Raw genomic sequence first — 57,671 nt, forward strand, 5'->3', positions numbered from 1 at the left:
GCCGGAAGTGGTGCGCATTATAGGAGCCTGAAAATCAACGTCAACCGTTTATTTCAGTTTTATTCAGATGACGGCCAAGCGAGTCAAAAAGTACCGTCCGTACGAGCGATACCAGCCACAACTGTATATAAGGATGCACGGCAAACATCGCGGCTCTCTCGTTTCTTCAATCCTACGCCACCAGCCATTACACTAGCCCTCTTCTCCTCAGTCATGGCTTCACATGTCCCGGCAAAGTGATGCACCGCTCGATCTTCTTTTATTTCCGACCTGGCTCGTTCCGGTGGAGCCGGCTGGCGTGGTGCTGAAGGGGCACGGTCTCGGCGTTCGAGATGGACGCATTGCGCTCATCGCTCCGCGTGCCGTAGCACTCAAGTATCAGGCGATAGAAACGCGAGAGCTTGAGGGTATGCTTCTCGCTCCAGGTCTGATCAATGCGCATGGCCATGCCGCGATGACTCTTTTTCGTGGACTTGCTGATGACCTGCCCCTGCAGCGCTGGCTTAAGGATCACATCTGGCCAGCCGAGTCGCGTTGGGTCGACGAGGATTTCGTTCGCTGTGGCACCGAGTTGGCAATCGCCGAGCAACTAAAAGGTGGGATCACCTGCTTTTCTGACATGTACTTCTATCCCAGCGTCGTCAGCGAGCTGGTACACAAGCACGGTGTGCGAGCGCAGATCACCATCCCGGTTCTTGACTTCCCGGTTCCCGACGCTCGCGATGCGGATGAAGCGCTACGCAAAGGTGTAGCGCTGTTCGACGATCTCAAGCATCACCCCCGAATCACGATCGCCTTCGGGCCTCATGCTCCTTATTCGGTTGCGGACGACAAACTTGAAAGCATTCGCGTTCTGGTAGCGGAGATGGATGCAGGCATCCATATGCACGTCCATGAAACCGCTCATGAAGTCCAGGAGGCGCTGCGGAAACACGGTGAGCGGCCGCTGGCGCGACTAGCGAGATTGCAGCTGCTAGGGCCGCGTTTTCAGGCAGTGCACATGACCCAGGTCGATGATGACGATCTCGCGCTGCTCACCGAGCATAACTGCAGCGTTATTCACTGCCCAGAATCCAACCTCAAGCTCGCCAGTGGCTTCTGTCCGGTCGAGCGCCTTTGGGAAGCAGGAATCAACGTGGCAGTCGGCACGGATGGGGCTGCAAGCAATAACGACCTGGACCTGCTAGGCGAAACTCGTACGGCAGCGCTGCTGGCGAAGGCCGTCGCCGGCTCGGCCACGGCACTGGACGCCCATCGCGCTCTACGCATGGCCACACTGAATGGCGCCCGAGCGCTGGGCATCGATGAGCACACCGGTTCTCTAGAGATAGGCAAGTTCGCCGATCTGGTCGCGCTGGATCTTTCCGGTCTGGCGCAACAACCGGTATACGACCCGGTATCCCAATTGATCTACTCCACCAGTAGAGACGCGGTGCGACATGTATGGGTAGGCGGTAAGCAGCTGCTGGAAAGCGGCCGCCTTACGCGAATGGATGAGCAGCAAGTGATTGCGAACGCTCGCCAATGGGGCGAGAGAATTTCGAGCACCGATCGACATTGAAGGTGTGAAACCGACCATACACAGCTTCTGCGCGACCAATGACATACGAACCACGGTGGCTACGATGCCCCGACCTTAGCTGAAGCTGGCAACATGAGCCCTTGCAGCTCAAGCTTCTCCCTCAAGCTTTCAAACGGACCGGATCATGAGCAACGTCGACCACGCTGAAATCGCCAAATTCGAAGCCCTTGCACATCGTTGGTGGGATCGCGAAAGCGAGTTCAAGCCGCTTCACGAGATCAATCCACTGCGAGTGAACTGGATAGACGAGCATATTGCTCTGGCGGGCAAGAAGGTAATCGATATCGGTTGCGGAGGCGGCATTCTCAGCGAAGCCATGGCTCAGCGAGGCGCTCAGGTCACCGGTATAGACATGGGTGAGGCGCCGCTTTCGGTAGCGCGCTTACACCTGCTGGAATCCGGACTCGAAATCGATTATCGGCAGATCACTGCCGAAGCCATGGCCGAGGAAGCTCCCGAGCAGTTCGATGTGGTCACCTGTCTCGAAATGCTCGAGCACGTGCCGGACCCGGCGTCGGTCATCCAGGCCTGCTGTGCACTGGTCAAGCCAGGCGGGCAAGTCTTCTTCTCGACGATCAACCGCAACCCGAAAGCCTATGCATTCGCCATCATCGGCGCTGAGTACGTATTGCAACTATTGCCGCGCGGTACCCACGATTTCAAGAAGTTCATCCGCCCCTCGGAGTTGGGTGCCTGGAGCCGCGATGCGGGCCTGGCCGTCAAAGACATCATCGGCCTTACCTACAATCCGCTCACCAAGCACTACAAGCTGGCTGCGGACGTCGATGTCAACTACATGGTCCAGACCATCAAGGAGGCATGATGCGCCTGCGCGCTGTTCTGTTCGACATGGACGGTACTCTGCTTGATACCGCTCCTGACTTCATTGCCGTCGTGCAAGCCATGCGAGCCGCCCGAGGGCTGGCACCGGTTTCCGAACAACAGGTTCGTGATGTCGTGTCAGGCGGCGCGAGGGCCATGGTACTCAGCGCTTTCGAGGTCGACCCACTATCGGCTGAGTTCGAAGAGCTGCGTCTCGAGTTCCTTGCTCGGTATCAGGAGAACTGCGCGGTGCACAGTCATCTTTACGATGGTATGGCCGAACTGCTCGACGAGATCGAACGGGCGAACCTGATCTGGGGCGTAGTGACCAACAAGCCGCTGCGCTTCGCCGAACCGATCATGCATCAGCTGGGCCTGGCTTCCCGCTCCGCTGTGCTGATCTGCCCTGATCATGTCACCAAGAGCAAACCTGATCCCGAACCCATGCTTCTGGCGTGCAGCCAGCTCGACCTTGACCCATCCGCGGTTCTGTTCGTCGGCGACGACCTGCGAGACATCGAATCAGGCCGCGCGGCAGGCAGTCGTACAGCCGCAGTACGGTACGGCTACATTCACCCCGAAGACAACCCGGGAAACTGGGGCGCTGATGTGGTGGTAGACCACCCGCTGGAGCTCCGGCAAGTCCTGGATAGAGCACTGTGCAGTTGCTGAAACGGCGACAGCGCAAACCTTCCTAGCTTTATCGTCCGGCGAACATTCGTCCGGGCGCCACCTACCATCGATTCAAGAGGCATCCGATGTTCGAGTATTCCGCCCGCCCCGACTTGCTCGCTGGGCGCACCATTCTGGTTACGGGAGCCGGCCGCGGCATCGGCGAAGCTGCCGCGAAAGCCTATGCGGCACACGGAGCAACCGTACTGCTGCTTGGCAAGAATGAAGACAACCTGAACCGGGTTTACGATGACATCGAAGCCGCGGACCATCCTCGTCCTGCCCTTATTCCGTTCAATCTGGAAACCGCGCTGCCGCACCAGTACGACGAACTGGCCGCCATGATCGAGCGCGAGTTCGGTCATCTCGACGGCCTTTTGCATAACGCGGCGATCGTTGGTCCGCGGACGCCGCTCGAGCAGTTGTCCGGCGACAATTTCATGCGCGTGATGCAGGTGAATGTGAACGCAATGTTCATGTTGACGAGCACACTGCTGCCGCTGCTGAAGCTAGCCAAGGACGCTTCGGTGATCTTCACGTCGAGCAGTGTCGGCCGCAAGGGGCGTGCATATTGGGGCGCCTACGCTGTATCGAAGTTTGCCACCGAAGGGCTAATGCAGGTGCTGGCGGATGAACTGGATGACACCGCTGCGGTCCGCGCCAACAGCGTCAATCCGGGGGCCACTCGTACCGACATGCGCGCGAAGGCTTATCCCGGCGAGAACCCGCTGGTGAACCCGCTCCCAGAGGAAATCATGCCTGTCTATCTGTACCTGATGGGCCCGGACAGCATCGGGGTTAATGGTCAGGCGCTGGACGCGCAATAACCAAGGCCTCCAAAACAAAAACGCTGCGCAGCGGCTTCGCCCACTGCGCAGCGCTGGATACAACGATCAGGTGCGTTTGCTACGCCCGAAGCCTGGACGCTGACCATCTCCGGCCGGCCTTTTACCTGACCCCGACGGACGCCCTGCCCCGTCACTACGCTTACCACCTTTACGCGTCTCGCCCGGACGCTCAGCGACCGGCGTTCCGCGAGGCTTCTCACTACGCCCGTCGCTGACACGCGGCTTGCGCCCGCCTTCGCTACCCCTCGGTGCCCGCGGCTTGTCCGACACAGGCACATCGGCCTCGCTTGACGAACGCAACACCCGAGGTCGCCGCTCACCGCGGCTCAGCGGCTTCGCCACCTTACGCTGCATGCGGTCGATCTTTTCCTTGGCCTTGGCTTTCATGCTCGGCAGTGCAACCGGCTTTAGCCCGACTTCCTGGCTGAGAATGTCCACCTCGGTTTGCGACATTTCACGCCAGCGTCCCATCGGCAGATCGGAGGTCATGAAGACCGGACCGAAACGCACACGCTTCAATCGACTCACGACCAGTCCCTGCGATTCCCAGAGACGGCGAACCTCGCGGTTACGGCCTTCCATCACCACGCAGTGATACCAATGGTTGAAGCCTTCACCGCCGGGCGCCTCCTGGATGTCGGTGAAGCGTGCCGGACCGTCTTCGAGCATCACGCCGGTCTTCAGCCTTTCGATCATCTCGTCGTCGACTTCCCCACGCACCCGCACCGCGTACTCGCGGTCCATCTCATAGGATGGATGCATGAGGCGGTTGGCCAGTTCGCCGTCGGTGGTGAACAGCAGCAGGCCGGTGGTGTTGATGTCGAGGCGACCGATATTGATCCACCTCCCCTCCTTCGGGCGCGGCAGACGATCAAATACCGTTGGGCGCCCTTCCGGATCGTTGCGTGTGCAGATCTCGCCGTCCGGCTTGTTGTAGATCAGTACTCGGCGGACTACTTCGCTGACTTCTTCCCGCTTGAGCAGGCGACCGTCGACTGCGATCGCATCATGAGAGTCGACGCGCTGGCCCAGGCTCGCAACCGCGCCATTGACCTTGACACGGCCTTCGGAAATCCATTTTTCGACATCGCGGCGCGAAGCCATGCCCAGACGGGCCAGGACTTTCTGCAGCTTTTCGCCGTGAGTAACGTGAGTGCTTGTTTCTTCGTGCTCGGTCATCTGGGCACCTCCCGGTGTGGCAATCCGATTGAAAGGGCGCGAATCATACGCGCATCGCTGCAGCTACGCACCAACCACAGCGTAGCAGTGATCCCGACCTGCGCTGGCGAGATCAGCCCAGTGCGGCCAGCGCCTGAACAGTACGTTGCTGAATACCGGCCCAGTCGCCCGAACTGAGGCTCGCACCATCGATCATCCAGGTACCACCGACGCACATCACGTTCGCCAGGGACAGATATTGCGCGGCATTTGCTGCGTTTACGCCGCCGGTCGGGCAGAAACGCACGTCGGCAAAGGGGCCGCCGAGCGCCTTCAGCGCAGCGATGCCGCCACAGATCTCTGCCGGGAAGAGCTTGAAGCGGCGATAACCCAGCGCGTAGCCCTCCATAACATCCGATGCGCTACTGGTGCCTGGCAGCAGTGGCACCGAGCAGCTCACCCCCGCTTCCAGGATTTCCCGCGTGGAACCGGGTGTGACGATGAACTGCGCCCCTGCCGCCTCCACTTCATCCATCATGCGTCGGTCCAGAACGGTACCAGCGCCGATGCAAAGATCAGGACGCTCTTCACGTAGCCGTCGAATGGCTGTCAGGCCATGACTGGATCGCAGGGTGATCTCCAGTGTACGAAGGCCGCCAGCAGCCAATGCATCAGCAAGAGGCAGTATCTGCTCTTCGCTACCGATGGTGATGACCGGCAGAATCCTCGACTCTACACAGATTCGTTCAATCAGAGCGTTCTTCTGGTCCATGGTCATGCGGAAGTCCTCGGGCCTCACGGGCACCAATAGATTTCGAGCGGGGAATGCAGGAATGCGCGAATCGGCATCTGCAGCGGATCGACATTCAGGGCCGCGCGCAGGGTTTCGAGCTTGTCAGCACCCTGGATAGCCAGGCACTGCATTCGAGCACCAGCGAGCAGCGGATAGGTCATTGTCAGACGTGCCTGCGGATCGACCGGCGCCTGCATCGGCAGGCACCGCTCCAGGCAGTCATCGCGCAACGCATGCGCCAGCTTTGGGTTGCCGGGGAACAACGAGGCCGTATGACCGTCATCTCCCATTCCCAGTATCAGCACGTCGATAGGCCGCTGCAGCTGCACCAGGGCGTGGTCAGCGAGTGATGCGGCCTGCTCGAGGGATTCGGCCGGGTGGTACAGCCCGATCAGCCACGCCTCACGTGCCGCGTTCTGCAGCAAATGGCGCCGCACCAAGCCTTCGTTGCTGGCCGGATTGGTCGCAGGTACCCAGCGTTCGTCAGCCAGGCTGATCTGCACCTTCGACCAGTTCAATTCTCGTATCGACAGGGCTTCGAAGAATGCGATCGGACTGCGCCCACCGGATACGACGAGACTGACAACGCCATGTGTCTGCACCGCGTAGGCCAGCGCCTTGGCCACATTGTCAGCCATCAGTTCAGCTTGCCGCTGCGGATTGGCCGAACTATGCGCCACCACACCGGTAGGAAGATCCAGTTCAGAGATCGCCATACCACGCCCTCCCATCGCGTGTGATCAGTGCAATCGAAGCGACTGGCCCCCAGGAGCCAGCGGGATAAAGCTTGAGCTCTGCGCCGAGACGATTCCAGCCCTCGATCAGCTGGTCGCACCACTGCCATGCGTACTCGATTTCATCCCTGCGCACGAACAGGTTCTGGTTGCCCTGCATGACCTCGAGCAGGAGGCGCTCGTAGGCGTCTGGAATGCGCGTGCTCTTGTAGGTTTCGGAGAAGTTCAGCTGCAAGGGTCCGCTGCGCAGATGCATGCCCTTGTCTAACCCCTGCTCCTTGGTCATCACCTGCAGCGAGATGCCCTCGTCAGGCTGCAGTCGAATGATCAGGCGATTGCTGATCAGCGCTCGCTGTTCGGGCGCGAAGATGTAGAAGGGTGGCTCCTTGAAATGAATCACTATCTGCGAAAGCTTCTGCGCCATGCGTTTGCCGGTTCGCAGATAGAACGGCACGCCCGACCAGCGCCAGTTGCAGATATCGGCACGCAACGCGACGAAGGTTTCCGTACTGCTTTCGGCGTTCGAGTTCTCCTCATCCAGGTAGCCAGGTACCGAGACACCAGCAACGTTGCCGGCCGCGTATTGGCCCCGCACCACCCGCTGATGAAGGGATTCAGCAGTGATCGGTGCCAGCGCCTTGAGGACCTTTACCTTTTCATCACGGATGCTGTCCGCAGTCAGGTTGCTCGGCGGGTCCATGGCGATCAGGCAGAGCAGTTGCAGCAAATGGTTCTGAACCATGTCGCGCAGTTGTCCAGCCTGGTCGAAATAACCCCAGCGTCCTTCGATGCCGACCGTTTCGGCCACGGTGATTTCTACATGGGAGATATGGTGCTGGTCCCACTGCGTCTCGAACAGGCTGTTGGCGAAGCGTAGCGCGATGAGGTTCTGTACCGTTTCCTTGCCGAGATAGTGGTCGATGCGATAGATGCGGTTCTCGGGAAAGTGCTCGGCGACCGCATCGTTGATGACACGCGAAGAAGCTAAGTCATGACCGATGGGCTTTTCCAGAACGACGCGCGCCTGCTCGGCGAGCCCTGCCGTAGCCAGGAACCTGCAGATATCACCGTAGACCGCCGCGGGTGTCGCGAAATAGGCGATCAGAGGCTGCTCGGCCGGCACGCAGTCACGCAGCGCCATGTAATCCTCGGATCGACGAAAATCCATCGCCAGATAGTGAAGCCGGGCGCTGAAGCGACTGAGGGCCTGCTCATCGAACTCGGCCTTGGGAACCCGCGTACGCAATGCTTGCTCGATTCGCGCCTTGTGCGTGGCCGGCTCGCCGCTCTCACGGGATAGCGCCAGTATCTGGGTATCGGCATGCAGCAGGCCGGCGCGATCCAACTGATACAGCGCGGGAAACAGCTTGCGCAACGCTAGGTCGCCCAGGGCACCGAACAACGCGAATGTGATGGGTTCTACCGTAATGCCTGGCATGGTCCGTCCGCTTGAATGCAGGGTTCAATGACGTGCAGCGCGAGCACGACGATGATCGGTCAACGATAGCGAGGATATCGCGCTCCTCGCCTTCCGATCAGACGCCACATGCTACAGACCACTCAGCGGCTCAAATGCTCAGCAGTCGACGGGAAAATCCCAAGGTTGCCCGTGCCCACAGGAACAGCGCAAACACCTGAGCGCGACAGCGAGGTCGTTAAAGGGCACGGAGCTGAGTCAGCTTCCCGCGACGCGTGCACGGAACAGGGCCTGATGCTTACGGCACTGCTGCGCCGCAAGCAGGAAGACACCATGCCCCCCGCGCGAGAACTCCAGCCAGGTGAAATCCACTTCGGGATAAAGGGCCTGGACATGAACCTGACTATTTCCCACTTCGACGATCAGGATGCCATCGTCAGTGAGGTGATCCGCGGCCTCGGCGAGCATACGTCGCACCAGATCCAGCCCGTCTTCACCGCATGCCAGGCCAAGAGCCGGCTCGTGATGAAACTCAGCCGGCATGTCGTCGAAATCTTCGGCATCGACATATGGAGGATTGGAAACGATCAGATCGAAACGTTGATTTGGCAGCCCGTCGAAGCCATCGCTCTGCACGGTATAAACCCGCTCTTCGAGTCCGTGATGCTCGATGTTTTGGTTGGCGACCTCGATCGCATCGAACGACAGGTCAGCGAGCACCACCTCGGCCTTGAGAAACTCGTAAGCGCATGCGATGCCGATGCAGCCCGACCCCGCGCACAGATCGAGAATCCGCGTGGGCGTGCCAGGCAGCCAGGGTTCGAAGCGGTGCTCGATCAGCTCACCAATCGGCGAACGTGGGATCAGCACGCGCTCGTCGACGATGAAGGGCAAGCCGCAGAACCAGGCTTGCCCGAGGAGATAAGCGGTCGGCACGCGTTCCTCAATACGGCGACGCAGCAGTTCCTGTAAATGCTCGCACTCGTCGAGCTCGAGGCGGCAATCCAGATAGCTGTCAGCCATTTCCCATGGCAGGTGCAGCGCACCCAGCACCAACTGGCGCGCGTCATCCCAGGCATTGTCGGTGCCATGGCCGAAGAACAACTGCTCCGCCTGAAACCGGCTGACGGCCCAGCGGATATGGTCACGCAGCGTACGCAAGCGGGAGAGCGAAGCGGTCACAAGGGCATCTCCTGTAAAAAGGGCGCGAGTGTAGCAGGCATACGAAAACCCGAGCCATGTCTGCTAAGGCCACGCGAGCAAGGCTCTCGAGCCATCCACTTGGGCTGTAAATACTCAATTCGTTTCAACACCAGGCGTGCGACCGGCATTACCCTTTGGCTCGCGGTCGGGACTCGATATCTCCGACATATCGTGCGCCCATGCAGTTCGACCGAGCAGTCAGCACAACGACCAGCGAAACATGAGCCGGACGGTTCACATCGGCGCATTCTGGCGCCACAATCAGCCCCCTCACAGCACAAGGAGCCGAAAATGACCAAGCCACAGACCATGCTTCAGCTCAGTGGCCGCAGCTACAACCCGGCGACGCTGACGAATGCCACCTTGCTGGTCATCGATGTGCAGGAAGAGTACCGCAGTGGTGTTCTTGCCCTGCCTGCCCTGGATCGGGCACTTCCGGAAATCACCCGTCTACTGGCAGCTGCGCGCGAAGCTGGCGCGCCGATCGTGCATGTGCATCACCTGGGTATCAGCGGTGGTCTTTTCGATCCGCAGGGCTTCCGCGGACAGATCATGCCGGAAGCAGCACCGCTGCCCGGCGAGGCAGTGGTTGCCAAACGCCTGCCGAACGCTTTCTCCGGCACCGAACTCCACGAACTGCTGCAGAAGCTGGGTCGCCTGGATTTGATCGTTTGCGGTTTCATGACCCACTCCAGCATCAGCACAACGGTTCGCGCCGCCAAGGATTACGGCTATCGCTGCACACTGGTGGACAGCGCCTGTGCCACACGCAATCTGCCGATGGGCGAAGGCAGCATCGATGCCGAGCAGGTGCACCGCATCGAGATGACCATTCTTGCCGACAACTTTGCCGTTTGCGTGCAAGACGCTGCGGCGCTGGCGCGCTGAATACCCACTATCCGAACGCCGAACGAGCTGGCAGCCTTTCCAGACACTCTCTGCATGATGCAAGCAAAAGTACGCCTGGATGGAAGCTCGTCCGCCAGGCGCTGTGGCTGGGGTAAACTGCCATCCTGTTTGGAGGCCCCATGCAAGACGACGACTTCTCTCTCTTCCAATCGGCTGTGCGCGGCGTCAAGCCGATCAAGCACGACCGCGCCGAAACCGGCAAAGTGCGCAGCAATCGCGAACAGATCGCGACTCGCCGCAGCAACGCCACCGTCAGCAACGAAACCACGCGCGTCGACGGATTATCGGATCAGTTCGTCATCGACGTAGGTGCCGAGGACGAGCTTTATTGGGCCCGCGACGGGGTTCAGGACAGCCAGGTCCGCAAGCTCAAAGCCGGACAGATCCCATTCGAGGGAAGTCTCGACCTGCATGGCATGAGCGTCGAGAAAGCCCGGGAGCTGTTATGGGACTTCATCGCCGAAGCGACGCGGCTCGAAGTGCGCTGCGTCCGCGTGACCCATGGCAAGGCGGCAAGGCTCGACGGCAAGCGGCCACTGATCAAGAGCCACGTCAACACCTGGTTGCGGCAGCATCCGCAAGTGCTCGGCTTCACCTCCTGCCTGCCACGTCATGGCGGCACCGGCGCCATTTACGTGATGCTCAAACGCACCATGCTTGAAGGCCGGGACGAATGAGCCGAGGCCAGCGTCTCGCTCGCCATACTTGCCAGCCGAGCGGCGGCCCCCTACCCTTCGCGTTCGCGACCCCATGAAGCCTGACAGGTAGCTCAATGTCCCTGGAACAACACTACACCGCGATCCTCGGCCAACTCGGCGAGGACGTTAGCCGCGAAGGTCTGCTCGACACGCCCAAGCGCGCCGCCAAAGCCATGCAGTACCTGTGCAAGGGCTATCAGCAAACCCTCGAGGAAGTCACCAACGGCGCGCTGTTCACGTCAGATAACAGCGAGATGGTGCTGGTCAAGAATATCGAGCTGTACTCGCTGTGCGAGCATCACATGCTGCCTTTCATCGGCAAGGCACACGTTGCGTATCTTCCCAATGGCAAGGTACTCGGCCTGTCGAAGGTCGCTCGCATTGTGGATATGTATGCGCGCCGCCTGCAAATCCAGGAAAACCTGACCCGTGAAATCGCCGAGGCGATGCAGCAGGTTACCGGCGCATCAGGTGTGGCGGTAGTCATCGAAGCCCAGCACATGTGCATGATGATGCGCGGCGTGGAGAAGCAGAACTCGTCCATGGTCACATCAGTGATGCTGGGTCAGTTCCGCGATAACGCCGCGACCCGTAGCGAGTTTCTCGGCTTGGTGAAATAGCACCGAGCCCACAGTAAAACAGGGCCTTGCGGCCCTGTTTTTCGTTCAATCGTACATGCCTACATGCCGCGGATGACTGGCGACACGTTGCAGCCATCGGCGAATTGCGGGATAGCCTTCGAGGCTGAACCCTCCCTCTTCAGCCACATGCGTGTAGGCATACAGCGCAACGTCGGCAATCGAGTAATGCTCACCCACCAGGTAGGGCGTGCGTAGCAACTGCTGCTCCATAACGTTCAACGCATGGTAGCCATCGAGCTGCTTGGCTTCGTACTCCTCACGGCGATCCTCGGGCATGCCGAGATACACCTTGATATAGCGGGCGACAGCCAGGAACGGCTCATGGCTGTACTGCTCGAAGAACTGCCACTGCAGCACCTGGGTACGCAGCCGCGGGTCCGCTGGCAGAAACTCGCTGCCGTCGGCCAGATAGTTGAGGATGGCGTTGGACTCCCACAGGCAGGCGCCATCCTCCAACTCAAGAACCGGAATCTTGCCATTCGGATTCTTCTTGAGAAACTCCTCGGAGCGGGACTCACCGCGAAGGATATTGATCGGAATCCATTCGTACGACTGGCCCAGCAGGTGCAGCATCAGCTTGACCTTGTAGCAATTACCCGACCGGTAATCACCATAGACTTTCAACATGCTCCCTCCCATCGACCCACAACGCAGGTCAGCGATATCTCAGGCGGCTTCCAGCGCTTTACCTTCGCGGATGACCTGCGCCAGACGACGCACCCCTTCTTCCATTCTCTCAGCAGCCACATGGCTGAAGTTCAGCCGCAGATAACCGGGATTAGCGTCCGGGTCCACGAAAAAGGGCTCACCAGGCATGAACACCACATCATTGGCGAGCGCGCGATCAAGCAGGGTTCGCGTATCCAGCGGTTGCTTCAGCGTCAGCCAGAAGAACAGCCCTCCCTGCGGCAGCTGCCAGGTCGCGAGATCACCGAAGTGCTCGCTGAGCGCAGCCTGCATGGCATCACGACGAACGCGATAGAAATCGCGAAGCTCCGCCAGATGCGCCTGATACCGCTCGCTACCCAGCCACTGCAGCGCCTGCCACTGCCCAATGCGGTTGGTATGTAGATCAGCCGACTGCTTCAGTCGTAGCAAATAAGGGAACAGATCCGGCGAGGCGATCAGATACCCCACCCGCAAGCCAGGCAGCAGCGTCTTGGAAACCGTACCGGTGTAGATCCAGCTAGCACGTTTCAGACGCGAGACGATCGGCTTGGCACTGCCCTGATCGAATACCAGCTCACGATATGGCTCGTCCTCGAGCAGCGTCACGCCAAACTCATCCAGCAATGCTGCGACAGCATCACGCTTGGCTTCGCTGTAGCGAACGGCGGATGGATTTTGGAACGTAGGAATCAGATAGGCAAAAGCAGGCGCGTGCTGCTCCAGCGTTGCGCGCAGGGCAGCCAAATCCGGACCATCAGCCTGCTGGGGAACTGCCAGACATTCAGCTCCGAACAATTGAAAGGACTGCAGAGCAGCGAGATAGGTTGGCGCCTCGACCAGCACCTCTGTTCCTGAGTCGATAAACAGCTTCGACGCGAGATCAAGCGTCTGCTGCGAGCCACTGACGATCAACACCTGACTGGCTTCGCAAGGCACGCCAAGCGCCCGCGCCTGGGCGGCAATAAGTTCACGGAGAGCGGGCTCGCCTTCGCTCATCCCATACTGCCCCATGCTTGCGGGCAGTTCTGCCCAATCAACGATCGGCAGCATCGCCTCAGCCGGCAACCCGCCAGCGAAGGACATCACTTCCGGGCGCTGGGCTGCAGCGAGGATTTCACGAATGAGAGAGCTTTTAAGGCGAGTAATACGTTCGGAGAAGGCCATTTCCATACCAGATGCGAGGCGCTGCAAAATAAGTCAAACTTCTTGACCGAAATTACGCCTCTCACGATAAATACGTCAATATGCCTGACCTAAAAAAAAGCGCAGTGCAGCGCCAGATCATGGAGAGTTTCTTTCTCGGCTATCAGGCCTTCACGGCCAAGCCTGACGAAATGCTCGCCCGCCGCGGCCTGTCCCGTGTGCACCACCGCATTCTTTTCTTTATCGCCAGCTACCCGGACCTGAGCGTTAAGGAGTTGCTGAGCTATCTCGGTGTCTCCAAGCAGGCACTGAATACACCGCTACGCCAGTTGATCGAAATGCACCTGGTGGAGAGCCTGACTGCAGAGGATGACAAGCGAAAGCGCATGCTGCGCTTTACCGCAGAGGGGGCGAAGCTGGAGCAGGCCTTGCGCAGAGAACAGGTCCGTCTGCTTCAAAGGGCTTTCGATGATGTAGGTGAACAAGCGGTAGATGGCTGGCTCGCGGTCAACCAAGCGCTCGCTATGGAGAAAGCCAGAGGCTAGCAGCCCTCAAGAGGCGGGCCGCTTCAGCACGCCGGAATCGCGGGCACAAAAAAGGGCGACCGAAGTCGCCCTTTTTCATGAAGAACCCGAACTTAGTTCTGGTTTTCCATCTGAGCACGGATCAGATCACCAATGGTGGTCGGGCCAGTGCTTTCTACGTCCTGCTTGGTGCGCAGCTCTTTCATCGCATCCTTTTCGTCTTCGACGTCTTTGGACTTGATGGACAGGCTGATCACGCGGGACTTGCGGTCGATGCTGATGATCTTGGCTTCAACTTCGTCGCCTTCCTTCAGCACGTTGCGCGCATCTTCAACGCGGTCGCGGCTGATTTCGGAAGCTTTCAGAGTGGCTTCGATATCATTGCCCAGATCGATGATGGCGCCTTTGGCGTCAACTTCTTTCACGGTACCGCGAACGATGCTGCCTTTGTCATTGACGGCGGCGTAGTTGGAGAACGGATCGTCTTCCAGCTGCTTGATACCCAGGGAGATGCGCTCACGCTCCGGATCGACCGACAGGATGACGGTATCCAGCTCGTCACCCTTCTTGAAGCGGCGAACGGCTTCTTCACCCGGCTCGTTCCAGGAGATGTCGGACAGGTGAACCAGGCCGTCGATGCCGCCGTCCAGACCAATGAAGATACCGAAATCGGTGATCGACTTGATGGTGCCGGAGATGCGGTCGCCCTTGTTGAACTGGCCAGAGAAGTCTTCCCATGGGTTGGACTTGCACTGCTTGATACCCAGGGAGATGCGACGACGCTCTTCGTCGATGTCCAGAACCATGACTTCCACTTCGTCGCCGACCTGTACGACCTTCGACGGGTGGATGTTCTTGTTGGTCCAATCCATTTCGGAAACGTGTACCAGACCTTCGACGCCTTCTTCCAGCTCGGCAAAGCAGCCGTAGTCGGTGAGGTTGGTGACGCGAGCCTGAACACGGGTGCCTTCCGGGTAACGAGCCTTGATGGCAACCCATGGGTCTTCGCCCAGCTGCTTCAGGCCCAGCGAAACACGGTTGCGCTCGCGGTCGAACTTCAGAACCTTGACATCGATCTCGTCGCCAACATTGACGATCTCCGACGGATGCTTGATACGCTTCCAGGCCATGTCGGTGATGTGCAGCAGACCATCGACGCCGCCCAGATCAACGAACGCACCGTAGTCGGTGAGGTTCTTGACGATACCTTTGACCTGCTGACCTTCCTGCAGGGACTCGAGCAGAGCTTCGCGCTCGGCGCTGTTCTCGGCTTCCAGTACGCTGCGGCGGGAAACGACAACATTGTTGCGCTTCTGGTCCAGCTTGATGACCTTGAACTCGAGCTCTTTGCCTTCCAGGTGGGTGGTGTCGCGCACAGGGCGGACATCGACCAGCGAACCCGGCAGGAACGCACGAATGCCGTTGACGTCGACGGTGAAGCCACCTTTGACTTTGCCGTTGATGACGCCCTTGACCACTTCTTCTGCAGCGAAAGCCGCTTCCAGAACAATCCAGGATTCCGCGCGCTTGGCTTTTTCACGGGACAGCTTGGTTTCGCCAAAGCCATCTTCAACCGCGTCCAGAGCAACGTGGACCTCGTCACCCACCTTGATGGTCAGCTCGCCCTGCTCGTTGTAGAACTGCTCGACCGGGATGACGCCCTCGGACTTGAGGCCGGCATGCACGGTGACCCAGTCACCGTCGATGTCGACCACGATGCCGGTGATGATGGCACCCGGCTGCATGTCGAGGGATTTAAGGCTTTCTTCAAATAGTTCTGCGAAGCTTTCGCTCATGTTGATTCCTGCTGTTTTCAGGCGAGAATCCGCCCAATCTCCACATTCCAGACAATGTGGGTTCATTCATATAAAAAAAGGCCTGTGGGACTGGATCTGGTCTCCCACATGCCTCCTTGTTAACGGCCCCGAATGACACAGCCTGCTGGCTGCGCCTACTCAAGGTCCGTTTGGCCGCCTTTCGGCGTTCCGATCATCCAGCCAAATCGCGGTCGGCGACTTCGCTCAGAATCTTTTGCAACACCTCATCAATGGAGAGTGTAGTGGAATCCAGTTGAACGGCATCATCTGCCGGCTTCAGCGGGGCCACCGCACGTTGGGTATCGCGCTCATCGCGCTCCCGAATCTCATCAAGAAGACTCGCGAGATTAACATCATCGCCTCGTGCCTTCAACTGCAAGTAACGTCTGCGAGCACGCTCTTCCGCACTCGCGGTGAGGAATATCTTCAACGGCGCGTCGGGAAATACCACAGTACCCATATCACGCCCGTCCGCGACCAGTCCCGGCGCCTCGCGGAAGGCCTTCTGTCGCTGCAGCAAGGCGGTGCGAACCACCGGTAACGCTGCGACCTGGGATGCGCCGGCGCCAACCTGCTCGTTACGGATCGACTCGGTGACCTCCTCCCCCTCCAGAATGATGATCATGCCGTGCCCATCGCGTGCGGCACCAAACTGGACATCGAGGTGCTCGGCGAGCACCTTCAGCGCTTCTTCGTTGGTCAGATCGACCCCGTGATTGCGCGCTGCGAATGCCAGCAGGCGATACAAGGCACCGGAGTCGAGGAAATTCCAGCCAAGCCTGCCCGCGAGCAAGGCTGCAACTGTGCCTTTCCCCGAGCCACTCGGCCCATCGATGGTGATGACCGGAACGGGCCTGATCATGAATCACCCTCCGAATGTACCTGCATGCCGGCGCGCTGCGCCAAGGAGAGGAAGTTGGGGAACGACGTCGCCACGTTGGCGCAGTCATGGATTCGAATCGGGCCATTGGCTCGCAGCGCAGCCACACTGAAGGACATCGCGATGCGGTGATCGCCATGCGCCCAGACTTCACCGGAACCGATCGCACCACCTTCGATGACAATTCCGTCCGGGGTCGGTTCAGCCTTGACCCCCAGTGTCTGCAGCCCGTCCGCCATGACCTGGATGCGGTCAGACTCCTTCACCCGCAGCTCTTCGGCACCGCGCAACGTAGTACGACCTTCCGCGCAGGCCGCAGCCACGAAGAGCACCGGGAACTCGTCGATCGCCAGCGGAACCAGGTCCTCTGGAATGTCGATACCCTTGAGCTGAGCGCCACGAACACGGATGTCTGCTACCGGCTCGCCGCCCACCTCGCGCGGGTTCTCCAGAGAGATGTCGCCGCCCATCAACTTCAGAATATCGATCACGCCGGTACGGGTCGGATTCACGCCGACATGCTCGAGCACGATCTCCGAACCCTGCGCAATGCTCGCCGCCACCATGAAGAATGCCGCTGAAGAAATATCGGCAGGCACTTCAATATGAGTACCACGCAGCTTGTACCCTGGCTCGACAACCGCAGTACTGCCCTTGACGGTCACCGGATAGCCGAAACCGCGAAGCATCCGCTCGGTGTGATCACGCGTCGGAGCCGGTTCGGTTACCGAGGTCTGATCAGCTGCATACAGGCCGGCCAGTAACAGGCAGGACTTGACCTGCGCGCTGGCCATCGGCATTTCGTAATGCATGCCGGACAGACGCTGGCCGCCGCGAATGGTCAGCGGCGGACGCCCTTCCGGTGCCGTCTCGATAACGGCTCCCATCTCGCGCAGCGGCTTGGCGACGCGGTTCATCGGCCGTTTGGACAGGGACGCATCACCCGTCAACGTCGTATCGAACGGCTGCGCCGCAAGCAAACCGGACAGCAGCCGCATGGAGGTTCCTGAGTTGCCTAGGTAGATCGGCCCGGGCGGGGCCTTGAGGCCGTGCAGACCGACACCATGGACCGTCACGCGTCCCTGATGCGGACCCTCGATGACGACGCCCATGTCCCGGAACGCCTGAATGGTCGCCAGAGCATCTTCGCCCTCCAGGAAGCCTTCGACTTCCGTCACGCCCTCGGCAAGAGAGCCGAGCATGATCGAGCGGTGAGAAATGGATTTGTCGCCTGGCACACGCAGATGGCCGGTCAGGCTGCCGCCAGGGTTGGCGAGGAAAACGAGGTCATTGGAATGCATAACGTCCACATAGGCTCGGCGAGCCAGTATTTTGCTGAAATGTTCCCGGGCAGCCTTGGCGCGAGTGAAAACGCCCAACAGCTTGTGCCCGTCTCCTTCATCGACCGCGGCGCGCAGCGCGTCGAGGTCGGCACGAAAATCGTCCAGGGTATGCAGCACTGCCTCGCGGTTGGCGAGAAAGATGTCGTGCCACATCACCGGGTCGCTACCGGCGATACGGGTGAAATCGCGAAAACCACCTGCCGCGTAGCGGAAGATCTCGAGATTCTCATGGCGCTTGGCGAGCGAATCAACCAGACCGAAGGCCAGCAGATGCGGTAAATGACTAGTGGCAGCCAACACCTCATCGTGATGCGTCACCTCCATATGCTCGACATCCGCACCCAGCGCCGACCAGAGCTTGCTCACCAGGGTGAGCGCTTGAGGATCGGTATTTTCCAGCGGCGTCAAGATCACCTTGTGCCGTCGAAACAGCGTGCTGTTCGCCGCCGTCACGCCACTGAGTTCAGAGCCGGCGATGGGGTGGCCAGGCACGAACCTTGGTGGCATGTTGCCAAACACTTTACGCGCACAGCGCACGACATTGCCCTTGGCGCTGCCGACGTCAGTGATCACTGCGTCGCCCAGTTCGAGCTTCGCCAGTTCACCAAGCAGCCGCTCCAGCGCAAGGATAGGCGTCGCAAGCTGAATTACGTCAGCCCCATGACAAGCCTCTGCAAGCGTCGCGGCGCAGCGATCCACCACGCCCAGTTCGACCGCAAGCTCACGCGAGCGCGCATCCAGATCGAAGCCGACCACCTCGCGACAAAGGCCTGCCTCACGCAAGCCCTTGGCGAACGAGCCGCCAATCAGGCCAAGGCCGATCACAACCAGGCGATTCACAATCGGCGAAGGCTGTTGCGCGTGACGAGCGTGATTCACTGAGCGAGTACCTGGCGCAGCACATCGAGAAAACGTGCATTTTCCTGCTCGGTACCAATTGAGATACGCAGGAATGTTGGCATACCGTATCCGGTCACAGGACGCACAATCACCCCTTCGCGCAACAGCGCCTGATTGATCGGCGCAGCGTCACGGGCGAAGTCCACCGCGATGAAATTGCCCCGCGAAGGGATCCACTCCAGTCCCAGCTGACGGAAACCCGTTTCCAGCTGAAGCATCCCGGCATCATTCGCCTTGCGGCTGGCAAGCAGGTAATCGACGTCATCCAGCGCTGCGCAAGCCGCTGCCAGCGCCAGACTGTTCACGTTGAATGGCTGCCTGACGCGATTCAGCACATCGGCGATCACCGGCGAACAGATCGCGTAGCCAACCCGCAACGCAGCAAGCCCATAGGCCTTGGAGAAGGTGCGCAAAACCAGCAGGTTTGGATAGTCGGCCAGAAATGCCAGACCATCCGGCAAGTCCTGCCCTTCGGCGTATTCAATGTAGGCCTCGTCCAGCACCACAAGGACACTCTCCGATACGCGCGCTAGAAATCCACCAAGCGCAGCGGCATCGAACCAGGTTCCGGTGGGATTGTTGGGGTTGGCGATGAAAACCACTCGGGTGTTTTCATCAACGGCAGCCGCCATTGCGTCGAGGTCGTGGCCCCAGTTCCTGGCCGGTACGGCACGCCCCTCGGCCCCGACCGCCTGCGTCGCAATCGGATAGACAGCAAAGGCGTGCTCACTGAACACGGCGTTGAGCCCCGGCGCCAGATAGGCGCGCGCAACCAGCTCAAGAATGTCGTTGGAGCCGTTGCCCAGGGTGACCTGATTGATGCCGACGGAATAGCGTTCGGCGAGTCGCTGCTTGAGCGCGAAACCGTTGCCGTCTGGGTAGCGGGTCAGCTCCGGAAGCTCAGCCCTGATCGCATCAAGTACTTTCGGGCTTGGCCCCAGGGGGTTCTCGTTGCTGGCGAGCTTGACGATTCCAGCGGGGTCCAAATTCAGCTCGCGCGCCAGCTCGTCAACCGGCTTGCCCGGCACGTACGGTGACAGCTTCTGTACCCCTGGCTGCGCCAGGGTGAGGAAATCACAACTCATAACAAGACCTCAGGCTGCAGGCTTCGGGCGACAGGTACAAGCCGGTCGCCTGCCCCACTGCCGCGACCTGAAGCCGCAATTAAAGAACCGCTTTGGGGTAGGAACCCAACACCTTAAGGGCCACAGCTTCCTGACCGAGCCTCTCCAGTGCATCCTTGATCAACGGATCCTGATGGTGGCCCAGGAAATCGATGAAGAACACGTAGGTCCACTTGCCGCTGCGCGACGGCCGCGTTTCGATTCGAGTAAGGTCGATGCCGTTGGCATGGAACGGCACCAGCAGCTCGTGCAAGGCGCCTGGCTTGTTGCGCATCGAAACGATGATCGAAGTCTTGTCGTCGCCGGTCGGGGGCACTTCCTGACTGCCGATGATCAGGAATCGCGTGGAGTTGTCCGGGCGATCCTCAATCTTCTCGGCCAGCTTGGTCAGGCCATAGAGCTGCGCAGCCATGTCGCCGGCGATGGCCGCCGAATTCCACTCGCTCTTGACCCGCTTGGCTGCATCCGCATTGCTGGAAACCGCCACCCGTTCGACATTCGGATAATGCGCATCAAGCCACTTGCGGCACTGCGCGAGCGATTGTGCATGGGAATAAATGCGCGTAATGCGATCGGTCTTGGTCGTCTCACCCACCAGTAAATGGTGGTGGATACGCAATTCCACTTCGCCGCAGATCACGATGTCGTGCTCGAGGAAGCTATCCAGCGTGTGATTGACTGCACCTTCGGTGGAGTTCTCCACCGGCACTACGCCGAAATTCACCGCCCCCGCCACGACTTCGCGGAACACCTCATCGATGGCGGCCATTGGCGTACTGATGACCGCATGGCCGAAATGCTTGAGCGCCGCAGCCTGGGAGAAGGTACCTTCCGGGCCGAGATAGGCAACCCGGAGCGGCTGCTCCAAGGCCAGGCAGGACGACATGATCTCGCGAAACAGCCGTGCCATTTCCTCGTTGTCGAGCGGCCCGCGGTTAAGTTCCATGATGTGCTTGAGCACCCATGCCTCGCGCTCGGGGCGATAGAAGACTGCCGACTCACCCTCGGCCAGCGCCGCCGTCTTGACCCGCGCGACTTCCTGAGCGCAGCGAGCGCGCTCGCTGATCAGATCGAGAATCCGTTCATCAAGGCTGTCGATTCGAACCCGCAGGGCCTTCAGCTGATCGGCATCGCTCATCAGCCGTGCTCCTTCTCGAACTCGGCCATGTAGGCCACGAGCGCTTCGACCGCGTCCAGGCCGACGGCGTTATAGATCGAAGCGCGCATACCACCCACGGAGCGATGCCCCTTGAGGTTCAACAGACCACGCGCGTCAGCGCCGGCCAGAAACGTTTTGTCCAGGCGCTCATCGGCCAGGCGGAACGGGACATTCATCCACGAACGCGCGGTGACAGCTATCGGGTTGGTGTAGAAATCGCTGGCATCAATGGCACCATAGAGCATTTCTTTCTTGGCGCGGTTGCGCTGCTCCATCGCCTCGACGCCGCCCTGCTCCTTCAGCCACTCGAAGACCAGCCCCGACAGGTACCAGGAAAACGTGGCCGGGGTGTTGTACATCGAGCCGTTATCCGCGGCGACCTTGTAATCAAGCATGGTAGGGCAAGCAGAGCGCGCGCGACCGAGCAGATCTTCACGAACGATGACGACCACCAGCCCGGACGGCCCGATGTTCTTCTGCGCGCCGGCGTAGATCAGGCCGAACTTCGAGACGTCGATGGTCCGCGACAGAATGTCCGAGGACATGTCGACGACCAATGGCGTGTCGCCGAGATCCGGGATCCAGTCGAACTGCAGGCCGCCGATCGTCTCGTTGCTCGCGTAGTGAAGGTACGCCGCGCGCTCGCTCAACTGCCAATCGTTCTGCCCCGGAAGGGCGAAGTAATCGAGGGATTTTGCGCTGGCCGCCACGTTGACGTTACCAAAACGACGCGCCTCTTCGATCGCCTTGCGCGACCAGATGCCGGTGTCGATGTAGTCGGCAACGCCATCTTCCGGCAGCAGGTTCAGCGGAATCTCGGCAAACTGCTGGCTGGCGCCCCCCTGCAGGAAGAGCACCTTGTAGTTCGAGGGAATCGCCAGCAGGTCGCGCAGATCCTGTTCGGCCTTTTCGGCGATAGCGGTGTATTCGTCGCTGCGGTGACTCATCTCCATGACTGACAGGCCCTTGCCATGCCAGTCGAGAAGCTCTGCCTGGGCGCGCTGAAGGACGGCTTCGGGAAGCGCAGCCGGACCGGCGCAGAAGTTAAAGGCGCGTTTGCTCACTGCTGTTCTCTCGCTCTTGCTCGATATTGAATCCCGGGATGCGGCGACCGGTACCTCTACCGTCCGCCGCGCTACCACCTGATTGCGGATTGCTTTCGCCGATCAGTCTTCGTCGTCTGTCGGCACCACATCAGGAGATACGTCGCCAGCCCCGCCGAGCAGTTCATCCTCGCTCGGCTCAGTGCTGAGTACAGGCATTTCCTTCTCGAGAGCGTCGTCATCGAGCAACGCTTCGATGTCTTCCAGCACGTCTTCCTCGGATGGCTCCTGCACACGCTCCAGACCAACCAGATGCTCGCCCTTGCTCAGCTTGATGAGGGTGACGCCCTGAGTATTGCGACCCAGCGATGACACCTCGTCGACGCGGGTCCGGACCAGCGTGCCCTGATCGGAGATCAGCATGATCTCCTCGCCCTCGAGCACCTGCACGGCACCGATCAACGGGCCGTTACGCTCGTTGGTGACCATGGCGATGACGCCCTGACCACCGCGACCGCGGCGTGGAAACTCTTCCATCGCGGTGCGCTTGCCGTAGCCACGCAAAGATGCGGTAAGGATCTGTGCACCCGATTCCGGAATCAGCATGGAGATGATGCGCTGCCCTTCGGGCAGACGCATACCGCGTACACCGCGGGCATTGCGGCCCATGATGCGAACCTTGCTTTCCTTGAAACGGATGACCTTGCCGCCGTCGGAGAACATCATCACTTCCTGGGCACCATCGGTGACAGCCGCAGCGATGAGGGTGTCGCCTTCTTCCAGCTTGAGCGCGATCAGGCCGGACGTACGCGGACGGCTGAACTGCACCAGAGGTGTCTTCTTGACCGTGCCATTGGCGGTAGCCATGAAAATGTAGGAGCCGGTCGGCTCGTCTTTCTCGTCGCTGTCGGCGTCATCGCTTTCGACGTCGTCCGCATCATCGTGCTCGATGACCAGGCCTTCTGCTTCGTCCAGGTCGTCCTCACCTTCGGCGGCCTGCTTGCGCAGCGCTTCCAGATCGACCTGAAGCATGGCGGTGATGCGCTCGCCCTCATCGAGCGGTAGCAGGTTGACCAGCGGGCGGCCACGCGAAGTGCGAGATGCTTCGGGAATCTCGTAGGTCTTCAGCCAGTACACTTTGCCCTTGCTGGAGAACAGCAGCAGCGTGGTGTGACTGTTGGCAACCAGCAGATGCTCGACGTAATCCTCTTCCTTCACACCAGTCGCAGCCTTGCCGCGACCACCACGGCGCTGCGCCTGGTAGGCGGCCAGCGGTTGCGACTTGGCATAACCACCATGAGAGATGGTGACGACGCGCTCTTCTTCGGTGATCAGGTCCGCCAGCGTCAGGTCCAGACGCGACTCGAGAATCTCGGTGCGCCGTGCATCGCCGAAATCGCGCTTCACGCCTTCCAGTTCTTCGCGGATGACTTCCATCAGGCGAACCGGATTGGTCAGGATGCGGATCAGCTCGCCGATCTGGGTGAGGATTTCCTGGTATTCGCTGAGCAGCTTCTCGTGCTCGAGGCCGGTCAGGCGGTGCAGACGCAGATCAAGAATCGCCTGCGCCTGCTCCGGCGACAGAAAGTACTTGCCGTCACGCAGGCCAAACTGCGGATCGAGGCCTTCCGGGCGGCAGGCATCAGCCCCTGCGCGCTCGACCATGGCTTCAACGGCGCTCGATTCCCAGGCAGTGGAAATCAGCGCATCCTTGGCCTCGGCTGGAGTTGGCGAAGCCTTGATCACCGCAATGACCGGATCGATGTTGGACAGCGCGACCGCCTGCCCTTCAAGAATGTGCCCACGCTCGCGCGCCTTGCGCAGTTCGTAGACCGTACGGCGGGTAACGACTTCGCGACGGTGGCGAACGAAGGCTTCCAGCAGCTCTTTCAGGTTCAGCGTGCGTGGCTGGCCATCGATGAGCGCAACCACGTTGATACCGAAGACGCTCTGCAGCTGGGTCTGGGCGTATAGATTGTTGAGGATCACCTCTGGCACTTCGCCGCGGCGCAGCTCGATGACCACGCGCATGCCGTCCTTGTCGGACTCGTCACGCAGCTCGGTGATGCCTTCGATCTTCTTCTCTTTCACCAGCTCGGCGATCTTCTCGATCAGCCGTGCCTTGTTCAGCTGGTAAGGCAGCTCGGTGATGACGATCTGCTGGCGGCCGCCGACCTTGTCGATATCTTCGATATCGGCGCGAGCACGGATATAAATGCGGCCACGGCCGGTGCGGTAGGCCTCAATGATGCCAGCACGGCCATTGATGATACCGGCAGTGGGGAAATCGGGGCCCGGGATGAACTGCATGAGTTCGTCGATAGTGATATCGGCGTTGTCGATCAGCGCTAGGCAACCATCGATCACTTCGCCCAGGTTATGCGGCGGGATGTTGGTCGCCATGCCTACCGCAATACCGCTGGAGCCGTTCACCAGCAGATTGGGAACCTTGGTCGGCATGACCGCCGGGATCTGCTCGGTGCCATCGTAGTTGGGCACCCAGTCGACGGTTTCCTTTTCCAGGTCGGCCAGCAGCTCATGGGCCAGCTTGGCCATGCGCACTTCGGTGTAACGCATTGCCGCAGCGCTATCGCCGTCGACCGAACCGAAGTTGCCCTGACCGTCGACCAGCATGTAGCGCAGCGAAAACGGCTGCGCCATACGCACGATGGTGTCGTATACCGCCGAGTCACCGTGCGGGTGGTACTTACCGATCACGTCACCGACCACACGGGCGGATTTCTTGTACGGCTTGTTCCAGTCGTTGCCGAGTTCGCTCATGGCGAACAGTACGCGGCGGTGTACCGGTTTCAGGCCATCGCGCGCGTCCGGCAGCGCACGGCCAATGATCACGCTCATGGCGTAATCAAGGTAGGACTGCTTGAGCTCGTCTTCGATATTGACCGGGAGGATTTCTTTGGCCAGTTCGCCCATGGAAGCCTGGTTCCTTATAGTCAGCAGGGTCCTGTAATAAGCGCGGGATGGTAACACAGACGGCTGCTATAAGCTGAGCCTTGCACGGAGCAAAACCGGCTTGCACAGCACACCCGAGCGCGACCGATCGTTGCTCAGTGCAGCCGTTTGCGGCTCATCAACTCGGCCATCTTCGCGGCACTTGGCCGCTCGACCACGCCTTTCTCGGTGACGATGGCATCGATGAGATCGGCCGGCGTCACGTCGAACACCGGATTGAATGCCTCGACATCAGCCGCGAAGCGCCGACCGTCGACCTCAAGCAGCTCGCTGCCGGCGCGTTCCTCGATCTGGATCTCCTCGCCGCTCTCCAGCGCCATGTCGATGGTCGAACTCGCCGCCACCACCATGAAACGCACGCCGTGGTGCATCGCCAGGACCGCAAGCTGGTAGGTACCGATCTTGTTCGCCACATCGCCATTGGCGGTGATGCGATCCGCACCGACGATCACCCAGGAGATGCCCCTGGATTTCATCAGATGAGCAGCCGCCGAGTCCGCATTCACCATGGCCGGAACGCCATCACCGAGCAGTTCCCAGGCCGTCAGCCGGGAGCCCTGCAACCAAGGCCGGGTCTCATCGACGTATACCCGCTCCACCAGACCCTCGAGATGCGCCGCCCGGATGACCCCGAGCGCCGTACCGAAACCGCCGGTCGCCAGGGCGCCGGTATTGCAATGGGTGAGCAGGTTCTGCGGATTGCCCTGATGACGGCGGATGAGGTCGACGCCAAACTGCGCCATCGCCAGATTTGCCTCGCGATCGCTGTCATGGATGGAGATGGCCTGGGCTTCCAGCGCTGCATACGGGTCTTCACCCGGCTTGAGGCGATCCAGTCGTTCGCGCATCTGGTTCAGAGCCCAGAACAGATTGACTGCGGTGGGACGGGAATCGGCCAGCACCTTGAAGTCTTCCTCCAGGGCCTGCCGCCAATCACCGCCGTCGGCGATACGGGCACGCACGGCAAGGACCAGGCCATAGGCTGCGCTGATTCCGATTGCCGGCGCGCCGCGCACGACCATATCCCGAATCGCCGCAGCGACCGACGCCGCAGAATCATGGCTGCACCAAATCTCTTCGACGGGAAGCTTGCGCTGATCGAGCAGGTTCAGGCGCCCGTCCAGCCATTCGATCGACTTAACCTTTTCCGCAGCCAACAAACGCTCGCGCATGGCATTTCCCTCGTTCAGCTTCGTCGACACAGGACCATCATGCGCCCCGAACAGCAAAGAAAAAGCCCGGATCGCGGGCGAACCGGGCTTTCCAATCTCGATATGGCCGGGAAGCAGCAAACATGAGCACTGCGGCCTCTTATCCCGGGCGCGAATGCTAATCGACGGGTTTTCCGAGCACAAGCAGTGATCAGGGCTTGGCGGCGCCTAATGGCCGAGCAGCTTTCAGACTGGCCCCGCCTTCCACGGAGAGAGCATGCGCTCGAACAGATGAAGTGTCGCGCTCACTCATCGCGTCGTGCTTGACCAACTCGCGGCAGGCCAAATACTGTATCTATATACAGTTGTTTTGGATACCTCTTCATGACCGCAGTGGTCGCCCTTGATAGCCTGCTGGATACACGTCGCGTCTGGCGTGGCCAGGCCATAACGTCTCGCACGGCCGTCCAGCCGACCGGAAATGCCACACTGGATGAGTTCCTGCCCGGCGGCGGCTGGCCGGAGTCGGCCATCAGCGAGTTCCTCGTCGCGGCCACGGGCATCGGCGAGTTGAACCTGCTGTGGCCGACCCTTGCACGACTGACCACCGCCGGCGAGCGGGTGGTGTTGGTAACGCCCCCTCATCGACCTTACCCCCAGGCCTGGCTGGCCGCGGGTGTAGACCTGCAGTGGCTGACCATCATCCAGGCAAAGGGCCGCGATGCGCTGTGGGCTGCAGAACAATGCCTACGTTCCGGCGGTTGTGCCGCCGTGCTGTGCTGGCCGCAACAAGCTGATGACCGTGCCTTAAGACGCTTGCAGATTGCCGCTGAATCCGGCCAAACCCTGGGCTTCGTCTATCGGTCACTGCGTGAAGCAAATAACCCATCACCGGCGGCACTACGCCTGACCATCGAGGCCCAGCCGGCGCAGCTGCGTGTCATCAAGTGCCGCGGCGGCCTGGCTCCGGGACAGGCGCTCCCGGCCAGCGCCTGGCAACAGGCGTGACGATGCTCTGGGCCTGCATTCTGCTGCCGCAACTGGCCATGGACGGCGTTTTGCGCCACCGCGACGATGCCGCCGCGCCACTGGCCCTGCTCGCCGGCCCGCCACAGCGCCGCGTGCTGCAGGCCGTCAACGCAGCCGCCCGCAAGCTCGGCCTCAAGCCAGGACAATCGCTGATCGCAGCCCAGGCATTGACCCACGACTTCGCCACCGCCGATTACGACCCGCTGATGATCGAACGCTGGCAGCGGTTTCTGGCGGCCTGGGGTTACGGCTACAGCGCCCAGGTCAGCCTGCACTACCCGCGCTGCCTGCTGTTGGAGGTGCATTCCAGCCTCGGCCTGTTCGGCCCCTGGCCACGATTCGAGACGCGTCTACGCAAGGAGCTCACGGCTCTGGGCTTCCGCCACCGCATCACCCTGGCGCCCAACCCGGCGGCCGCGCGCATCCTCGCCAATGCCCATGACGGGCTGGCCGTGACCGATACAGCCACGCTTCATCAGGCGCTCGGGGTACTGCCGGTCGAGCGCCTCGGCCTGCCCCGCGAAGTCAGCACATCGCTGGTACGCATGGGCGTGCGCCATCTTCATCAACTGCTCGCCCTGCCGCGGGATAGCCTCGCCAGACGCTTTCCGGCCGAAGTGCTGGCCCAGCTCGACACCCTGCTCGGGCATCGGCCGCTGCCTCTGGAGTTCTACCGCCCGCCGGATGTCTTCGACACCCGCATCGAACTGAATTTCGAGGTCGAGTCCCACCAGGCTCTGCTGTTTCCATTGCGCAGACTGACCACCGACCTGGCCGCCTTTCTCGCCGGGCGGGACAGTGGCGTCCAGCGTTTCAGCCTGTACCTGGAACATCGAACCCTGCCCGACAGCGAGGTAGCGGTCGGCCTGCTCAGTACCGAACGCGAGCCCGCCATGCTGTTCGAACTGACCCGTGGCCGTCTCGAGCACCTGCAACTGCCTGCCCCCGTCCTGGCCGTGCGTCTGCTGGCTCGTGATCTGCCAGCCTTCACGCCGGCCCATCAGGCCTTGTTCGACGAGCGCCCGCAGCAGAATGTGCCCTGGGAGCAACTGCGCGAACGCCTCCGCGCCCGACTGGGCGACGATGCCGTGGTCTCGCTGAGCGCACGAGCGGACCACCGTCCCGAATATGCCTGGCGGGAAAGCAGCCTCGCCCGCACCGAACCATTGCCTCACGTGGGGTTGCGCCCCGGCTGGCTGCTGAGTACCCCGCAACCCTTGCGCGAAGAGGGGCTGCTCACCCTGACCGGCCCCGAGCGCATCGAGTCCGGCTGGTGGGATGGTGCCGACGCGCGACGCGACTACTACCGGGTGCAAACCGCTACCGGCCAGCAGGGTTGGGCGTTTCGCGCCCTCGCCGGAGGCCCCCTGCTGCTGCACGGCTGGTTCGCATGAACGCCGAATATGCCGAGCTGCATTGCCTGTCCAACTTCAGCTTCCAGCGGGGTGCATCCAGCGCGAGCGAACTCTTCGACCGCGCCAAACGCCAGGGCTATGACGCTCTGGCGATCACCGACGAATGCAGCCTGGCCGGTATCGTGCGCGCCTGGCAGGCCTCGAAGGACACCGGCCTGCCGCTGATCATTGGCAGCGAGGTGCAGTTCGAGGGCGGGCCCAAGCTGATCTTGCTGGTGGAAAACCTGACCGGCTACCAGGCACTCTGCCAATTGATAACCCGTGCCCGCCGACGAGCCAAGAAAGGCCGTTACCAGGCGCTGCGCGAAGACCTTAGCGAGTGGCCACTAGAGGGTCTGCTGGCAATCTGGCTGCCCGCCCACACCGGCGTCGATGCCGAAGGCCAGTGGCTGCACGAGCGTTTTCCCGAGCGGCTGTGGCTCGGCATCGAACTGCATCGGGGGCCGGACGACGCACTGCAGCTGCGGCAAAGCCTGGCGCAGGCCTCACGCCTGGGCATACCCGCGGTGGCCTGCGGCGATGTGCACATGCATGCCCGCGGTCGTCGGGCATTGCAGGACTGCATGACCGCCATCCGCCACCATCTGCCAGTGGCCGAAGCAGGATGCCACCTATTTGCCAATGGCGAACGGCACCTCAGATCGATCGTCGAACTGGCCCAGCTCTATCCAGCCGAGCTGCTCGCTGAAACCCTTCGCATCAGTCAGCGCTGCCATTTCCAGCTCGACCAGCTGAAGTATCAATATCCCCACGAGCTGGTCCCGCCCGGACATGACACCACCTCATGGCTGCGCAAGCTGGTCGAGGATGGCGCAAGCTGGCGCTGGCCGGACGGCATCACGGAAAAGGCCCGCGCGCAGCTCGAACATGAGCTCGAGCTGATCGCCGACCTGCATTACGAAAGCTATTTCCTGACCGTGCACGACATAGTCCGCTTCGCCCGCGAACGGGGCATTCTCTGTCAGGGTCGAGGCTCGGCGGCCAACTCGAGCGTCTGCTTCGTGCTGGGCATCACCGAACTCGACCCGGTGCGCAGCAAACTGTTGTTCGAGCGCTTCCTATCCCGCGAACGCAACGAGCCACCCGATATCGACGTGGACTTCGAGCACGACCGGCGCGAGGAAGTCATCCAGTACGTCTTTCAGCGCTATGGGCGCAATCGCGCCGCCCTCACCGCCGTCGCCAGCAGCTACCGCGCAACCGGGGCCCTGCGGGATGTCGCCAAGGCGCTGGGTCTGCCGCCGGACCAGATCAACGCCCTGGCCAGTTGCTGCGGGCGCTGGAGTGAACACATACCCGACAATTCTCGACTGTGCGAGGCCGGCTTCGACCAAAACAATCCGGTTCTGCGCCGAGTTCTGGTGCTGGCCGATGCGCTTATCGGATTTCCTCGCCACCTTTCCCAGCACCCTGGCGGCTTCGTGATCTCCGAGCAGCCACTCGATACCCTGGTGCCGATCGAGAATGCCAGCATGGCCGACCGCACGGTGATTCAATGGGACAAGGACGATCTCGACGCAGTCGGTCTGCTCAAGGTCGACGTGCTGGCCCTGGGCATGCTCAGCGCGATACGACGTTGTTTCGACCTGATCGAGCATTATCGCGGTACGCGCTGGACCATCGCCACGCTGCCCGCGGAGGACAGACCCACCTACGACATGATCAGCCAGGCCGACACCATCGGCGTCTTCCAGATCGAGTCGCGGGCGCAGATGGCCATGCTGCCGCGCCTGCGCCCGAAGACCTTCTACGACCTAGTCATCCACGTCGCCATCGTCCGCCCCGGACCGATCCAGGGCGACATGGTGCATCCCTATCTGCGTCGACGTAACCACGAAGAAAAGGTGGATTACCCGTCCGAAGAACTGAAACCGGTGTTCGAGCGCACCCTTGGCGTGCCTCTTTTTCAGGAACAGGTGATGGAACTGGCGATCGTGGCGGCCGAGTACACACCAGACGAGGCCGACAAGCTGCGCCGTGCCATGGCCGCCTGGAAACGCCATGGCAGCCTTGAGCCCCACCGCGTGCGGCTGACCGAGCGAATGCTTGCCAAAGGCTACCAGCCCGACTTCATCGCGCGGATCTTCGAACAGATCAAAGGGTTCGGCAGCTATGGTTTTCCCGAATCGCATGCGGCGAGTTTTGCGCTGCTCACCTATGCCAGCTGCTGGCTGAAGCGCCACGAACCGGCTGCGTTTGCCTGCGCACTGATCAACAGCTGGCCGATGGGCTTCTACAATCCTGACCAGATTCTTCAGGATGCCCGCCGCCACGGGCTGGAAATCCGCCCGGTGGACGCTCGCCACAGCGGCTGGGATTGCAGCCTCGAGCCATGCCGCCAGGAGCAACCGGCAATCCGCCTGGGGCTACGTATGGTGCGCGGCTTTCGGGAAGCCGATGCCCTGCGCATCGAAGCCGCACGCCAACGTCAGCCATTCATGGACATCCATGACCTATGCCGTCGCGCCGAGCTCGAACCGCGCGCACGCGAGCAGCTCGCCGATGCCGGGGTCCTGCGCGGTTTGGCCGGTCATCGGCATCGTGCGCGCTGGGCCGTCGCAGGGATCGAACCACAGTTACCCCTGTTTGACGGCCTGCCCGCTATGGAGGAAACGCACATCTACCTGCCCCTGCCTTCGGTGAGTGAAGACCTTTTCAACGACTACGCGACCCTCGGCACTACGCTGGGGCCGCATCCGCTGACCCTGCTGCGAAATGAGCTCAAGGCCAGGCGCTGCCAGAGCTCACGGGAACTGGCCACCATCGAACATGGGCGCCTAGTCAGCGTTGCCGGCCTGGTTATCGGCCGACAGCGCCCGCAGACCGCCAGCGGTGTCATCTTCGTCACCCTGGAAGACGAGTTCGGCATGGTCAACGTAGTGGTATGGCGCGATTTGGCCGAGCGCCAAAGGCGGCCGTTGATCCAGTCGCAACTGCTTCGTGTGGATGGCCATCTAGAGTCGGCCAGCGGCGTACGACATCTCATCGCCGGCCGCCTGAGCGACCTCACGCCCCTGCTTACCGGGCTCGATGTGCGTAGCCGGGACTTTCAGTAAATTAGAGCTTTCGTCCATTAGTGAGTGCCAGCGAGAAAAGCATGGCGAAAACCAGGCACGCCACCCGATGCATCGAATGAACGATTTGGTCCTGTTGGGTCACAAGAACGGCAGCATCAACCAGCCACTACTCGGCGGCCGAACTGGGCAAGCTGATCGATGAGGCCAACCAAATATCGGCGACGGATTCGAGGGGAGCGGCGCTGACGATACTGAGGAGGAAGGCAGGACGAAAAAGTCCCGCAAAAGTCCCGCAACGAAAAAGGCCGGTGCTTTCGCAACCGGCCTAAGTCGTTGATTTATTTGGTCGGGACGGAGTGATTCGAACACTCGACCCCTTGCACCCCATGCGCTTATTTGGTGGATTTCCATAGATCCTACCGGACACTATTGGACAGGCTTAAACCTAGTAAATACGGGGCTTACAGGCTAATCTTGCATCCGGCAGCGTCCAATACCGTCCACCACCAGCTATGCAATTCGGTGGCACAAAAGTGGCACAAAATTCGGGCGCAAGGAATTGTACTAGGGGTAGAGAGTGTCCAAGGTAACGATTAAGCAATTAGAGGCACTGACAGCCCAAGATGACGGCAAGGTCTTCCGCGAGGATGGAGGATTGGTTGCCGAGGTGCGCGCCGGGGTTCGCGGAATCACAGTTCAGTTCAGCTATGAATTCAAGCTGGATGGAGCGCGAACCAGGAAGCGCTTGGGTAGCTGGCCGAAGAAAAGCTTGGCGCAAATTCGGTCTGAGCGCGACGAGGCCCGGGTACTCGTCACCAAAGGCCTGCACCCTACCCTTGCCGCCAAAGCTGCACGGATCGAGGCGCAAGCGGCAATCGCCACCACTATTGCTGAAGCAGAGCGTGAAGCCGCAGAAAACAAGACAGTCTCCGATCTCTTTGATGAGTGGATACGTGACGGCGTCTCACGCCAGGACGGCAATGCCGAGCTGATCCGCAGCTTCAAGAAGGATGTACTGCCACTCATTGGCAAGAAGCCGCTACGCAATCTCACCGAGAAGGATCTACTCACCGTCCTGCGCTCAGTCAAATCTCGCGGCCTAAATCGCACCGTCGTTATCCGCAGCAAGGACATCGGCCAGATGCTGCGCTGGGCCGAGAAACGCAAGCCATGGCGTGGGCTCATGACTGACGGCAATCCAGCCGACCTGATAGACGTCAACAAGCTTCTCGACCATGACTACGAAGAACAGCGGGATCGACTGCTCTCCCCTAACGAGATTCGAGAACTGCGTGACATTCTCGAACGTCTGGAGAAAGACTACGACGAGCTTCCTGCTGGACAGAAGTATTCAGGCATTCGCCCGGTCAACACGCGCGTCCAGTGCGCGCTGTGGATCTGCCTGAGCACCCTTTGTCGTATCGGCGAGCTGCTTAAGGCCGAGTGGCGCAACCTGGACCTGAAGAAAGGCACCTGGTTCATCCCGGCCGAAGCAACAAAGGGCCATAAAGGAAAGCGCCAAGATCACCACGTGTTCCTTTCAGCGTTTTCCATTGCGCAGTTCAAACGCCTTCAAAAAGAAACCGGTGATACGCCGTTCTGCTTCCCCAGCAAGGATGGTAAAAGCCACGTTGATACCAAGACTGTCAGCAAGCTCATCGGAGACCGCCAGTGTCGATTCAAGAACCGCAGCAAGCCACTGGCCGGCCGGCATCATGACGACTCACTGGTACTGAGCAAAGGAACCAAGGGTGAATGGACCCCGCATGACCTGCGCCGCACGGGCGCGACGATGATGCAGGAGCTGGGTGTAACGCTGGAAATAATCGACCGCTGCCAGAACCATCTGCTGGGCGGCTCGAAGGTCCGTCGACATTACCTGCACCACGATTACGCCAAGGAAAAAACCGAAGCCTGGCGCTTGTTGGGCGAAAAGTTAGAGTCGATTCTTGCCGGGACTCCGGTAGCTGCTGTCCAACCTCAGTAGCCAGCTTCTTTTTGATGGCGAAAGGCCAAAACATAGGCAGTGTCATCTGCGCGCTCATAGCGGTACAGCGCGACGTAACCTGAGTCACCAAACTCGATGATGAGCTCTCGCAGCTCTGGCAGATCTGGAAAGGGACGCCCTACTTCCGGACTTTCCTCCAATCGAGCGAATTGGCGCTCGATTGCCTGTGCAGCACGGCGCGCGACCTGCGGATCTTTATCGGAGAGAAATCGCCGGCAACGCTCCAGGCCCTTCGCCGCCCCTTCCGTGACGATCAGTCGTGGCACTTGGGCAACTCTGCCTCAGCATCTGTACCCCAACTACCAAGCCAGGTGCGAGCCTCCTGGCCGGTCAAGTGCTGGCCGGTTTCCTGGTATGCAGCCCAAGATGCCAGCGCTTCTTGTTTGAAGCTCTCACGGGCCTCCTCACGCTCTACGTACTGGGTGATCGCCTCACGCATGATCCAGTGAGATGAGCGCTGCCGCAAACCAGCCAAATGCTGAATGCGACCTTTCAGATCGTCGTCAATTTTGATGGAAGTGGCCATGGTCAGCCCTCCGTTATCTAAAGGTATTACCTTTGAATATCGTAGCAGAGAAAAAACTGTGCTGCGCATTCAGACGCCGATGGGCATAACACTGGATGGCTCAATCCAAACCCGAGCATCTGCTGCTTACAGGTCTTCCAAGGAAACCTGGATGGATTTTTCAGCTGCCCGAGCCTTCGCCAATGAAGCCAGCTCGAAATCGTCTAGGCGCTCGAGTATTTGTTCGTACAGCGTCGCTGGCACCAGATATGCCATAACACGACCCTGTTCGAGCAAGGCTACAGGGGCACCTGCGGCTTCAGCCAATATGCGGGATGGGTTTATATTAAGGGCTTCGCGTCCGCTTAAAAATACGCGGACACCATCGCCCTTATGGCTGGAGTTCGGAAAGTGACTTGGCTGGACGCTTACGCCACGCGGCTATCCGTCCGCAATCACCCGGCCAACTTTCTTTTTGGATTGAACTGCAACCGTAGCTCATAGACCACACCTACAAGTCATCCAGATTGACTGGGAGGGCTGTCTCACTTGAACGAGACTTAGCAATTTCGATCAGCTCAAGGTCTTCTGAAAGCATTTTATTCACCGGTTGCTGAGAAATTCCCCGCCGTAAAAACACACTCTCCTGCTCCAATGCCAAGCCCATTCCTTGCAGAGCATCACACAGCTCGGCCAACTCGCTGGGCATGCCCAACGATCGAAGTCGACTTACCGCATCCTGATAGTTCGCTAAGTTGTCCTGCCAAATCCGTTGATTGCCATACAGCCTCAACCGCTCCTGCCAATCCGGCATTAACCAGAGTTTGCACATGTCCCCAATGAGCTCATAGAGTCGAGCGAAGTTCTGAAGCCCAATACCGTCGTAATCGGGGAAAAGGATTACCTGTGAGGCGCGCGGCCTCTCGACCAACCAATTCAGCATTAGGCTGCTTAGCTGTCCGGAGTAGTAGCACAAGGTGCCGCTCGCATCGGCGGGCAGCCAGCTGATATCGTCGAACAGGGCTTGGTTCTCGATCAGCCACAAGGGCGAAGCCGTGTGCCAATCATCGCCGCTCTGCACAGCCAAAGCGGCAGCCCCGCAGGTCTGCGTCAGCTGCGATACATCGAGTAGTTCGCCCTTGCCAGCACGCCAGTACTGCCCGCCGTTGACGGCTTTAAGCAGCAGGTACTGTACCGAGTGCCGCGCACTACCACTTTTACTGTCACGGTTGCGCGACATGTTGAGGGCGCGCTGCGGGATCACACTGGCCGCATTTTCCGTGTGTCCCGGTCTTAGCTGAGCAAAGTGAGCCTGAACCTGTTCTAGGGCGGCGATCTGATACAGACTGCCGCGACCACTAACTGACAACCGCACCGCCAGGGTTCTCCGAGCGAACTCCTCCAGCGCTCCGCGCTGGGCAGCTGTCAGTTGGCTGGCAGCCAGCCTACCGCCAGCAACAAGCAGCTTTTCCAGTGCATCGGCCAGTGAACGGCTCACGCACCAGCCCCCACCACGCGCGGCTCCAACTCCTGCCAATTCTTACGGCTGACGTGATTGTGTCCGCCGTGGCGAGTGATTGGTACGCAGTAACGAACGGTTGCCAGCGGCGCGGGAGAGGCGAAGATAAGCGCAAAACCGAACTCAGCAGCTGTGTCGATCAAACTCGTCTGGTTTGGCCCATCAAGCGCCAGCGCCTCATCCAAGTAGCAGGCAGCCCGAACCGAATAGCGCTTGTCCTGCATCTGGTGCAGTAGCGCCAGCCCCGTTACCAACTTTGCCATCAGCACCGTGCCGTTGGAGGCTGCGCCATCAATATCAGCAAAGGCCTCAGGTTTCTGGCCCTCTTTGCCGACGATGAAGCTCAGACGAAACAGATGCTCAACAGCCAGACCGCCTCGGGCATCACCCTCTCGGATCAGCAGGGCCTTCGCCCGCGTGAGACTCTCATCATCGAGCACACTTCCGTGGTCGAACAGCTCAAAGCTCTGGCCTGAATCCACCTGCTCCGCTGTGTTGATGAGCGCCTCGATCGCCCAGACCAGCTCCTGCTCGTCTTCAGGCTCGATCTTGAATACCGAAAGGTCGGACAACCGACGCCGGCCGATCAGCTGATTGAACTGGCGCATCTTGGCCTTGAAATCGTTCAGGCTGCCTCGCAATTGCCGCAGGCACGCCGTGACGTTGACCACCGCTGTGCGCGCCTTACGCTCGATGGCCTCAAACTCCTGGGGCAGATGCCGGCCAAACTCGATCATCAGGCGGATCTCTTCGTCAGGATCGTCGGCCGTCTGGAACTTGGTCAAACCACCCGCGTGCAGCTCGGCGAGCAACCCACGTACATCATTTTCAAGGCTCAGTAGCCGGCGGCAGTCCTGCTGATACTCTCGCAGGTGCTCGGCCAGCTGTTCAATAGCCAGCTCTGTTGCCCCAACCCACGTGTGATGCGGCAGATCAGCCAGATAGCTGAAGATAGGGTCACCATCACTGCGCCGATCGCGGCCGGTACAGATCTCCCTGTGCTGGCCGTCGAGCTCATCCTGCTGCTTACGTATGCCATCCAGCTGTTTTCGAAGACGCTGCACCTCGGCATTTACTCCACCCAGCTTGGCATCCAGATCCGCCAAGGCGCTCCGGCAGTCCCGCATAAACTGGTCGCGCTCATCCGCACGCTCACGCAAGGTGGTGAGCTCGTCGAAGGCCTCTAGGTCACGCTGCGCCTGTTGGTAGTCATGCTCTCGCTCAAGCTTCAGCGCCTCAGCAGCCTGAATCTCCTCGGCAGCCCGTAGCTGCTCACCGAGCTGAGCCAGCTGGCGCTGAAGGTCAGACAACTCCTGATTGATCTCTTCAGCGCTGCGCTGGCGGTGCTGATCGGGCAGGTCAGCCAACTGCAGATCAAGTCCCGGCAGCTCGAGGCAACCAGCCTGGCTGAGCCATTTTTCAAGGCTTTGATGCAGCTGCTCGCCGTTGAGACGGAAACCGCTCTCCGGCAGCGTCATGACCTCCCGTGCAAACAACCGGTTCAGGGCAGTCAGCTGCTCCGCGTTCAACTCCTGCTGCAGATGCTGATACAGGTTGCCCGTCAGGCTTGCTCTTTCGCGACTGAGCCGCTGCACGTCCTGCGTAACCCTGTTGCGCTCGCGGACAATCTCATTGGGGCTTCGACCCTGTACTCCGGCAACGAGCGCAACCTGGGCCTCGTAGGCTGCACGCGCATGCTCGATGCTACGCTCCAGCGTCTCGCGTCGGTCGATCAGCGCGAACCGGCGCTCCAGTTCAGCCTGCCGGTCATCCTCGCGTTTCAGCGCAGCTTCAGTCTGCAGACTGCGCTCACGGGCAGTTGACCACTCTAACCGGTCATGTTGCAGCTGCTCTTCGGCCTGCTCGATGCCGGCGCGGGCCTGTTGCAGATCAGCTGAGCGAGACTGGTAATAGCTCTGCCAATCCTGTAACGCCCGATCGATCAGCGGCCGGAAGTGAAACAGCTTGCCGCGCAACTGCAAGCGCTCCTCATGCAGCGTTTCGAGGCGGCCGATCCGCTCCAGCTGTTTTAGGGCCGCTTGATATTGCTCACGGTCGGCATTTACATCGGAGAAAGCCTTGTCCCACTCCTGCTTGAAGTCGATGCCCGCGTCCGAAAGATCTCGGTGAAAGATCTGCAACAGGTAGTCCTTCACCTCCTTGGATTGCAGCTTGTCCAAGCGCAGAGTTCGGGTGAGCACCCGCTGGAATACCTCAGCGTGGCGGGCCTGCTCCAGGCGGAAAATTGTGAAGTCACCGTTTTCTCCCCGCACCCGCCGACTGTTGCCATACACCATGCTGGTGAACTCGCTACCGCTATAGCGTTGGGCGAGCAAGCCGCGAGTGGCTAAATGACTCAGCAGCTGCGGTTGCGCCACCAGACAGCCGTCATCGCGCCGGTAGTCGTCGAGGTTCAACTGGCCACGGTAAGCGAAGTATTCGTAGTCGTTGCTGACACCCTTGCCAACACATCCCAGCACCACACTGCCCGACTCAGGAAGCAGCACCTCCAGCAGGATGTAGGCGCTGTTGTTGGGGAAATAGAAGCGCCGACTGCGCTCTACGTCGTAGGCACCAAAGTCCATTCGTCTCCGGTCGATGATCAGCAAGAACTGCAAGGCATTGATCAGACTGGTCTTGCCTGTATTGTTCGGAGCCACCAGCGATACAGACGCATCCAAAGGCAACTCTGCGCGCTCGTAGCCAGCACTGTTAAGCAGCACCAACCGCTGAAATCCATAATCCATCATGCCGGCTCATCCTCTTCGCTGGTCTCGATGGCCTCGGTCACATCAACACCTTCTTCAAGCTCGTCGTTCTGCTCCCCGGCCAGCTTCACAAAATGGTCCAGATACCTCCAGACGGCAGGTAGTAGCCGCCAACCTCCGGCAGCTGACTCAGCAAAACCATACACGCACGCACGATCGAGCAGTCCTACGAGCGACTCTTCCTCTAGCCCCTCTGCTAAAAGCAAGTCGTGGCCACGCTCCAGCAACTTGGCCAGAACAGCGTGATCAATGATCCAGTCACCGAAGCGGTGCAGGTGCATACCTTCGTCGGCCTTCAACTCGAACAGCAGCATAAAAATCAGCGCCAGCTGGCGTGTGGTGCGGCTGACGTTGCTGCTCGCATTGTCGAAGTGAAACCAGGCAAACCCGCGCCTATCAACGCGCAGTGTGAAGCCAAGACGCCCGAACAGCTCCTGGTACTGCTCTTGCTCTTTCTCGAGCTCAGCCCACAGAACGGGCTCTGCAATGTGATTCAGGTGCTTGCCCGCATTGAACAACTCGAACAGCGGGCCAAGGCTCGGCAAACGCCCCAGATGAAGTGTGGCTGCTTGATTCATCGTGCGGGTATTCCATGAGGATAGTGAGTCACGCGCAGCAGATTAAGGTCAGTACTGCGCTTCAGGTCGTCCTGCTGGAACTCCCACTCCGGCTCCCTGACAAGCTCGTGGTAAAGGCGAAGGACAGTGGCATCATCCAGGTAGGCGTAGTTCGTACGAAGCCAGTCAAGCAAGCTAGGCACAGGACCACTGGCAGCCAAACGCTCGCGCAGCTCGACACCGTCGATGACCTGCAGCTCTTTTGCTGACTCAGCTGGAGCTTCATCGGGGAAGGCCTGACTCACAGGCTCATATGCCAGGGCCTCAGCCATGATGGTGAGCACCTCATCGCCAACCGTTACCCGCCGGGGACGCTCTGCGCGCCAGACAGGGAAGTCAGGTTGGCGGAATGTCCGCGACAAGCCTCGCTTTCGCACCTGTCCGAGTAGTTGGCTGACGGCAGCAGACAGGCTGTTATGCCGCCTGAGCTCTTCTCGCAACGGTAAAAGCGTATCGCTGCACTGCTTCAGCACCTCCCGGCCAAGCCGACGAAGCTCTTTGACCTGAAAGCCGGCCTGACGTACCAGCATACGCAAGGTGTAAAGCGCCCCCTGAACAGCGAGCTTCTCCTGGCAGTAGTCAATCTGCCGTTCTGCATCCTCCAGCAATCGGTAAAAGCTGCCCGACGGGCCGCTGTCCATCATTTCCGCCATCGGCTCGATGTAATCATCATAGGCCTGCAGCACTTGACGGTAACGGCGCTCGGCCGGCACATGCGCCTCAGTGCTCTTGGCTTTCTCGGCGATTTCGAGAATGGCGTGGCGATCCTGATCCAGCTGCTGGGCTATCTGGCGGAACAACTCAATAAGCTGTACGGCGCCCTGGCGCAGCAGATCCAGGTCATTACCCTCGATTGCCTCATTCAGGCGCTCTGTAGCATCACGAATTCCTTGCACTCGGGCCTGGAGCACTGCAGATAGCCCAAGCTCATGCTCCCTGTTCAGACCACGGACGAATTCAAGCACCAAGGGATTGAGCTGTAGCAGCTCATCCCTGGGGAGCACGCGAAGAATTTCGGTGTTGATCAGCGCTCGCAGAACATTCTCACGAGCGTCTCGCTGCATGCTTGGATCAACCTTACTGATCAGCGCCAGCACTTGCTCTGATTCAAATGCTGGAATCTCACGAGTGCGCTGTACCAGCCACTCGACCACCGGCCAGTGGCTATAAAGGGCGAATACCAGAGAGCGTGGATTAGCCATGTGCTTAGCTATTCCACAATCGCCTTCAACAACGCATCCCGTGCATCCTGATAAAACTGGATATCGATCTTGGTCGCCATGTCGTCTGACAGGTCATACAGCTGACGCCTCGCCGTAACAGGCATGAGCAGTGCGCTCGCGCCCTTCTCAACCGCAAGCTCAGCGATATTTACTGCGTTGCTGATGGGCTCAATAGAGCCGCCCAAATTGACCTCGCCGACAACGATCAGTCCGCCTTTAACTGATTTTTTCAGCAGGCTGCTGCACATGGCGATCAATGCTGCCATTCCCAGCTTGGAACCTCGTTTTGCAGCATCGAATGCGCGTAGCTGGATGGAGAACTCGTGAGAGCGAGGGTCTCGGTCGCCAACCAGCTGAACAGACCGTGAATACAGGTTCTGCTCGGCATAACGTACCGATTCCTTGAATGCCGCCGGCGCGGGATTGTTGAGAATCTTCACCCCAGAGCCTGGCCCACCGTTAACTTCGATACGGTACAGACCCGCATTGTCATCAATATCAGCGCCGCCTTCACTGATGGCCCAGATCTGGCCTGGCTCCAACGGATCATCACCAATCTCGTTGTCCGCTCTAAGCTCAGGTGTGGCTACGAACTTCTCGACGCCATCATCACCGATGAAGTAGCTGAAATGTGTATTGCGGAATTCGGCTGCGCCTACCCGCTTCTGCTGCTCTTTTACACGGCGGCGCACTTCAAGGCCCAAACGGGTTGCCCACTCCAGATCCTCGTCGGAGACGGGCATATCCTGGTTGGGGTACATCAGCTTGAGTATACCAGACACCGTCTTGTTGACAGCGTTGGTATCACGGCCACTGAGCGCGCCGCCCAAGTGAACGCGGTTTTGCATGGCTGACACGCGGCTCTCAAATCTGAGTCGGCTCATGCATTCCGAGAAGAAGTCACTAACCAAACCAAAGTGGTCCGTGGTCAGATCCTTGTTCATCTTCGGCACATCCCAGCCAGGGAGGTAACAGTGGATGCGATCCATCCATGCTGTGTCGTCGCGCATCTCGGCGGGCAGCGGGCCAAAGAGGTGGCCAACACGTTGTTGGTGTTCAACATCCACATCAAAATTGCCGACAAACACCATGGAGCCATCGGCACGGATGCTTTCCTTGCCACGGCTGAACTCACCGGACTCCATGTAGCCCTTCATGATGTTAATCCCCTCCTTGGAGTCGAAGGAGATCCCGCTTACCTCATCAAAACAGACCACATCGTACTGACACACCAGGCCGCGTTGTCCGGTATTGTTGTTCACGAACATCTTGGCAATGGTCGCCTTGCCGCCCGAAATCAGGTGCGCATAAGGCGATACTTGCTGGAACAGGTGGCTCTTACCAGTACCACGCGGCCCCAGCTCGACCATGTTGTAGTTGCGCTCCACGAAGGGCACCATCCGAAGCAGGATGGCATCCTTGGCACGCTGGGTCAGTGCATTGGATTCCAGACCGATGGACCGCACCAGAAAGTCGCGCCACTCATCGCTGCTGAAGTTACTGCGTGCCTCCGCCAGGATATCCAGCACGTTGCGCTTGGACATCTGGATTGGTCGCAGCTCCGAGATGCCAAAGGCGTTGCCCTTCTCTTCAGCAATCACACTGTCGTATTCCAGGGTGACCTCGGCATAAAAGCCACCGGTCAAAAGCCGCTCGTTATCATCGACAATCTTGTCGGGGATGCGGACCCGATTGAGGTTTAGGCTTGGCAGGCTGGCCAGGTAACCACCCTCTTTTTCCACGAACCGCACGCTGACAATATCTATCAGCTTGGCCGAACCATCCTTGTAGGCCCGAGCTTTGAATAGCTCCTCCTCGCCGGCGCGCACAGTGCGAGAGGCCAGCTGACGCTGCACAATCTCAAGCCCCTCTTCAATCTCTTGAGGGTCGGTCGAGGCGCAATAGCGGCCCAGCATAAATTCGACCACATAGGTCGGTACCGGAAACTGGCGGGCAAAGGTTCGCACCAGATCCTTTCGGACCAGGTAACCCTCAAAGGCTGTTGCGGCCTTGTGGTCCAGCGTATCCATTTCCACTTATTCGTCTCCTACCAGTGTCGGCTTCTTCGCCAGCACGTTACCTTGATCATCCAGCAGCACCAGAACCGCTGAGCTGCCCTCAAACTGGTCATCTACTAACAAGCTGCATTTGCCGTCTTTGAGTGGCTTGCGCTTGGTTATTTCAGAGTCAGGATCAGCTGGGTGAGTCCTTAGCACTGCCAATACGCCATCAGCCGTGGTTTCAGCCTGAATCTTGCAAGTGAGACCCAACCAACGAATATCCGACAGGGTCGCAGTGACCGCAGATACGGCCGCGACTGCCTTGGTATTGCGTATCTGAATCACCGGCGTCATGCACTCCTGCAAGCTCAGGCCACCATGGTCATAGTTTTGACCGGCCTTGAAGCTGCAAACGCCAGGCGCCATGGCGATGCTGACGGCACTATTCCAATACCAGCCCACTTGCTGATAGCCCGAATCCACAGAATCCTTGATCACCGCACAACGGCCCCAGCGCGTTTCGGTCAGATGCTTGGGCAAGTCCACTTTCGCCATAGGCCGGGGAGTCAGTATCCAACCATGGTCAGTCACAATTCGAATCTTGCGCCAACCTGCAGCGATCAGCTCCTCGGCACGCTCGACGACCTCGTCGAGTAAGGTATCGATGCGTGCAGCGAGCTTCAGGCCCTTAACATGGCCTTCCTTATCAATGTCACCACTTTGCAACCAGGCATTCGAGGCAGGGTCACCTGACTCCCCCTCTTCCAGATACTGCCAGCCTTTCTCGTTGAGGAACTTGCGTAGATAGTGCGAGGAAAAGTCCTTGTCATCATCCGCGAGGCTCGGCTCAAAATCCCGGTCTGTTAGTCGGCCGGTCAGCCGATCATGCACCGGCGTTACCGCCGCCTTGGCAGTGGCCGTTACCGAAGGCAATGCTGCCCAGTTCGAGTCCAACTGAATTTCACCCAGGCCTTGCAGCTTGGCCGCTAAGCGTTGCGCCGTATCAAAGCGCAGGCCATCAACAAAAAAAACCGCCTCGCCGGCCACGGCATACTCCGCCGTAGCTTCATTGACCTGATCAATGCCTGGATAGCCCTTGCTACGCACCAGGCTCTGGAAGTTGCGAGTAACGCCGTCCAGCCATGGGGTGTAAATCAGATCCAGAAGGCCATGCACCAGTGTCTGTTGACCAGGTGACAGCGGATAAGCCAATGCGCGCAGTGCATGATCATCTGCACGCCAATAGCTCTCGCGATACTGGCTCGCCATTTCCTCAGGATCGGTGCCCGAGAATGTGCTGGAGGTTGCTTGAGCGATCTCGGCCAGATGTTCCAATACCCCTGCCAGAGGAGCCATAGCCAGGGCATGCCATACCCAGTTACGACGCTCCGCATGCCGGCTTTCAAGCTGTCCGATGCTCAAGCGCGCTTTGGCCGGGTCAAGCTGCAAGAGCCCGTTCAGATCACGTTCAAGCTGCTGCTCTTCACTGGCGTTGATCGAAGGGTAACTAGCACCGCTGGCCGCCAGATCTGCCTGGACCTTCAACAGTAGCTGCGGCAATTGAGGGTAATGCGTGCATGACTCCAAAAAGCGTTGCCAAACACCCTCCCAGACACCCTGACGCTGGCATAGCAGCTCAGCTGCCGTAAGTTCGCCATCCAGCTCTGGATTGAAGTGGTACTCGGTTTCGCAAATACCGACCAAGGCTTGCCATCGAGAAGACTCCCAGCGTTCACGACAGGCCTGGCTGTCGTTCATCCAGCTAAGCAGATCACGTACGGGATCGCTGCTGACCAGCTTGTTAAAGTCCGCTGCTTCCAGGCGTCGATTGCTCAAGTCATCGCGTTCGCTCTCGAGAATCTCGGGCAATACACGCAACATGACCTGCTGGTTTTTCTCATCCTTGGCCACATCAAGCCCGGCACCGCCGTTACTGGAGACCAGGAAGGCATTCACCGTCCAGTCACGCCCCGCATTGCTATAGATCCACCAACAGCCTCGGTACTGCAGCTCAGCCAGCGGCTTGAGCGAATCAGGGCATGCAGCGATAGCGCGCAAATCACGGCGCTCATAGCCTGGCAGATAAACAATAGGCGTCCGATCTGCTGGCAACGCAACATCAGGCAATACGCCTTCGACCACACATTTAATCCAGATTGCCGGACCAATTTTGCGTTCAGGCGCATAGTCGCCCAGCACGATCAGCTCCGGCAGAGCGGCCTGCAGCATGGGTAATGCCGACTCCCACTGACGTAACTTGTCAGTCCAGAGAATGACATTGGGAGCGGCTTGCACGTTGGAGTTGTACGCAGCGCTGGCACGGACTTCCTGGGCCAGCAGGTCAATCAGCTTCATAGCAGTCCTTGGCGGTTGGCTTCGTACCAGACAAAGGGCGATTTCTTCTTTAGGTAGTCTGCTGGCAGCCCGTACTCCAGATAGTCTTGATACCAGCTTGCGCGCATATCACGGCACTGCGTGTCATCCAGACGAAGACGCTCGATGGTTTGCTCAACCAAACGCATGGGTGCAGCAGCTAGACGTGGATTTGGGTAAATGTGTCCCGTTGAAAGCTGCAACCGGAACAGATCCGGCGCGAGATAAAACGGATCAAGCACATCGCTGTATTCCCGCTTGCGGCTGTTCATCGTCGAACATGCCAGCCTGTAGTTTCTCCATTCATAGGCCAGGCCCGCATCGGCGGACTTGGCAATGAAATGATCGACACTCCCACCGCCCATCACCCGCTCAAAATGCACACCCAGGTAAGCACAGATACCGCTATAGGCCAGGTGCAGATCAGTCAGACAGGCTCGCCAATAGGGTTCTATCTCTGTTTTGCGTGGCAGGGGTTGGTCCAGAGAGACTCCCAACTTATTAAGATGCGCCAAGCCCTTTGTGCGCACGTTCACATCAAAGTCAGCAGGCTCCGGTTGCTCAGCAACAGGGATCATTGCAACCACCCCTGTTTTTCACCCACATAGCGCCAACGAATCCAGAATGGGTCTGTGTCACCCAGCAGGGTACGCAGCCTGGCATCAAGCTTCTTGGCCAGTTCAGCATCAATCACTTCTTCAGAAAGGATCTTGGCAGCTTGCTCAAGGGTCTGTTCAGCGGCCAAAGACCTTGCACTCCCAAGATCAAAAGCCTCGCTAGTTAGCCAACGAGATGCATCGCCTTGGCGTAAAAATGGGCGCTTGCGCAGCACCACTTCATCCTGTTCAAGATCCAAATCAAACCAGGCGTCCTTGCGCTCATCAAACAGCGGCTCGACCGATGCCATGATCAACGGGGAATGGGTGGCAGTAATCAGTTGAACATCCGGGCGTTTGGTTAGTTTCTTCATCACATCCAGCAGAGCCGGCACGATGGTTCTCTGCCAACTTGGGTGCAGATGGGACTCAACCTCATCAATCAGGAACACCACCTGATGGGTCGGATCCTCACCCAAGTGCTCAGCCGCCTTACGATGCTCAAGCCAGGCCCATACCAGAAAATAAGCCAAGGCCATTACCCGCTTCATGCCTGAAGAGGCATGCAGCACCAGCACATCCTGCTTGTAGGGCATGGTAATGGTGGGAATGTCGCGGACATCATCCAGGCTCAGCTTGCCCAGCTTGCCGGGCAGCATGGCTTCCCTCGCGTTTGGTGAAAGCACCTTGAGGACGCTTTTCAGTAGTTTGAAGGCTTCTCCATCCTCCTTTTGCCAAGTCGCCCAGTCCTGGATCAAGCCATTACAAAGCACGCTGCCTTCATCAACCAGGCCATCCCACACCTCTGATGAGCTAAAAACAAAGGCTGGGCGCCGCTCCTGGACGTCTACATTATTCTTGGTCTGCCAATAGTTTCGGGCTGGATCCCAGACTGCGAAGCTGCCGTCACTCATGGCATAAATCACCAGCCCAGGATTGGCCGGACGGCCGGATCGACCTGTCCAGGCTTCTTCGCGCGGCTGATAGTTGCTGGTGTAGGTTTCGTCCTTACTTTTCGCGGTAAAGCAAAAGCTGATCTCGCCTTTCTGCTTTGCGTGCGGCCTGACTTTTTTACCGACTGTCAGGCTGCTGTTGAGCTCGGCTGGCCACTTGCGCGTCATCGACCACCAGGCAATATCCAGCAAAAAGCTTTTCCCCAGACCGTTGTCACCGGTGATCAGGTTCAGCCGCTCGCCAAACTCCAGCTCCATCGAAGGCGCAGGCCCCACGTGGCTCAACTTGAGTTCTTTAAGCATCTTCTTCTCCGGCAAAGTAGCAGTGAGGCATAAACAAGGGTGAATCCATGATCACAAAACCGACAGAGGATACTTCTGCAGCACCTCTTGCACCAAAAGATCCGTGCGTGCTTTGAGCTTATCCACGGTCCAGCTAGTTTCGTTGGCCAACGCCTGGTTCAAGTGCAGGCCATTGTTGTAGCCCACCTTGCGCCCCTGGCTATCCAGCCGGCTCTGCTTTTCGGCAAAGCTCTTGTTACCCAGTGCACTGTTGTAGCCAGAGATGGTTAGGTTCCCCAGGCAGTGGGCGTAGATTTGGCGGTGTTGTTCCGCAAGCGCAGCGTCGCCGTTGGCGATCATCTGCACCCAGGTATCGGGGATGTTCTCACCCTGTGGGAAAATGTGTTCGATCGTCCAAACGTACTGCTTGCCTTTCAAGGCCCAGAGATCAACCCGGGTCTCAAGGGTCATGCGACTTTCTTCCAGGGCGCAGAGCACAAAGCGGCAAACGGCCTTGTTGTCTTCATAGATCGGCCCTTTCAGGCTCTTCTCAAACTGCTCGTCAGTGGCGCTTTCGCCTGTCAGGCGTTGCTGGATATGGCTGACCACTGCCTGGCCTTTTAACGCCAGCACTGTCTCGGCCACATCCATAAAAATCCGGGTCAGGTCTCGGGTAGGCGGCAGGTCGGTGGTGTTGCGTCGCACAAAGAACGCAATGAGGAAATGCACCACCTGCTCCAGGTGCTCCTGCTCAAGCTCCAGGGTGTCCTTACGCTCAAACAGCACCATCAACAACAGATACGCTGCGGCCCCTTGGATACGATCCAACGACAACAGCAGACCGGATAGTTTTGGCTGCTCAGGCACGGCGCGGTAACCCACGATCTGCGCGTAATGGGCAGATAGGCGGATCATTGCCTGCAGGAAGCTCTCAGCATCATGGGCGATCAGCTTCTCGTACACATGCATCAGGTTGGATTTGGTCGCCACCGGCACCGATACGATGTCCTTCAAATCAGGCTTGAAGGCGTTGTAGTACTGACGGAAGAATCGCTCCTGCACCGCATAGTCATCACCCAGGGCATCGATGACTTTCTTCCAGCGGTTGTAGTGCTTGTCGATGCTGCCCGAGTCCTTCGCTTCCAACACAGCCAGCAGCTTATTCTTGATCAGATCAATGGCCGTCAACGGCACGCCACGGTTGTTCAGCGATTCAAACAGGGTGTAGGCATCCGAATGACCAGCCACCTCGATCTTAACCAGGGTGGCGGTGTTCACTTTGTCCAGCAGCGCTTGCAGGCTTGCGACTGGATCACTGAGCCCTTGCAGATACTGCTCAATACGCCACAGAAAGTGCCGGTAGGCTTTCAGCACACGGCGGTTACCTGCGTGCTGCACCTGCTCGACATCGTCCAAAATCCCGGCTTTGCCGAGCACCGCGAAGTAATCCTGCTGATTGTTGTTCTGCACCTGGGGGATCAAACGAGGCTGGTCTGACTTTCTCTTCAGCACCAGCTTGTGCTTGAGGTTATACAGCTCAATCTGCTGCTCCATACCCAGGTTGGGCAGCACTCTGAAGCTTTGGTAGATCGCAGCTAAAAACAGCGACAGAGTGGTCATGCGTTGCTGACCATCCACCAGCTCCAGGCTTTGTACTGACAAAGCGTCTTGCGACTGATTGATGCAAATGATCGAGCCAAGGAAATAATTCGGCTCGTTCTCCAGCAAATCGTCGAACAGCGCATCCCACTGCGCCCGACTCCAGGTGTACTCACGCTGGTAGCGCGGGATGGCATAAACCACCCCACTCTCGATATCGAGCAGAGTGGAGACTGGGTAGTTATAAACCGACTTGATCATAATCTGGCGATGGCCTCTGCTGTTTTCAGGTGTTCGCCCAGATAGGCTTCAAATGTGAAATCACGCTTCTCAATCTGCTCAACAAATTCATCGATCCAGTCACCGGCCTTGTGCTGGAAGCCATCAATCATGGTTTCTGGGGCAATAACCCCCACAGGTCGGCTAGCGTAATCTGTCAGCACATTGAGGGCGGCATAGCCGTGCTCACCCATCGACACAAAATAATCACTGGCCAGATCCGCAATGGCCTGGCGGAACTTAACCAGCTCATCAGCCCGGCGTGGTTTGATGGGAGTATCAGAGGCAATGCGCACGTCAAATACCTTGCACGCGAGCGATAGCATCCAGCGTGCAGGCACATGAAAGCGCTGTAAATTATTCAGCTTGGCCACAAAGAGTTTTTCTAGCAGCTTGATACCAGCGAGATTCTCATGCCAACGGCGCATTTCATCTTGCAACTGCCGGGTATGGGCAAAGCTGATTTCCACACTTTTACCGCCAAAGATCAGCCCATTCAGGCAGATCCAACGACAAAAGCCAACCTCAAAGCGCAGGCGGCGGGTGCGGTTGTAGCTGTTGGTGATACGTACAAAGGGTACCCAGCGGTCGTTCTGCCAGGGCTCAAAATCGCTTCCTTTGTGAATCAGGTCGATATGACAGAAAGATCGCGACTTGGGCATGGTCACGTTCAGACAAGCCATATCCTCCATCGAGGTAAAGTCAAAAACCTGCTTGAGTGCATCGGCTGCCAAGTCATACGCCTGACGATTAGTGACCAAGCGATAATCTTCGGTCACCACTGCAAAGGCATGGTTACTCTCTACATCGACCACCGCTTGGTGCCGAGGAAGCGCCTGATACCCGCCTGCTGCAAACAGGTCGTTACCTTGAGCGGAAGCCTCGATAAAAACCGGCCTCAGCTCGACAGGGAAAAAGGCAACCGCTGGTTCCATCGCGGACCATTTACGCTCCATGTTTACTGGCTCCTTGCAGCCCGCTTCTCAGCCAAGCTCAGGTGATGGTCATTGATCCGTGCACCCTCGCCTTCGTCGTATTGCAGACCGAGCGTATACCAGGGGGCGGACTCGACGTCCTTGCCGCGATCCTTGGTCCACTTGATGTTTGGCGCCCAGCGCAGGATGCCGGCGCCTTTCTTGCTGACGTCTCGGGCGTACAGGAATGGACGGATATTGAGACGGACGCCGTCGTTGAGGTCGGGGGTCCAGCCGATAGGCTGTTCGGCCAGGGGCTTCCAGCGGACGAAGATGTCGTAGGGTTTTTCGGCTGTACCCTCACCTTCAAGTATGGCCTCCAGTTCCTTTTTCAGGGCTTCGGCGGCGGCCAGGCGTTCTTGGGCGCCGTCTTCGCCGTTGGCCAGGCCGGCTTGTTGGGTGCGGATCCAGTCGCCCAGGTAGGTGTAGATCACGCGCTCCAGGCCAGCTTTGTCGAGCTTGTGGTAATTGACCAGGGCGCTGAAGCCGTCTTTTAAACCGTCCCAGATGTGCCAGATAAAGGGCCGGTGCTGGAAAAGTTTGCAGTGCTGTTCGAAGAACTTGTCGCGCAGCCAGAGGCTGAGGGACTTGCTGCCGACAGCGTCGAGCAGGCGGTTTTTCAGCGGGGTGGTCCAGGCATCGCCATAGGCGGCTTGCAGCAGGGCTTCCAGGCGCTGGTCGGCGGCTTTTTCGCCGCGCACCGGCGGCAGGCAGACAATGCCGTCGTCATCGACAAAATCGGCCAGCTCAGCGCAACGCTCGACCCATTCACGCTGTTCGGCGGCCAGTTCCATTTCCGGATCCAGCTCTGCCGGCCAGCGGTAGCCGAGCAGGCGAGCGGCGGCAACTTGCAGCACGCTGTCATCGACGCGTAGTTCGCCGTGCGCGATCCATTTGCTGTCTTCGTCCCAGATTACCGAGCCACAGGGGTGGCCATGGAAGATCCATTGGGTGGGGTCGTTGGTGTAAGGTTTTGGCAAGCCAAAAGGTTTTTCTTTTCTTGAAACCTCAATCCAATATTCAAGATCGAAGGGGACTTTAACCAGAGTATGTTCTGTGATGCTTAGTGCCTGATCAATTTCGCGCAAATCATGCTCATAATCCTTAGAAGCTATGTAGCAGTAAACAGCAGACTGATACTTCTCCGGCACAACCATCGCCGCCACCGTTGTGTCAAACATATCCCCAAGATATAAATTAACGTAAGGAGTTCTCGTTACATTTATTATAAATCCAGACTTACCCCACGCCTCCCCCCCTGACTTCCACCCTCCGAGGCGCCCTTCGGCCTTCAATGCTTGAGCATGCCTAAAATATCGACCAACCCCATTCTCCCAAAGCAGCACAGAGGAGCTACCACCAACATAATTAACCCCAGCTGCAGCAGTATGCACCCACCGCCAAACACCGGCCTCTACGCTTATTAGCTCCCAGAATTTAAAGACGAATTGGGCATTATCACTAGTACCAATCCCTTGATAAGTTTGACAACGCAATCCTAGCAGCTCTTTATTTTTATCGGACTCTCCCAATGATACCCTCGCATCTGGGTTATCCAATTGCCCAATCTGACTAACACATACCACATCACTCTCAACCAAATATGACGCTTTCTGAGATGCCATGCGCGGCTCGGAAACATCCAAGCCACGAATCCAGTTACCTGTTTCACTAGTGTGTAATAGATCGTTCGACTGACCTACCTCATTACCACGACTTATGCTAATCAGAATCGCTTTAACGACCTCGCCACTAATGGTATCAAAGGCGCCAGGTCCCAGACGGGCAATCAAATGCCAGCTATCGTTCTGCAACAGCTTTTCTCGGAATTTGCGATAGCCCGTAAGAAATAACCAGTTCTGCGGCAACACAATGCTGGCGGTACCACCCTGCATACAGAACTCCAGGCAACGATCGAGGAAGACCGTGGCTAGATCATTTTTGCCTTCGGGGTAATAGGTTTCGCAGAAATCCTTGAGGGTTTCGTGCTGCTTGCCACGCGCCAGGTAAGGCACGTTGGTGATAACCCAGGTGTATTGGCCGGACAGCAGCTCGGCGGCTTTGGCCAAGCCCTGGGCAACGATGCCGGCCTCCAGGCGATTGGTCAGAACGGCAATTTCGCCGTCGGCCTGGTTTTGCTGGTTGGCCTGATCCTGAGTGAGTGCCTCACCCAGCAGTTGCTGCAATTCATTCCACTGAGCGATCTGCGCGGCCTTGCTGCGGCGTGGGTTGATGAGGCTGCCGAGCACCGGGGCATCCTGAAAGGTCTGGTACATCCAATCCAGGGCAATGGTCAGGTTCTGCTTACCGGCCTTGCGGCTGAGTTCTTTCCATTCGTCACGGGCGGCAGCGATGGACAGGCCGCTGCAGGCCAGGTGCAGTTCCGGCAGGCTGCGGTAGCCACCGGCATCGGGGTAACGCCAGGCTTCCAGGGCGACGGCAAAGGCGGCCAGTTCTACGCAGCGCTGGTCCAGCTCCAGGCCGTGGAGGTTTTCGCTGAGTACCTTGTCGATGGCCTGGCTAGCATTGAGCTGCTCGGCCTGCATGCGCATGGGCACCAGCATCAGGAAGGCGGCAACCAGGAAGTGGCCGGAGCCACAGCAGGGGTCGAGGGCTTTGAGTTCGCTTAAGCGTTTGGGCCAGGCGTCGAAGGTGCCGGAGGCGGGTCGCCATTGATGGGTCGCCTCGTCTTTAACAAAGCGCAGGTAGCTCAGCGGCACGCCGGGAATGGCGGCTTTGTGGCGTAGCTCTTGTTCGCTGTTAGCGGTTTGCCAGTCGTGGTCGGTGAGTCGCTGGCCTGCCCACCAGGCGCCCAGGCTGTTATCCAGCAGGAAGCTGACCATGTAGGGTTCGGTAAACAGCTGGGTGACGGGCGAGAGTTCGTCGGCGCCGATCTTGACTTCGGATTTGTTGACCTCTTCCTTGCGCTTGCTTTGCCAGAACTGGTAGACCCAGCCGAGGCTGTCCTGGGCCTGGAAGGTCTCTGCGGCCAGGCCAGTGACCAGTTTTTCCAGTTCGCGTTGGTGCTCGGGAGCGAACTCCAGGGCAAAGACTGGCGAGTCGATACGGAAGATCTGCGGCAACATCTTCGAGGCCAGCACACCGGCCAGCTCCCAGCCGCTATTGCAGCGGCGCTCCAGCTCGTCTCTTGCGGTATCTGGGTCCTGGACCAGCTCGTTGCATTCGGCAAGGGTCAGTGGCGTGTGCTCGTCGTACATCAGCAGGTGGTTCTGCTCCAAAAAACGGGCGAACAACATGCGGTGCCAATGCTCGTAGGCAACTTCGGTGATCAGCTTATTCAGGCTTTGCTGGCCGTTGGCCTGCTTGCTGTCACCTAACTGGCGGCCATGGGCGCGCAGACGGGTACGCAGTTGACGTTGCTGGTCATTCAAGTATTCCGCCGCTTTGGCCTCCCCCACGCTCAGGCGGGTAAGCGCCTGGCTGGCGGCCGTTTCGGCGATGTCACGGGCTTTGACGACGGTAGCTTCCAGCGCACGGCGCAGGGCTTTGTCGAGGGGCTGGCGGTGTGTGGCTTGGCTCATCAGAAGGTCACCGGTCCGTCGTTAAGTTTGCTGAGAATCTGTTGTTTGACGTCAGTCAGCCAGGCATCCACATCGGCTTCGCTTTCAAAGGTTTTGCGCGGCAGGCTGATGCGTTGCAGCTTGGGTTGCAGCAGCTCGGCGGCTTCCAGGCGGGCGCTGTCGAACTTGCTGGCGAGAGACTCGGTGCGGTCGGTCCACTGCTCCAGGCTGACCTCGCTGAGGCTGTCGATAATCGCCTCGGCATCGTTCAGCGTGGGTTGCTCCAGGGTCATCAGTTTGCGCTTTTCCAGGATGGCGCTTTGTTGCTGATCATTCAGTTGCTGCCAGTGGCTATCTGACTGCAGCTGAGCCAAGCACTCCGCGTGGCGATCCAAATAAGCCTGGACATGGAACTGGATCGCATCGCGCAGCTTGCTGACCAGTTGCTGGATCAGCGCGGTGGCCGGGTTAGGGTCGTCGAGTAACGAGCGTTGCTGGCTAATCGCATCGGCTTCGGCCTGAATGGGCGCGTGGAAGGCCAGGCCGCGACTCACGTCGAGCAGGCTGGTCAGCAGGGTCCAATCACCACGGCGGGCGTCAATGCGTTGGGCGGTGTCGTTCCAGTCCTTGATCGCTTGTTTAATGGCGTCCTGCTCATCCAGTACCTGCTTGAGCTGGGCATTGCCAGATTGCCGGGCCAGTTCGTCAAAGACCTTGGTATCTGGCACTGCGGGGAACGGCGCGGCCCCACCGGCGCGCTTGGCCAGTTCTCTGCCTTTTTCTGCCAGTAACGGCAGCTTGTTGGCTTCTTCACCGGCCTGGCAGTCAATACCACTGCTGCTGAGCACTCCGCGGATCTTGATCAGATCCACCGGGCGGATGGTGATACTTTCCGGACGGAAGCTGGCCTGGGTGATCTGCTTACGATCAAGGCTACTGGCGGTGACCGGGTTGTTACGGCTGCCGGTGGCGATCAGGATGCCGCTGGAAAGCAGCACATAGAGCGCACCGTCAATGGCATCCTGTGGCCAGCCATAGGGCGCGGCCAGGAAGTGCTCGCGGATTTCACTGCCCTTTTTCGAGACACCGATAAAGCGTTTGATCGCGGCACAGACCGGATGCTGTTCGGCATCACCACTGTAACCAAGTAGCTCGAGGGCGTTCTGGCCACCGTCTTTGCTGGCACGCTCGTAGACCTTGCCCCAGGCGGGGTGGTCGGCCTGGTCAAACTCGCGGTAAAGGCGAACCAGTGAGGCCTTGGCGGCGCTTTCGACGCGGTCGCTGATGCTGTTGCCGTCCACCTCGTTGCCGCCTGCTTGAAGCACCTGTACGCCTTCGAAAATTTCTCGCAACAGTGCCTGCACCTGCTTCTGGGCATCACGATGGCGGGTTTCCATGGCGCTGCGGGCGTCTTTGCCGGCATCAGTGTTGGGTATGCCGCGCTTGTCGAGGGTAGCCTGGGCGGCATGCTCAGCGGCAATGGCGTTGGTCAACTCGGAACGGTTACGAGCCGGGACATAAATGAAGATGGTCGGCTCGCTGGGGTTGCGGCTGCGAGCCTCAGTCATAAAGCTTTTTTCATCAATCGCCCAGCCATCCTGAACCCAGGCATAGATTTTCTCGTTGGCATCCTTCGGCAGTTCCGCATCAAAGCAGGGCAACACCTGGCGCGGCTCATTGCATTTGCCCTGGGTCAGGCGCACCTGAGCGATCTGACGGCGCAGCTCCTTGTGCAGCAGATCGACGCGGATGTTTTCTACCCGCTGCAGGTTACCGCGCAGGTCGGCCTCTTCCTGGCGCAGGGTGTCGTACCACTGGGCGCTTTCCTGGGTTTGCAGGCGGTATTCGGTGCCGGTGCTGGTTTGCATGGGCATAACCAGGCCATCGTCTGCCAGCTCCTGCAGCAGTTTGGGTACCTGGGTACGGATGGCGTCTTTGCCCTGGTTAAGATCATCAATCAGCAAATCGCTGAGCATGTCGGCGGTGGCGCGTACGCCACAGTCTGCAGTTGGGTCAGTGGGCAATTTACCAATTAGCAGCACTAGGGACAGGATGCGGGATTTGAGCTTCTCGTCAGCATCACCGGCTGACAAGCGGCCAATGGTTTCAGCGATTTCTTTGGAAATCACTCCGGTCTGCAACAGGTTGACCGAGATCTGGTTGTAGATGAAGTCAGCGGCGACCACGTGCCCCAGAGGCTGATCTGCCGTGGCTTGAGCGGCCTCGTGGATGACCTTGAGTTGGTTACGCAGCTGCGAGGCAGTGCCTGTGGTATCAACAATACGCAGGACCTTTTCCCAAAAGCGCCGGCGCACCGGCAGCAGCGGATAGTCGGCCAGCATGACCTTTTCATCGTCGCGGTGGTGCTCGATCTTGGTACCGCGAAGCTGACGGGAAATTTCGCCCAGATGGGACTGCATGACTTGCTCGAGGTGCGGGCGAGCCGAGGCTTTTTTGCGCAGGATGACTTTGCGAATCACCGATTCGACATCGGTATCCGAAAGCTGCACATGAATCTGGAAACGGCCGAGCAAACGCTGCAGGTTAGCCATACCTGACAGTGCGCTCTGCCCGGTGGACACGAACAACATCTTGCTCTTGAACTTGGAGCTCTTGCAGCAGGTTTCGACGACTTCCTGTACCTGGTGGGCCTTCTCCGAGTCCGAGCCGACGTACTGCTGCACCTCATCGAGCACCACCAGTGTCAGCGGGAACTGGCCATCCTTCACTAGGGCGTCATAGATGGCGTCGACCATCTGCTGGTTGGTCACATCCTGCACATTGGGGTACTGCTCGCGCAGCAGCTGGCGCACTTGTTTGACGTCATCTCCCAGGGTGCTGTCGATAGCCAGCAAGGCACGTGAAATGCTGCTGGAAACGTAGAGGTCTTCCAGCTCGTCATCCCAGTTGTCGCCTGCTGCTTCAACGTGGGCTTTAACCTGATCGAAAATGCCTTGCTTATGCAGCCACAGCACAAAGCGCGCTTGGTGATACTGTTCCGGCAGGCCAGCGGACTTGAAGACGATGTTCAGCAGGGCCAAGCGCACATTGTTGTTGGCACCGGCACCTAAAGTGCCTGAGGCGGCGTGGAGGCCACCGTGGCGCTTAGCCTGGATGCTGAGTTCCTTGAAATGGTCCTTGATCTCCTGCGGCAGATCAGCAATGTCACGAGCAGCTACGCCATCACTGAACTCCTGGTTGGTCCAAAGAGCCCGAAGCATTTTAGCCAGGTGAGATTTACCCGAACCGAAGAAACCAGAGATCCACACGCCGGGCTGTTCGTACCCGTCACCCAGGTTGCGCAGATAAGCGGAGAGGATCTTATCGAGACCCGCCTGGTATTCGCCGTCACAGACAAAGGTCTGCAATTCGTAGCGCAGGGTTTTCAGGGCCTGCTGGGACTGGTCGTCTTTGACCTCGGCAACGCCGTTGTTTTCCAGTCGGTTCTGTTGCGGGTCTAGGTCGTAAATCTCGCGGTTCAACATCCTGGGCGTACTCCCTGTGCGCATTGGCGCTATTCAATTCAAAACGGCAATGTGTGCCGGTATTCAGTTGTCTGCCGTAATGGCGGTGGCCTGATAGCCCCAGCCATCGCGGGCATCCAGCAGGCGGTAGGTGTTGTTGACGTACTCGCCGGGGAAGAGCACCAACAAGCGCCCCGGCACATGCTCGGCCAGCTGTTTGACGAAATCGGAGACCGAGGCAAACCCGAATAGGGTGCCGCAGCCAACCAAGGCCACCAGAGTGTTGCTGTCGGCCTGATCCTTGATGCGCTCAGCCAAGTCCGTTACCGACTGGCGAGCGAAGGTTTTGTATTTCGGGGTGAGGCTGTCCGGGTCTTCGAAATAGTCTTCGCGGTACTTTTGCTGTGCCATCCAGTCTGGAAACAACCGAGTGATGTCCAGCTCCAGCCATGGGTGGCCGGCACTTTCGGTAGCCAGCCGAAACTCTTCGATACGGGCACGCAGCCTGAGCTCGTCTTCCTTGTGATAGACGGCAAAAAGCACCCGCTGCTCGTTGGCCAGACCGCTGATCCACGGCAGGCTGATGTGGTTGCTGTAACTTTTCAGCAGACGGTTTAGGCGGTTACTCATGCAGCCAGCCCTCCTCTTCCTTGGTCAGGTAGTCGGGGAAGGTGACTTCCACGACCTCACTGGAGTGTTTGAAATTCAACAGACCGCTGTAACTGGCCTGACGGGCCAGCTCTAGCAAGCGCTCCAGGCGGCAGCCAAACAGCTTGGTCCATTCGGTGTTGAACAGGCGGTTGCCACTGGCGCCTTGCAGGTAGCCAAGAAACAGTGCAAAGGCGACGTTGACCGGATGAATATCGGGCTCGGTACGGTGTTTTTTACTGCGACCTTGTAAGAAGCACGCATTGGTCCAGGTACCGTTCACGTTCTGAGCCAAAGACTTGAGCATGGCCGGGCTGTAGCGATCAGGAAACTGCTCTTCGAAAGCTTGCTCCATCTCTTCACGCGGCAGCAGCTGGCCTGGGGCCAATCCCACGATTTTGTTTTGCGAGAGTCGCAGCAGTGGATCGCGAGCGAGGGCCATTTGGCAGGTCAATAAAGCACGCGCACGCTCATCGCTCTCCCACAGGCGGCGGAAGGTACGAAAGAGCACGACCTCCTTATCCATGGCGTACAAATCGACCAAATGGCGCCATGTCAATTTGCGGGCTTTTTCAGTGGGCTTATGCAGAACATTAAAGAGCTCAATATCCTCCTGGTACTGCGCTGCGCTGGCATCAACGCCACGGCCATGAAACAGCTCGGTCACTTCAGCCAGCA

Annotated in this window: 44 protein-coding genes and 1 pseudogene (1 of these 45 running past the window's edge); 14 read left to right on the forward strand and 31 right to left on the reverse strand. The window is 59.1% G+C overall.

Annotated features, from left to right (window positions below):
- The 5 genes from RT582_RS17720 to RT582_RS17740 all read left to right on the forward strand — a co-directional run.
- On the forward strand, positions 1–240 hold a 240-nt coding region (locus RT582_RS17720), incomplete at its 5' end, for a hypothetical protein (protein WP_313478909.1).
- Positions 224–1,561, forward strand: a complete 1,338-nt coding sequence (locus RT582_RS17725) for a TRZ/ATZ family hydrolase (protein ID WP_313478911.1) — start codon at positions 224–226, stop codon at positions 1,559–1,561. The genes RT582_RS17720 and RT582_RS17725, both read left to right, overlap by 17 nt.
- A gap of 145 nt (positions 1,562–1,706) precedes the next feature.
- The gene (gene ubiG, locus RT582_RS17730; RefSeq protein ID WP_023444774.1) at positions 1,707–2,405 is read left to right on the forward strand and encodes a bifunctional 2-polyprenyl-6-hydroxyphenol methylase/3-demethylubiquinol 3-O-methyltransferase UbiG; all 699 of its coding nucleotides are present in this window, start codon (positions 1,707–1,709) and stop codon (positions 2,403–2,405) included.
- Positions 2,405–3,076 (forward strand): N-acetylmuramic acid 6-phosphate phosphatase MupP, encoded by a 672-nt coding sequence (gene mupP / locus RT582_RS17735; RefSeq protein ID WP_014820631.1) that lies wholly within the window; start codon positions 2,405–2,407, stop codon positions 3,074–3,076. The genes ubiG and mupP overlap by 1 nt, the downstream gene beginning before the upstream one ends.
- 86 nt (positions 3,077–3,162) lie before the next feature.
- Entirely contained in the window at positions 3,163–3,903 is a 741-nt protein-coding gene (locus tag RT582_RS17740; protein ID WP_313478913.1) for a YciK family oxidoreductase, read from the forward strand.
- 66 nt (positions 3,904–3,969) lie between these two features.
- Here the strand turns inward: RT582_RS17740 and rluB are convergent, their stop codons facing one another.
- From rluB to prmB, 5 genes are all read right to left on the reverse strand, one after another.
- Positions 3,970–5,103 (reverse strand): 23S rRNA pseudouridine(2605) synthase RluB, encoded by a 1,134-nt coding sequence (rluB, locus tag RT582_RS17745; RefSeq protein WP_041014290.1) that lies wholly within the window; start codon positions 5,101–5,103, stop codon positions 3,970–3,972.
- Positions 5,104–5,215: 112 nt separating this feature from the next.
- On the reverse strand, positions 5,216–5,860 hold the full coding sequence (locus tag RT582_RS17750; RefSeq protein WP_313285565.1) for a bifunctional 4-hydroxy-2-oxoglutarate aldolase/2-dehydro-3-deoxy-phosphogluconate aldolase: 645 nt from the start codon (positions 5,858–5,860) through the stop codon (positions 5,216–5,218).
- A gap of 17 nt (positions 5,861–5,877) precedes the next feature.
- Complete coding sequence (gene pgl / locus RT582_RS17755; RefSeq protein ID WP_313478917.1) at positions 5,878–6,591, reverse strand: 6-phosphogluconolactonase; 714 nt, start codon at positions 6,589–6,591, stop codon at positions 5,878–5,880.
- Positions 6,578–8,047, reverse strand: a complete 1,470-nt coding sequence (gene zwf / locus RT582_RS17760) for a glucose-6-phosphate dehydrogenase (RefSeq protein ID WP_313478919.1) — start codon at positions 8,045–8,047, stop codon at positions 6,578–6,580. Before zwf ends, pgl begins: the two co-directional genes overlap by 14 nt.
- A 237-nt stretch (positions 8,048–8,284) precedes the next feature.
- Positions 8,285–9,208, reverse strand: a complete 924-nt coding sequence (gene prmB, locus RT582_RS17765) for a 50S ribosomal protein L3 N(5)-glutamine methyltransferase (protein WP_102833517.1) — start codon at positions 9,206–9,208, stop codon at positions 8,285–8,287.
- A gap of 312 nt (positions 9,209–9,520) precedes the next feature.
- On the opposite strand from prmB, the gene RT582_RS17770 reads away from it, so the two are divergent.
- The 3 genes from RT582_RS17770 (at position 9,521) to folE (ending at position 11,456) form a co-directional block, all read left to right on the forward strand.
- Positions 9,521–10,117: a cysteine hydrolase family protein gene (locus RT582_RS17770; RefSeq protein WP_014820638.1), complete on the forward strand. Its 597-nt coding sequence runs from the start codon at positions 9,521–9,523 to the stop codon at positions 10,115–10,117.
- Between the two features lie 140 nt (positions 10,118–10,257).
- The gene (locus RT582_RS17775; protein ID WP_014820639.1) at positions 10,258–10,815 is read left to right on the forward strand and encodes a Smr/MutS family protein; all 558 of its coding nucleotides are present in this window, start codon (positions 10,258–10,260) and stop codon (positions 10,813–10,815) included.
- 95 nt (positions 10,816–10,910) lie between these two features.
- Complete coding sequence (gene folE / locus RT582_RS17780) at positions 10,911–11,456, forward strand: GTP cyclohydrolase I FolE (RefSeq protein ID WP_003282585.1); 546 nt, start codon at positions 10,911–10,913, stop codon at positions 11,454–11,456.
- A 45-nt stretch (positions 11,457–11,501) separates the two neighbouring features.
- Here folE and RT582_RS17785 read toward each other — a convergent pair whose 3' ends face one another.
- Both RT582_RS17785 and RT582_RS17790 read right to left on the reverse strand, forming a co-directional pair.
- Positions 11,502–12,104: a glutathione S-transferase family protein gene (locus RT582_RS17785; protein WP_313478924.1), complete on the reverse strand. Its 603-nt coding sequence runs from the start codon at positions 12,102–12,104 to the stop codon at positions 11,502–11,504.
- Between the two features lie 39 nt (positions 12,105–12,143).
- Complete coding sequence (locus RT582_RS17790) at positions 12,144–13,310, reverse strand: aminotransferase-like domain-containing protein (protein ID WP_313478927.1); 1,167 nt, start codon at positions 13,308–13,310, stop codon at positions 12,144–12,146.
- Positions 13,311–13,390: 80 nt separating this feature from the next.
- On the opposite strand from RT582_RS17790, the gene RT582_RS17795 reads away from it, so the two are divergent.
- On the forward strand, positions 13,391–13,834 hold the full coding sequence (locus tag RT582_RS17795; RefSeq protein ID WP_003282582.1) for a MarR family winged helix-turn-helix transcriptional regulator: 444 nt from the start codon (positions 13,391–13,393) through the stop codon (positions 13,832–13,834).
- A 92-nt stretch (positions 13,835–13,926) separates the two neighbouring features.
- On the opposite strand, the gene rpsA is transcribed toward RT582_RS17795, so the two are convergent.
- The 8 genes from rpsA to mtnA form a co-directional block, all read right to left on the reverse strand.
- On the reverse strand, positions 13,927–15,609 hold the full coding sequence (gene rpsA, locus RT582_RS17800; RefSeq protein WP_003302488.1) for a 30S ribosomal protein S1: 1,683 nt from the start codon (positions 15,607–15,609) through the stop codon (positions 13,927–13,929).
- A gap of 193 nt (positions 15,610–15,802) precedes the next feature.
- On the reverse strand, positions 15,803–16,492 hold the full coding sequence (cmk, locus tag RT582_RS17805) for a (d)CMP kinase (RefSeq protein WP_313478931.1): 690 nt from the start codon (positions 16,490–16,492) through the stop codon (positions 15,803–15,805).
- The gene (locus RT582_RS17810; protein ID WP_313478935.1) at positions 16,489–18,732 is read right to left on the reverse strand and encodes a bifunctional prephenate dehydrogenase/3-phosphoshikimate 1-carboxyvinyltransferase; all 2,244 of its coding nucleotides are present in this window, start codon (positions 18,730–18,732) and stop codon (positions 16,489–16,491) included. The genes cmk and RT582_RS17810 overlap by 4 nt, the downstream gene beginning before the upstream one ends.
- Complete coding sequence (gene hisC / locus RT582_RS17815; protein ID WP_313478938.1) at positions 18,729–19,838, reverse strand: histidinol-phosphate transaminase; 1,110 nt, start codon at positions 19,836–19,838, stop codon at positions 18,729–18,731. Before hisC ends, RT582_RS17810 begins: the two co-directional genes overlap by 4 nt.
- A 79-nt stretch (positions 19,839–19,917) precedes the next feature.
- Positions 19,918–21,015: a prephenate dehydratase gene (gene pheA, locus RT582_RS17820; protein ID WP_003282577.1), complete on the reverse strand. Its 1,098-nt coding sequence runs from the start codon at positions 21,013–21,015 to the stop codon at positions 19,918–19,920.
- On the reverse strand, positions 21,015–22,100 hold the full coding sequence (serC, locus tag RT582_RS17825; RefSeq protein ID WP_003282576.1) for a 3-phosphoserine/phosphohydroxythreonine transaminase: 1,086 nt from the start codon (positions 22,098–22,100) through the stop codon (positions 21,015–21,017). Before serC ends, pheA begins: the two co-directional genes overlap by 1 nt.
- A 102-nt stretch (positions 22,101–22,202) precedes the next feature.
- Complete coding sequence (gene gyrA / locus RT582_RS17830; RefSeq protein WP_014820647.1) at positions 22,203–25,013, reverse strand: DNA gyrase subunit A; 2,811 nt, start codon at positions 25,011–25,013, stop codon at positions 22,203–22,205.
- A gap of 134 nt (positions 25,014–25,147) precedes the next feature.
- The gene (gene mtnA, locus RT582_RS17835; RefSeq protein ID WP_041014297.1) at positions 25,148–26,224 is read right to left on the reverse strand and encodes an S-methyl-5-thioribose-1-phosphate isomerase; all 1,077 of its coding nucleotides are present in this window, start codon (positions 26,222–26,224) and stop codon (positions 25,148–25,150) included.
- Positions 26,225–26,587: 363 nt separating this feature from the next.
- Here mtnA and imuA point away from each other — a divergent pair, with 363 nt between their 5' ends.
- From imuA to RT582_RS17860, 5 genes and pseudogenes are all read left to right on the forward strand, one after another.
- Positions 26,588–27,211 (forward strand): translesion DNA synthesis-associated protein ImuA, encoded by a 624-nt coding sequence (gene imuA / locus RT582_RS17840; RefSeq protein WP_014820649.1) that lies wholly within the window; start codon positions 26,588–26,590, stop codon positions 27,209–27,211.
- 2 nt (positions 27,212–27,213) lie between these two features.
- The gene (locus RT582_RS17845) at positions 27,214–28,626 is read left to right on the forward strand and encodes a Y-family DNA polymerase (RefSeq protein WP_313478974.1); all 1,413 of its coding nucleotides are present in this window, start codon (positions 27,214–27,216) and stop codon (positions 28,624–28,626) included.
- Positions 28,623–31,703 carry an error-prone DNA polymerase gene (locus RT582_RS17850; RefSeq protein ID WP_313478941.1) on the forward strand — a complete coding sequence of 1,027 codons (3,081 nt, stop codon included), beginning with the start codon at positions 28,623–28,625 and terminating at the stop codon, positions 31,701–31,703. Before RT582_RS17845 ends, RT582_RS17850 begins: the two co-directional genes overlap by 4 nt.
- Before the next feature lie 91 nt (positions 31,704–31,794).
- Positions 31,795–31,933 (forward strand): annotated as a pseudogene (locus tag RT582_RS17855) (tyrosine-type recombinase/integrase); the annotation flags it as partial.
- A 308-nt stretch (positions 31,934–32,241) separates the two neighbouring features.
- Positions 32,242–33,651 (forward strand): tyrosine-type recombinase/integrase, encoded by a 1,410-nt coding sequence (locus RT582_RS17860; protein WP_312443297.1) that lies wholly within the window; start codon positions 32,242–32,244, stop codon positions 33,649–33,651.
- On the opposite strand, the gene RT582_RS17865 is transcribed toward RT582_RS17860, so the two are convergent.
- The 16 genes from RT582_RS17865 to RT582_RS17945 all read right to left on the reverse strand — a co-directional run.
- Positions 33,645–33,938 carry a type II toxin-antitoxin system RelE/ParE family toxin gene (locus RT582_RS17865; RefSeq protein ID WP_010953434.1) on the reverse strand — a complete coding sequence of 98 codons (294 nt, stop codon included), beginning with the start codon at positions 33,936–33,938 and terminating at the stop codon, positions 33,645–33,647. The two genes, RT582_RS17860 and RT582_RS17865, sit on opposite strands and share 7 nt — an antisense overlap.
- Positions 33,926–34,198 carry a CopG family ribbon-helix-helix protein gene (locus RT582_RS17870; protein ID WP_017940300.1) on the reverse strand — a complete coding sequence of 91 codons (273 nt, stop codon included), beginning with the start codon at positions 34,196–34,198 and terminating at the stop codon, positions 33,926–33,928. Before RT582_RS17870 ends, RT582_RS17865 begins: the two co-directional genes overlap by 13 nt.
- Positions 34,199–34,688: 490 nt before the next feature.
- Positions 34,689–35,675: a DUF7281 domain-containing protein gene (locus tag RT582_RS17880; protein ID WP_312443305.1), complete on the reverse strand. Its 987-nt coding sequence runs from the start codon at positions 35,673–35,675 to the stop codon at positions 34,689–34,691.
- Positions 35,672–38,446 carry a hypothetical protein gene (locus tag RT582_RS17885; protein ID WP_312443307.1) on the reverse strand — a complete coding sequence of 925 codons (2,775 nt, stop codon included), beginning with the start codon at positions 38,444–38,446 and terminating at the stop codon, positions 35,672–35,674. The genes RT582_RS17880 and RT582_RS17885 overlap by 4 nt, the downstream gene beginning before the upstream one ends.
- On the reverse strand, positions 38,443–39,042 hold the full coding sequence (locus tag RT582_RS17890) for a condensin complex protein MksE (RefSeq protein WP_312443308.1): 600 nt from the start codon (positions 39,040–39,042) through the stop codon (positions 38,443–38,445). Before RT582_RS17890 ends, RT582_RS17885 begins: the two co-directional genes overlap by 4 nt.
- Entirely contained in the window at positions 39,039–40,283 is a 1,245-nt protein-coding gene (locus RT582_RS17895; protein WP_312443310.1) for a hypothetical protein, read from the reverse strand. Before RT582_RS17895 ends, RT582_RS17890 begins: the two co-directional genes overlap by 4 nt.
- Positions 40,284–40,291: 8 nt before the next feature.
- Entirely contained in the window at positions 40,292–42,334 is a 2,043-nt protein-coding gene (brxL, locus tag RT582_RS17900; protein WP_313478976.1) for a protease Lon-related BREX system protein BrxL, read from the reverse strand.
- Between the two features lie 6 nt (positions 42,335–42,340).
- A complete protein-coding gene (gene pglZ, locus RT582_RS17905; RefSeq protein WP_313478944.1) occupies positions 42,341–44,659 on the reverse strand; it encodes a BREX-1 system phosphatase PglZ type B in 2,319 nt (772 codons plus the stop codon).
- Positions 44,656–45,255, reverse strand: a complete 600-nt coding sequence (locus tag RT582_RS17910) for a hypothetical protein (RefSeq protein ID WP_312443315.1) — start codon at positions 45,253–45,255, stop codon at positions 44,656–44,658. Before RT582_RS17910 ends, pglZ begins: the two co-directional genes overlap by 4 nt.
- The gene (locus RT582_RS17915; RefSeq protein ID WP_196637221.1) at positions 45,252–46,529 is read right to left on the reverse strand and encodes an AAA family ATPase; all 1,278 of its coding nucleotides are present in this window, start codon (positions 46,527–46,529) and stop codon (positions 45,252–45,254) included. Before RT582_RS17915 ends, RT582_RS17910 begins: the two co-directional genes overlap by 4 nt.
- 51 nt (positions 46,530–46,580) lie before the next feature.
- Entirely contained in the window at positions 46,581–48,368 is a 1,788-nt protein-coding gene (locus RT582_RS17920) for a DUF262 domain-containing protein (RefSeq protein ID WP_313478948.1), read from the reverse strand.
- Positions 48,365–49,342, reverse strand: a complete 978-nt coding sequence (locus tag RT582_RS17925; protein WP_313478951.1) for a DUF932 domain-containing protein — start codon at positions 49,340–49,342, stop codon at positions 48,365–48,367. The genes RT582_RS17920 and RT582_RS17925 overlap by 4 nt, the downstream gene beginning before the upstream one ends.
- A 2-nt stretch (positions 49,343–49,344) precedes the next feature.
- The gene (locus tag RT582_RS17930) at positions 49,345–52,902 is read right to left on the reverse strand and encodes an Eco57I restriction-modification methylase domain-containing protein (protein WP_313478954.1); all 3,558 of its coding nucleotides are present in this window, start codon (positions 52,900–52,902) and stop codon (positions 49,345–49,347) included.
- Positions 52,902–56,366, reverse strand: a complete 3,465-nt coding sequence (brxC, locus tag RT582_RS17935; protein ID WP_313478957.1) for a BREX system P-loop protein BrxC — start codon at positions 56,364–56,366, stop codon at positions 52,902–52,904. Before brxC ends, RT582_RS17930 begins: the two co-directional genes overlap by 1 nt.
- Before the next feature lie 63 nt (positions 56,367–56,429).
- Complete coding sequence (locus RT582_RS17940; RefSeq protein WP_023127677.1) at positions 56,430–56,975, reverse strand: BREX protein BrxB domain-containing protein; 546 nt, start codon at positions 56,973–56,975, stop codon at positions 56,430–56,432.
- A protein-coding gene (locus RT582_RS17945) for a hypothetical protein (protein WP_313478960.1) crosses the window boundary here: on the reverse strand, positions 56,968–57,671 show its 3' portion. Its footprint extends 67 nt past the window's final position; only the last 704 of its 771 coding nucleotides appear in the window; its start codon lies beyond the right edge, outside the window; its stop codon occupies positions 56,968–56,970. Before RT582_RS17945 ends, RT582_RS17940 begins: the two co-directional genes overlap by 8 nt.

The sequence above is a fragment of the Stutzerimonas kunmingensis genome (genome assembly GCF_032106285.1).
GTDB classification, from domain to species: Bacteria; Pseudomonadota; Gammaproteobacteria; order Pseudomonadales; family Pseudomonadaceae; genus Stutzerimonas; species Stutzerimonas kunmingensis_B.

Bases quoted from the DNA above. Each gene is read 5' to 3' on its own strand.
- RT582_RS17725 (WP_313478911.1), top strand. From the start codon at position 224: ATGTCCCGGCAAAGTGATGCACCGCTCGATCTTCTTTTATTTCCGACC.
- ubiG (WP_023444774.1), top strand. From the start codon at position 1,707: ATGAGCAACGTCGACCACGCTGAAATCGCCAAATTCGAAGCCCTTGCA.
- mupP (WP_014820631.1), top strand. From the start codon at position 2,405: ATGCGCCTGCGCGCTGTTCTGTTCGACATGGACGGTACTCTGCTTGAT.
- RT582_RS17740 (WP_313478913.1), top strand. From the start codon at position 3,163: ATGTTCGAGTATTCCGCCCGCCCCGACTTGCTCGCTGGGCGCACCATT.
- rluB (WP_041014290.1), bottom strand. From the start codon at position 5,103: ATGACCGAGCACGAAGAAACAAGCACTCACGTTACTCACGGCGAAAAG.
- RT582_RS17750 (WP_313285565.1), bottom strand. From the start codon at position 5,860: ATGACCATGGACCAGAAGAACGCTCTGATTGAACGAATCTGTGTAGAG.
- pgl (WP_313478917.1), bottom strand. From the start codon at position 6,591: ATGGCGATCTCTGAACTGGATCTTCCTACCGGTGTGGTGGCGCATAGT.
- zwf (WP_313478919.1), bottom strand. From the start codon at position 8,047: ATGCCAGGCATTACGGTAGAACCCATCACATTCGCGTTGTTCGGTGCC.
- RT582_RS17770 (WP_014820638.1), top strand. From the start codon at position 9,521: ATGACCAAGCCACAGACCATGCTTCAGCTCAGTGGCCGCAGCTACAAC.
- RT582_RS17775 (WP_014820639.1), top strand. From the start codon at position 10,258: ATGCAAGACGACGACTTCTCTCTCTTCCAATCGGCTGTGCGCGGCGTC.
- folE (WP_003282585.1), top strand. From the start codon at position 10,911: ATGTCCCTGGAACAACACTACACCGCGATCCTCGGCCAACTCGGCGAG.
- RT582_RS17785 (WP_313478924.1), bottom strand. From the start codon at position 12,104: ATGTTGAAAGTCTATGGTGATTACCGGTCGGGTAATTGCTACAAGGTC.
- RT582_RS17790 (WP_313478927.1), bottom strand. From the start codon at position 13,310: ATGGCCTTCTCCGAACGTATTACTCGCCTTAAAAGCTCTCTCATTCGT.
- RT582_RS17795 (WP_003282582.1), top strand. From the start codon at position 13,391: ATGCCTGACCTAAAAAAAAGCGCAGTGCAGCGCCAGATCATGGAGAGT.
- rpsA (WP_003302488.1), bottom strand. From the start codon at position 15,609: ATGAGCGAAAGCTTCGCAGAACTATTTGAAGAAAGCCTTAAATCCCTC.
- cmk (WP_313478931.1), bottom strand. From the start codon at position 16,492: ATGATCAGGCCCGTTCCGGTCATCACCATCGATGGGCCGAGTGGCTCG.
- hisC (WP_313478938.1), bottom strand. From the start codon at position 19,838: ATGAGTTGTGATTTCCTCACCCTGGCGCAGCCAGGGGTACAGAAGCTG.
- pheA (WP_003282577.1), bottom strand. From the start codon at position 21,015: ATGAGCGATGCCGATCAGCTGAAGGCCCTGCGGGTTCGAATCGACAGC.
- gyrA (WP_014820647.1), bottom strand. From the start codon at position 25,013: ATGGGCGAACTGGCCAAAGAAATCCTCCCGGTCAATATCGAAGACGAG.
- mtnA (WP_041014297.1), bottom strand. From the start codon at position 26,224: ATGCGCGAGCGTTTGTTGGCTGCGGAAAAGGTTAAGTCGATCGAATGG.
- imuA (WP_014820649.1), top strand. From the start codon at position 26,588: ATGACCGCAGTGGTCGCCCTTGATAGCCTGCTGGATACACGTCGCGTC.
- RT582_RS17845 (WP_313478974.1), top strand. From the start codon at position 27,214: ATGCTCTGGGCCTGCATTCTGCTGCCGCAACTGGCCATGGACGGCGTT.
- RT582_RS17850 (WP_313478941.1), top strand. From the start codon at position 28,623: ATGAACGCCGAATATGCCGAGCTGCATTGCCTGTCCAACTTCAGCTTC.
- RT582_RS17870 (WP_017940300.1), bottom strand. From the start codon at position 34,198: ATGGCCACTTCCATCAAAATTGACGACGATCTGAAAGGTCGCATTCAG.
- RT582_RS17885 (WP_312443307.1), bottom strand. From the start codon at position 38,446: ATGATGGATTATGGATTTCAGCGGTTGGTGCTGCTTAACAGTGCTGGC.
- RT582_RS17890 (WP_312443308.1), bottom strand. From the start codon at position 39,042: ATGAATCAAGCAGCCACACTTCATCTGGGGCGTTTGCCGAGCCTTGGC.
- RT582_RS17895 (WP_312443310.1), bottom strand. From the start codon at position 40,283: ATGGCTAATCCACGCTCTCTGGTATTCGCCCTTTATAGCCACTGGCCG.
- brxL (WP_313478976.1), bottom strand. From the start codon at position 42,334: ATGGATACGCTGGACCACAAGGCCGCAACAGCCTTTGAGGGTTACCTG.
- pglZ (WP_313478944.1), bottom strand. From the start codon at position 44,659: ATGAAGCTGATTGACCTGCTGGCCCAGGAAGTCCGTGCCAGCGCTGCG.
- RT582_RS17910 (WP_312443315.1), bottom strand. From the start codon at position 45,255: ATGATCCCTGTTGCTGAGCAACCGGAGCCTGCTGACTTTGATGTGAAC.
- RT582_RS17915 (WP_196637221.1), bottom strand. From the start codon at position 46,529: ATGCTTAAAGAACTCAAGTTGAGCCACGTGGGGCCTGCGCCTTCGATG.
- RT582_RS17920 (WP_313478948.1), bottom strand. From the start codon at position 48,368: ATGATCAAGTCGGTTTATAACTACCCAGTCTCCACTCTGCTCGATATC.
- RT582_RS17925 (WP_313478951.1), bottom strand. From the start codon at position 49,342: ATGGAGCGTAAATGGTCCGCGATGGAACCAGCGGTTGCCTTTTTCCCT.
- RT582_RS17930 (WP_313478954.1), bottom strand. From the start codon at position 52,902: ATGAGCCAAGCCACACACCGCCAGCCCCTCGACAAAGCCCTGCGCCGT.
- brxC (WP_313478957.1), bottom strand. From the start codon at position 56,366: ATGTTGAACCGCGAGATTTACGACCTAGACCCGCAACAGAACCGACTG.
- RT582_RS17940 (WP_023127677.1), bottom strand. From the start codon at position 56,975: ATGAGTAACCGCCTAAACCGTCTGCTGAAAAGTTACAGCAACCACATC.